Genomic DNA, 56,124 nt, shown 5'->3' on the forward strand with positions numbered 1-56,124 from the left:
GCATCTGTTTGTGTTCTACTTCGGCATCATGGCGGATGTGACGCCGCCTGTGGGGCTGGCCAGCTTTGCCGCAGCGGCGGTGTCGGGCGGCGATGCAATCCGCACCGGCTTCATTGCCTTCTTCTACTCGTTGCGGACCGTGGCGCTGCCGTTTGTATTCATCTTCAACACCGACCTTCTGCTGATCGATGTGACATGGATGCAAGGCATACTCGTGGCAATATCAGCCACCATCGCCATTCTGGTCTTTACCGCCGGCACCATGGGCTATTTTGTCAGCCGCAGCCGGATCTATGAAAGCATCCTGCTGATCTTTGCAGCCTTCGCATTGTTCCGGCCGGATTTCTTCATGGACCGGGTGATGCCGCCCTATGAACAGGTGCCGCCGGTCCAGCTGGTTCAGGCCTTGGATGAGGCTGAGGCGGGCGCGGAATTCCGGATCACGGTTGAAGGCCCTGATTTTGATACGTCCGAGATCAAAAGCACCACCATGATCCTGACCGCCGATGGCGCCGGTGGCCAGCAGGCGGTGGATGCCTACGGCCTTCTGCTGCTGGAGGAAGACAGCGTTGTAAAGCTGGATGAACCGATGTTCGGCACGCCGGCAGCGCCCAATCTGGAAAGTTTTGATTTCTACGCCGATGAACCGGTGCAGATTGCAACGATCCAGGCCCCGGCCAGCCAGCTGCCCAAAGAGCTGATCTTTATCCCGGCACTGCTGCTGGTTGCCCTCGTTGCAATGATGCAGCGCGGCCGTGCGCGTGAACAGAAAGGAGTCCCGGCATGAACAAACCTGTTCTATGCGCCCTGGAACTGAGTGATCCGGCGTCCGACGAAAAAGTGCTGACCCAGGCCGCCCGGCTGGCGGATCTGGACGGCGCCCAATTGGATGTCGTCAACGTGCTGCCGGACTTTGGCGAAAGCTGGGTGTCGGGCTTCTTTGAGGAGCACCATCACCAAAAAGCCGTCAAGGACACCACCCAGCGGCTGCGCGATCTTTGCACCAAGGTGCTGGGAGAGGAAGGCAATGCCAAGGTGCGTCATCTGGTGGCCACCGGCAAAGCGTATCAGGAGATCCTGAAGGTGGCCGAAACGGCGGGCAGCGGGCTGATCGTGATCGGCGCGCATAAGCCGGACCTCAAGGACTATCTGCTTGGGCCGAATGCGGCCCGGGTGATCCGGCATTCGGATTGCTCAGTCTTTGTGGTTCGCTGAAGATAAACAGGGGCGCCTTCGGGCGCCCTTATTCATAGCCGGTCATCTCCAAGTAGCCTTTGCCGGAATGGCTGCCGCTGACCGACACCGGCCCTTCCCAGTATGAAAATGAGGTTCCCATCCAGCTTTGTGGATTAAGTGCCTGAACCTCAACGGAAACACCCTTTTCCGGCAGGCTTGCACGCCAGCGCGTCGGGATATTCCGGCCCTGCACATCGCTGACAGCCAGCGCCTCAGCCTGAAAGGCACCAGGCGCCAACGGCTCTGCTTTGCCATCCGCCGTTATCCAGGTGCCTGACGTGAAATCACCGCTTGTGCCGCGCAGTACAAACCCCATCAGCTTGTCTCCGCTGTCAAAGCTGAGCGAGAACCAGTCCCAGCCGCTTTGATCCTCTGCCAGCGGCTGGCTTGACCATTCCCGGTCCAGCCAGCCATGGCCAGTGACGTCAACCGGCCCGCCGGGCAGGTCCAACGTTCCGGACACCTTGTAGAACGGTTGGGAATAGTAATAGCTCGCTTGGCCGCTCTCGGATTTCTCGGAATACCCGTCCTCTCCATGCAGCACCAGCGGACCTTCAGCGGTGAGCCGCAAGTCATAGGAAAACTCATGATCTGAGGCCGTTATCTCCATCTTTTCAAATGCCTCGCCCGTGGAACGCATCTGCCAATCCCCGATCCAGGCGTCAAATGGGTCAGCCGATACCCCAGCCTGGCCCACACCGCCGCGGGCAATGCGTTCAGCGAACAGGTGCTGGTCCGGCGCTGTCACGGCCGCATGGGCCAACCAGATTTGCGGGCTTTGCCAGCCCTCAGCCTCTCCCGGTGCCAAGGCGGAGCGGAACAGCGTCCACTGAATGCCGTAGTCCTGGCCGCCGGCGTCTGTCAGATTGGCGGTTAAGTACCACCACTCAATGCGGAAATCCGGATGGGCGCCGTGATCCTGAGGAAAAGACAGCTGGCGGCCAAGCTCTGGCACCGCAAACCCTTCGGCCTCAGTACCAAGCCCGGCATAACCCTGCGGCAGGGCTGCAGTGGCGCAGCCAGCCAGGAGGAACGGGAATATGGATCTAACGTTCATTGGCAAACACCTTGAGCAGTTCCGCAGGATCCAGACGGCTGAGACGGCGCGCGGGCAGGGCGGCTGCCACCACCGCAGCCAGCAAGGCCAGCAGGATAAGCCGCAGCCAGTCCGCTGGAAACAAATGCATCGGCAGCTTCCAGCCAAAGGCTTCAACATTTATGACGGAAAGCAGCGCCCAGGCCAGAAGAAGCCCCAGCGGCAGGGCCAGAAACGCAGTGATCGCGGCCAGCAGCAGGCTGCGCAGGATTTCGGCACCGGCCAGCTGGCGGCGGCTAAGACCCATCGCCCAAACCGGGGCAAGCTGCGGCAATCGCTGGCTCCATAGGGTAAGAAGGCTGGTCAGCATGGCAAATCCGGCCACTCCCAGCGTCAGCAGGTTCAGCGCGGAAGTGATGGTAAAGGTCCGGTCAAATATGCCCAGAGAGCGGGCCTTGATGCCCGCCTGGTCAACGATGTTTTCCCGCGGCATTTCAAATGCTTCACGAATGGATCTGACCAGTTCCGGCACATCTTCAGCAGGCAGCCGCAGCCCGAATTGCCGGTTTGGAATATCGGCTGCGCGGGCCAGCAATGCAGCCAACGAGGTGATCACCTGACCATTCGGATTGCCATAGTCGGAGTAGATTCCGGCAATTGTCAGCTCCCAATCCGGGGCCAATGCCAAAGAACGCCCGGGGCCAAGGTCATGACGGCGGGCAAATTGTTCATTGACCAACAGGGCTTCTCCAGCGGCGACACGGTCCCAGACCTCCGGCAGCGCCTCCAGCAGCGGCCAATTCTGCCGGTACGTCTCATCATCCGCAATGCCGTATATCCGCAGCGGCGCCCCTTTGTAGCGGATGTCACTGCGCCGGATCGGCAGCACGGTTATGCCGCGGTCTTCCAGCCATTGCGTTAGCCTCTCTCCCTGTTCATCGCTTGTCGTGGTCACGTAAACTTCAGCCGACAGGCGTTGGTCCAGCCAACCGACAAAGGTGAGCCTGAAGCTGGAAACCATTGTTCCGACGCCGATATTCGTCGCCAACGCCAAAAGCAGCGCCATCAGGGCAAGCGACATCCCGGGCAATTGCGCCCGGGTGTCGGCCCAAAGCCATTCGGCAAATGGACGTGTGCTCAGCCGCGCCCCGATCCGCAGGCCGGCTGAGATCAGCAGCGGCAGTATCAGTGCAGCCCCCAGCATAAGCCCGGACAGAAAAACAAAACCTGCAATAAGTCCTTGAAAGATTAGGATGACCATAAGGCCTGCAAGCAAACAGACGGCACCTGCGATCGCCGCCGCCAGGTGCGACTTGCTTGCCTGCTGCCCGCGGGCCTGGGTTGCGGGTGCGGCCAGCAGGGGCATCCGCCATAAGGCGTAAAGCGCCTGCGCCCCGGCCAGGAACGTACCGCCGCAGGCCATTGCCAGCCCGGACAAAACCCACTCAAGACGCAAGCTGAGGGCGCCGTCCACCGAGGCGCCGTAGAGCCCGGACAGCGTGGCCTGAACATCCGGCAGCAGTGCTGCCGCCACCAGATAGCCTCCGGCCAGCCCCGCAATCCCGGAAATCAGCGCGACAACCGCAAGCTCTGCTGCGAACAGGGCAACCAGTACCCGCATCGGAACACCCAGACCGCGCAAGGTCCGGATCATGCTGCGGCGCTGCTCCAGGCTGAGACCGATGGTCCCTTGAACAATGAACAGCCCGACAGCAAAGGACAACAAACCAAAGGCTGTCAGGTTGAGGTGAAAACTGTCGGTAAGCCGCGCCGTATCTGCCGCTGCATTCCGGGCAGGAATGCGGGTCAGACCCGGGGCAAGTTGCTGCAGGGGTGTCAGGCCGGGAATTTGATCCGGCAGAATGATCAGGTAGCTGAGGCTGTCCGGCTGCCGCAGCAGCCGGCTGGCCAAACTGATGTCTGCAATCAGTACGCCGCGCGGCAGCCTGTCCGTTTGGGTGACCGGGTGCTCACTTTGCGCGGCAGAAAGCACCTGCGCGGTTTCCGGGTGTGCAAAAAACCGGCCCGGCGGCAAAAGCGCATCCAATGCAGGTGCGCTGTCCTGCTCCGCCGCCTCGGCCAGAGCCGGAACCAGCGGATGGCTTAGCAGATCAATGCCCATGATATCAAAGCTTTGCCGCTTAAACCTGACAGTTCCTTCCAGAACAGGCGTCAGCTGCCATCCCGACCGGCGCAAGCTGACGAATTGCTGCAGCGCGATTGCACCGTCTTCCGGCGCCAGCCGGTCCGCAGCTGTTGTACCAAGCTGCTCGGCGGCGCGTGCGTAACTGGCGCGGGCTTCGCCGTTGATTGCCTGAACTGCAGACCAAAGCCCCGTTGCCAGGGCCAGCCCGGCCATCAGCGTTGCCAGTTGCAGGGGATGCCGCCGCCAGTGCGACAGGATGGCACTCAGCGCGGTGCGGATCATGCGGCCTGGCCAAGCTGCAAATGCAGCCGTTGGTCCAGCATCCTGGCAATGGCGGCGGAATGGGTGACCAGAAACAGGGCCGCGCCGCTTTCCCGGACCAGCTCCAGCATCAGGTCCATCACCGCCGCGCTGGCGGTTTCATCCAGGTTCCCGGTCGGCTCGTCCGCCAGCAGCAATTTAGGCCGCAAGGCCAGGGCACGGCCAATGGCAACCCGCTGTTGCTGCCCGCCTGAGAGTTGCTCCGGGTAGCGATCGAGAAAACCGGCCAGGCCAAGACGGTCCGCCAGCACTTGCCCCCAATCAGGATCCCACCGGTTTCCCAACCGCGCGTGCAGCGCGATGTTTTGCCAAATGCTGAGTGAAGGTATTAAATTAAACTGCTGGAAAACAAGAGAAACATCTCTTCTCCGCAACGCCGCGCGCTGCCGGTCTTTAAGGTTTGAAAGCGGGATGCCCGCAATTTCAATTTCGCCGCTGTCAAAACGGTCCAATGCCCCGGCCAAATGCAGCAATGTGCTTTTACCGGAGCCGCTGTCGCCCGTCAGCGCCAGGCTGCTGCCAGCCGCCAAATCCAAAGACACCCCGCGCAAGACAGCGTTTTCCGGCGTCTGTCCCGGATAGGTTTTGGTTACATTGCGGATCTTCAAAACCATTCCGCGGCACCCTCCTGCGCTGTGGTCTTCAATGCCTGCAACGGCACTCAATACCTCTGCCAGGAAGAAGTCCAGTGCGGCACAAAGGCTGGCCCATCCGGCTTTCTTATGGTTAAGCGTTGCGGAGTACCATTCTAAGGTGCTGAAAAGCCCCAGAACAGCTTCGCACCGACAGGAGAGCCAAGATGACGCTATGGAACCAGTTGCTGTGGGGCTCAGTCTATCTGAGTGTCTGCCTGATCCTCGAAATCTCTGTTTTGGTATTGTGTTCCGCCGTGTTGAACAAACTGTCGGCGGGCTTTCCCAAACCTTTCAGGCCTTGGCAGATCGGCATAATGCTGGTGGTGGCGATTTTCATTATTCTGGGCAGCCATACGGCTCAGATCTGGATCTGGTCCGCCGCTTTTGTTCTGGTCGGTGCGATCGGCGACTGGAACACATCTGTTTATTTCTCTCTGGCGACCTATACCACGCTTGGCTACGGCGATGTTGTACTGGGGCCGGCGTTGCGGATTTTTGCCGCCTTTGCTGCAGTCACTGGATTATTCGGGTTTGGGATCAGCACGGCCTTTCTTGTCAGCGCAATGGGGCGGTTGTTTTCCTTTAACGGAGAAACACATAGGGCAAGGGATTAAAGCACAGGTGCCAGCAGTCGCGCCACCGGTGCCAGCAATCGAATGCGCAATGCCTGCCGGTCCAGCGGCTGTGTAAGCGCCGTAGAGCGCTGGAAATCCCTGGCCAGCATTTCAGAGATTTCGCGCGCGGACCGCGGGTCGAAAAACAAGGCCATGGTTTCAAAATTCAGCCGGAAGGACCGGTAGTCGAGGTTCGCCGTGCCCACACCCGAAATCCTGTCATCGATAACAAAACACTTCTGATGCATGAAACCGCCCCGGTAGCGCAGGATATGAACGCCAGCTTCCCGCAGCTCATCAAAAAATGCAAAGCCCGCAAGCCAAGGCAGGTGGTGGTCAATGGATTCCGGCAAAAGGATCCGGACATCCAGCCCGCGCAACGCGGCATGTTTCAAGGCTGCTAGCACCTCCTGATCCGGAACCAGATACGGGGAGGCCAGCCAAACTTTTTCCCGTGCTGCAGTGATTGCGGAGAAAAACAGCATGGACCCGTTGCCGATGCTATCGCCGGGGCCGGTCGAGACGATCAGGGCGGGCCGGTCTTGCGCTGAGTGTTCAGCGTCCCAATTCAACAGGTCCAGGACCGGCTCTTGCGTGTGCCAGTGCCAATCCTCCGCAAAGGAAAGCTGCAGCTGCTGAACAACTGGTCCGGTGAGCCGCGCATGGGTATCCCGCCATGGCCCCATAACAGGGTCCAGCCCCATGTATTCCTCGCCGGCATTCAGCCCGCCGGTAAAGCCGGTCCGCCCATCCACAATAACGGTTTTACGGTGGTTGCGGAAATTGATGCGCAGCCGGTGCCAAGGCGGCCGTTGAACTGCGGGATCAATCATGTTCACACCGGCCTGCTCCAGCGCGCGGGCATAGCTGCGGGGCAGCTTCCGGCTGCCAATACTGTCTGTCATGAACCAAATAGTTACGCCGCGTTCTGCGGCAAGTATCAGCTTGGCCTGAAGCTGCCTCCCCACTGCGTCCGCACGCAGAATGTAGTATTGCACAAGGACATATTCCTGCGCCTTATCAATCTCTTCAAAGATGGCGTTGAATGTATTCTTGCCATTGATGAGCAACTCCAATCCGTTCCCGTGGCAGACGTTCAAGCCTGCAATGGCTTCAAAGGGCGCTGTGTTTACCGGCAGCTTCCGCGCCGCCTCGGATTGGACGCTGGTATAGATCCGTTTAGCAACAACAGCCTGTTCCGCGGCGCGGCGTGCCTTCCAGTACCCTTTGAACCGGTGGTGGCCAAAAACCATGTAGGCGGGCAGGGCGGCTATCGGCGCAGCCAGCAGGAAGACGGTCCAGCCAATAGCCCCTTGCGGTGTGCGCGCGGTGCGGGCTGCGCGAAGGGCTGCAAACCCGGCAGCGGCCCAGGTTGCGGCAATAGCCGTGGTGCTAAGAACAATCCAAAACATCTGAAGGTCCTAAGATAGCGGCTTGATTTCAAATTAGTACTGAAAAGCGGTGCCTGTTACACCGGGCCAGGCTGCGGCAAGAGGAAATCAGGGCGTTTGTTCTTTGCCGCTGGCAATTCCCTAATGGTTGTGGAACCTTACGCCTATGCCAATCCTGCCGCCATTACGCTGCTGGCCTGCAGCCTTGCTAGACGCCGCCCGCCGCTTCAACCGGAAAAACGGCTGGGTGATGAGCAGCCATATCGCCATGTCGATGATGCTGGCGCTGTTTCCGTTTGTTCTGTTTACAGTGGCGCTGGCGGGGACCGTTGCCGGTTTGCTGTCGCAGGACGTCGCTATGGAAACCATGACGGAACAGGTGTTCAGCGTTTGGCCGGATGCGGTGGCACGGCCGATCCTGACCGAACTGAAAGCGGTGCTGCAGACATCAAATACCCAGCTTGTCACCCTGGGCGGCCTGTTTGCGCTTTATTTTGCGTCGAATGGCGTCGATGCCGTCCGCACGGCCATGGTTCAGGCTTATCATGATACGGATACAAGACCGTTTTGGCGGTCGAGGGCGCTGTGCATCGGGCTGGTCGTTCTGGGCGGGGCGGGTATTCTGGCCGTCACCGTGTTTGAGGTGATACTGCCGCTCTATGTCAGGCACATCGCCCAATTTCTGCCCTTCGAGAGCATTCCAAAAGGCTGGGAAAAGGGGTTGAGGGGCGTTCTGGCGCTGGCTCTTCCCACTGGCGCGGTGCTGGCGTTTCATGTGCTGCTGCCTGGCCGCGTGCATCGCTTGCGGCGGATCCTTCCGGGCGCGATTCTAACCCTTCTGCTGTGGCTGGCCTGCGGCAGCGGTTTTGCGTTTTACGTCGGCTCTTTCGCGCAATACTCGGCCACATACGCAGGGCTTGCGGGCGCCATGGCCGCAATGATCTTCCTCTATCTGAATTCAGCTATCCTGATCCTGGGGGCCGAATTCAACGGTGCGCTGATCGAGATCGCCAACGGGATGGGCCGGTCATGAAAACTGCGGGTTTTCTGCAACTGTTTCCGTTTCTTCAACAATAAGGCAGTCCTGCCCCATTTGAGCCCATCTAGCGGCCCAATCACCGTTTAGATCTTCAGGAAGAAGCGGATCCAGAAGGGGCCATCATGACAAAACTGCAAAACAAACTGCGCCACATGCGCCTGTTTGAACTGATGCGCCAGCGTGAAATGGCCGGCCATGTCAGCCGTAAACTGCGGGTGTCCCGGCTGGCCGATGGTGAGGGTGATGACGCTATCCTGCTGCGCGATCTGGCAACGCGGTCGCTGACCGCACCGCACAGCCGCCGGGTCTGACGGGACCTCAGCCCCGGAACCCGGTTGCCACCACAAATTTCTCGGAGCTGTCCGACCGTGAGGAGGGCGGCTTCATGTTTGCCACTTTGGTGAACTTCTGCTTCAACAGCTTCTGCAACTCGCCTTCGGCGCCACCTGCCAGAACCTTGGCCACAAAGGTGCCGCCTTCCTCCAGAACGTCAAAGGCAAAATAAGCGGCGGTTTCACACAGCGAGATGATCCGCATATGGTCCGTCTGCTTGTGGCCGGAACTGGCGGCGGCCATATCCGACATCACCACGTCAGCCTTGCCGCCCAGCCATTCCTTGACCTTGTCGTCGGCGCCGTCCTCCATGAAATCGAGCTGATGGAACTCGGCACCAGCCAGCGATTCAACTTCCTGCAGGTCCACGCCGATAATGCGGCCCACCGACTTGCCCTGTTTTTCGCCCAAAGCATTGATGCGCTTCACCGCCACCTGCGCCCAGCCGCCGGGCGCACAGCCCAGATCGACGATCCGGGCACCAGGCACCAGAAAGCGGTATTTGTCGTCCACTTCCATGATCTTATAGGCTGCGCGCCCGCGATAGCCTTCGGCCTGCGCCCGTTTGACATAGGGGTCATTCAATTGCCGCTGCAGCCAAAGCGTCGAGCTGAGCTTGCGCCCGCGCGCGGATTTCACCTTGACCTTCAGATCGCGCTGACCGCGTCCGGATGTGTTCTTACCTGTCGGCGTCTTTGCCATCATCGTCACCATTTGCGCCGGTGCGCGGAATTCTGCAAAAATTCCGGCCCGGAAATATCCAATTTTTTCCGGCCCCGCCTAGTAGGGACCGTCCTCCAGAACGCCATCCGCGCTCATCTGTGCATAAAGCAGCCCTTCGCGCAGGCCGCGGTCCGCAACCGACAGCCGGTCGGTCGGCCAGCAGCGCAGCAATGCCTGCAGGATTGCAGACCCGGACATGATCAGCGCCTGGCGGTCCTCGCCGATGCGGGGATCGCGGCGGCGGCCCAGAGGCCCGAGTTCTAGATACCCCCGGATCACCTTGTCAATCTGATCGCTGGTCATCCGCAGCCCGTCCACCTTGGTCCGGTCATACCGCTTCAGCCCCAAATGCGACGCTGCAACCGTCGTGACAGTGCCCGAGGTGCCGACAATCTGAAAGCCGATCCGGGTCTGCTCATCCTTATAAGGCGCAAAATCAGCCAGGTTTTCCTCAAAAAACCAGCTCATCAGCGCAAAACGTGCGGCATCGTCTTCGACATCGTTGAACTGGTCCCGCAATGTGGCAACCCCCAGCGGCACGGAAATCCAATCCACCACCTTGGCCGCGGGAAACGGGCTTTCGGTGGTATGGAACCCGTTATGCAGCCGCATGATCGCAGAGGGGCGGTCGCGCCGCGGGACTGATGAGATGTCGATCCACACCAGTTCAGTCGAGCCGCCGCCGATATCGACCACCAGCAACTGATCCGTTTTGGTGGAAACCAGCGGCGCGCAGGAAATCACCGCCAGACGTGCTTCCTCTTCCGGCTGGATGATTTCCAGCGTCAGACCGGTTTCCCGCTTCACCTGGCGGATGAACTCGCGCGCGTTCTTTGCCCGGCGGCAGGCCTCGGTTGCCACCAGCCGCATCCGCCGGACCCTGTTGCGTTTCAGTTTCTGCTGGCAGATCCGCAGCGCCTGGATGGTGCGCGCCATCGAAGACCGCGACAACCGTCCGGTCCGCTCCAGCCCGGCGCCGAGCTGCACCGACTTGGAGAAACTGTCAACCACATGAATGCCGCTGCCCTTGGGCTGGGCGATCAGCATGCGGCAGCTATTTGTACCCAGATCCAGCGCCGCATAAAGCGCATCAGGATCGGGCCGGGCCGGTGCAGGGGTTTCGACCGCCTTGGGAAACGCGCCCGCACCTTTCGAGCGCCTGGGCGCCATGATTCACGCCCTCCGATTATCGTGTTAACGACAACAATAGGGGCGCCGGTGCAGCGGCGCAAGCGCCTGCTGGCAGAAGCGAAGCAATTTCCGCAGCTTCGAGGAAATCTCATAATCCACATGAATATTTTGGCGGCAAACCCCTGTGGCATTCGAAACGGCACAAAGCTAGTGTCCCGGCAGCAAAACGTCGCTCAATCCCATCGTGTTGTCGAAAATCGACCAACGTGCGGGCGGCCGCCGCTCTAGAACGTGGTCTATCCAGGCTAGGAGGAAATTAGGCATGCCCGACGTTACGATCGTATACTGGCGCGATATCCCTGCGCAGGTCATCGTTGGCAAAGGCCGCCGCGGCGCCAAACGCCAGCTCGAAGAACGGTTCGAGCAGGCCATCGACCGCGCGGCTATGAAGGTGAACGCCAAAGACGCGGATGCCTATCTTGCCGAGTGGCGCAAGGCCGCGCCTTATGCCGCCGAAGGCGAAGCGGCCGATGTTGCCGAAGCTGAGGCAACCCGACTGGAAACGGAATACGATCAGGACCGCCTGAAGACCCTGATTGCAAACGACGGATGGGCGTGAGCCTGACACCACTATGGGAGGCCGTGATGGCTTTGCTGAACTTTAAGAAACGCGATTCTGGCGCTGGCCAGTCTGCCACCCCCGAAATGGAAGCCTTCCTGAAAGGCTATTCCATCGAAGTGATGCCGCGCACTGCCGCCAAGGTCGATGATTTCCGCGATCTGCTGCCCGCCGGCACCCGTGTCTATGTCGCACATATCGAAGGCACCCCGATTGAGGATATGGTCGACACTGCCAAGCGCATTGCAGGTGAAGGCTATGATGTGATGCCGCATTTCCCGGCACGTATCATCAAGGACAAGGCCACCCTGGGTGACTGGATCAACCGCTACCAGGGCGAAGCCGGCGTCAAGCAGGGCCTGATCCTGGCCGGTGGCGTTGCCAAGCCGCATGGCGATTTCGACAGCTCGATGCAGCTCTTGGAAACCGGGCTGTTCGATGATGCGGGCTTTACCAACCTGCACGTTGCTGGCCATCCCGAGCCGAACCTGGACATCGACCCCAAGGGCGGCCGTGCCAACACCTATGCGGCGCTGGATTGGAAACAGGAATTCTCCAAGCGCACCGACGCCGATATGGCGCTGGCAACCCAGTTCTGCTTTGAGGCGCAGCCGGTGATCGACTGGGTGAACGAGCTGAGCGAACGCGGCATGAACCTGCCGGTCCATATCGGCATCGCCGGCCCGGCCAAACTGCAGACCATGATCAAATTTGCAATCGCCTGCGGCGTCGGCCCGTCGCTCAAAGTGCTGCAGAAGCGCGCCAAAGACGTCTCCAAGCTGCTGCTGCCGCATGAGCCGGGCGAGGTTCTGGCCGGTCTGGCAGCGCATAAGGCAGCCAACCCCGATTTCGCAATCGAGAAGGTCCACTTCTTCCCGCTGGGCGGCATCAAGACCAATGCCACCTGGGCGATCAACAACGGCGGCGATTCCGCCAAGCCGGTTAACTCCTAAGACCCTAAGGATCAAAAATGACCCGTACAGTCGTAGAATCAAAAACAAAAACCGCGGTCCTGGGCTTTGACGAGCCGTTCTGTGTCATCGGTGAGCGCATCAACCCGACCGGCCGCAAAAAACTGGCAGCCGAGCTGGAAGCCGGCGATTTCTCCACCGTTGAAAAAGACGCCGTGGCGCAGGTTCTGGCCGGTGCAACCGTGCTCGATATCAACGCAGGCGTGGTTTACAATTCAAACCCGAACCCGAACGAGACCGAGCCGCCGCTGATGAAGAAGATCGTCGAGCTGGTACAGGGGCTGGTCGATGTGCCGCTGTGCATCGACTCTTCGGTTCCGGGCGCGCTGGAAGCCGGCCTGGAAATCTGCGAAGGCCGTCCGCTGCTGAACTCGGTCACCGGCGAAGAAGAGCGCCTGGAGCAGATCCTGCCGCTGGTCAAAAAGTACAACGTGCCGGTTGTGGCGATCTCCAACGACGACACCGGCATCTCGGAAGACCCTGATGTGCGTTTCGCCGTCGCCAAGAAGATCGTTGAGCGCGCTGCCGATTTCGGCATCCCCGCCCATGACATCGTGGTTGACCCGCTGGTGATGCCGGTTGGTGCAATGGCGACTGCCGGCCTGCAGGTGTTTGCCCTGGTCCGCCGTCTGCGCGAAGAGCTGGGTGTGAACACCACCTGCGGCGCGTCCAACATCTCCTTTGGCCTGCCGAACCGTCACGGCATCAACAACGCCTTCCTGCCGATGGCAATGGGCGCTGGCATGACCTCGGCGATTATGAACCCGGTGGCGCTGCCCATCACCCAGAAGAAGATCGCCGAAAAAAGGGCGGAAGTTGAAGCCGCCGGCATCGTCCTGCCCGAGGGCATGGAAGACGAAGCCTTTGTGCAGATGTTCGGTCTCGGCTCCACCAAGCCGCGCGCAGGCAAGGAAATGGAGGCCATTCGCGCTGCCAACTTCCTGACCAACAACGACCCGCATGGCGGCGACTGGATCAAGTTCAACAAAGAGCCTGCCAAAGAAGGCGAAGAAGGCCGTGGCCGTGGCGGCCGCGCCGGCGGCCGCCGCCGCCGCGCCTGATCCGCGCAGGCAGACTGAACAAAAGGCCGGGCAGAAGTGTCCGGCCTTTTTCGTTTTATCAACAGCCTATGTATGCGGGGGCGTGGCAGTTGCGGATTTTGCAACGCACATTACTCAAGGCGCACACGGCGATGCGCTGGCAAACGCTGCAGAAAGATATGTGTTTCTGCAAAGTGTCCGGCCGTTCGGGGCGCCGGATATTGCCGATCTCACTTTTGCCCATCGGCTGACTTATGACATTAAGTCCAACTGGAAGAACGCGGTCGACAGTTTTCTGGAATGCTGCCATTGCCCGACAGCGCATAAGGACTTTTGCGATCTGGTCGACATGGACACCTACAAGGTGGCAACCCATGGCATCTATTCCAGTCACTTGGCCGATGCGGGCACCACGCCCAACAGCGTCTATGATGTCTACAACGCGACGGTCAAAACCCATGCGGTTTGGTGGCTGTGGCCCAATACCTTATCAAAGCTGCAAACAATGCTTTCGGGCGGGTCGATCTGCTGGTCAACAATGCAGCTGTTCAGGTCGAAAAAACCGTGGCCGACAGCGACGACGACGATTGGAACCTGGTGATGAACGTCAATTGCAAAGGCGTGTCCAACTTGTGCCGTGCGGCCCTCTTGGATATGGCGGTACATGGCGGCAATATCATCAATATCGGCTCGATCCCGGGCATGGCCGCGGACCCGTCTATGGCTCTTTACAATGCGTCCAAGGCTTTCGTGCATGGGCTGACCCGCGCAATCGCCGTTGACCATGGACCAAAGGTACGCTGCAATGCTATCCGCCCCGGCTGGATCATCACCGAAATGGCCAAGGATGGCTTTGCCTTGGCAAACGATCCGGGCAAGGCCATGACCGATGCGCTGGCGCGCCATCCGGTCGGGCGGTTCGGGGAACCGGCCGACATTGCCAACATGGTTGCATTGCTGGCGTCGGACCGGTCTGCCTATGTGACCGGCGCATGTTTTACTGTCGACGGCGGCATGACTGCTGCGTCACCACTTAATCCGGGATTGTTCTGATGGAATTTGCACATACCGCATCTCTTGGCGGCGGCGTCATCGGCGCCAGCTGGACCGCGTTGTTTCTGGCATCAGGACGGTCCGTGGCCGTATATGATCCCGCGCCAACCGCCGAAAAACAGGTGCGCAGCTACATTGAGACAGCCTGGCCGGCGATGACTGAACTGGGATTGACGGCAAACGGCGATCCCGATGCGGTCACCTTCCACGCCTCAGCACCGGAAGCCGTCCAGGGCGCCGCGTTCATTCAGGAAAGCGTTCCGGAACGGCTGCCTGTTAAACATGCCCTGTTTGGCGAGATCGAAGGGGAAATGGACAAGGATGCAATACTGGCCAGCTCGGCCTCGGGCCTGACTTTGGGACAGATGCAGGGCGGCTGGAAAGACCCGTCACGGATAATCCTGGGCCACCCATTCAACCCGCCGCACCTTATCCCTCTGGTCGAAGTTATGGGCAATGACAGGACTGCGGATGGGATCGTGGAGGCAGCTGAACGTTTTTATGAAAGCATCGGCAAAATAACCATCCGCGTTAACAAGGAAATCGCTGGTCATGTTGCCAACCGCCTGCAAGCCGCAGTCTGGCGCGAGGCGATCAGCCTTGTGATTCAGGGCGTCGCCTCGGTTGAAGACGTCGACAAGGCAATGTGGGCCGGACCGGGCCTCAGATGGGCGGCGATGGGGCCGACCATGTTGTTCAACCTGGGTGCCGGAGAGGGCGGCCTGGCAGCATTCTGCGATCACTTCGCGGATACGTTCAACGGCTGGTGGGACGACCTGGGGCAGGTGCATTTGAACGAAGACGTGGCGCAAACCCTGATCAAGGGCGTGCAGGACGAAGCACAGGGTCAATCCCCAGCCGAGCTTTCAGCCAAACGGGATGCCCTGATCACCGCCATGCAGAAGGCTGCCGCCGGGCTGCGCTAACGCGATTGGAAATTGAAGAAAGTCCCTGACCCGGTGCCTTTTGCAATCAGCACCGGGCAAGCGGGCTGTTCAACGGGTAGCAATGCTGTCGCAGTGCGCCTTTTTGTTTGCTGACTGCCTGTGCAAAAGGGCCAAAGCTGTCCTATCTGGCGCTTTAAAGCTGCGCAGTTGGCATGGCCGGAAGTCCTCAAAGGGGTCATAGTATGACACCTTTGGCGGAATTTACCGCTACAGAGGCAAAACGCACTATTGCCCAGGGTCTAACTGATTGTCTTTGGATATCAGGGGAATAATGGCGGAGAGACAGGGATTCGAACCCTGGGAACCCGTGAAGGCTCAACGGTTTTCGAGACCGCCCCGTTCGACCACTCCGGCACCTCTCCGCGGGGGTCTGGTGGGGCAGCGTTTAAGGTTGATTCCGGGTGCGTGCAAGCAGGAAATGCGGCTGCGGCAAAAAAAGCCGGTTTGCCGTTGCCAGCCAAATGTTTTTGCCTAAATTTGCTTTATGAAGATGCCGCTCAAAACCCCCGCTGTGCTTTTACGTTTCCTGACTTTGCTGTGTTTGGCTGCCGTGGGAGTGCCGCAGACCGGCCTGGCCGCAGACCGTGAGAGGGTTGAGGCGTTTCTGGAAGTGACCGGCTTTGACGTCGCGCTCGACAGCATTGCCTTGTCCGCCTCCAGCGCACCGGAGATGCTGGGGGTGGATGCTGGCGCCTTTGGCAGCCAATGGACCGAATTGTCGGGGGACGTCTTTGACACCGCTGAAATGCGCGGCCTGGCGCTGGAGATCCTCGAAAGCACGCTGGACGACGAAGCCCTGGATCATGCGGCGGCCTTTTATGCCAGCGAATTGGGGCAGCGCCTGGTGCGGGCGGAAAACGCCTCGCATAAGGTCGAAGATGACGCGGTAAAGCAATTGGCAGGCAACCGCATCATCTCGGACATGGTCAAGGACGGCAGCGCACGTGTCGCCATGTACCAGCGGATGGGAACTGCAATTGATGCCGCAGGGGCAGGCGTAAAGGCGCTGCAGCAGATCCAGTTCCGCTTCCTTATGGCCGCCGCCGCTGCCGGGGTGATCAAACTGGAGCTGGACGCCGACGGCTTGCGGGCCCTGATGAAGGCGCAGGAGGGCGAGCTGCGCCTCAGCCTGCAGGCCTCCAGCCTGGCCGCCTCGGCCTATACTTACCAGGAGTTCAGCGATGCCGAGGTCGAGGCCTATGTTATGGCCCTGGAAGAGGCGCCCATGCAGCGGGTTTATGAGTTGCTTAACGCTGTGCAGTATGAGATCACAGCCAACCGCTTTGAAGAACTGGCGCACCGGATGGCGGAACTGACACCCGGGCAGGATATCTGAACCTGCACAGGCTTATGGCGCAGGGTGTGGAAAACGGTTGACACCTTTGAATTTCCGAACCATAAGCCCGCATCCCGGCCCGGACTCCGTGCGCCGGGATTCATTTGTAATACGCCCATGACACGGGCGCGCTGTTCGAGGCGGCATTTGCCGAAACACCCGCAAGGGGGCCGTAGGACGCGGGTATAAAAGGAAAGACGCACATGTTTGCGGTCCTCAAGACCGGCGGCAAGCAGTACAAGGTTCAAGCGGGCGATATCCTCCGCATTGAGAAACTTGCTGCAGACGCTGGCGACACCATCCAGTTCGACGAAATTCTGATGCTTGGCGGCGACGCACCTGTTGTGGGCGCTCCGCTGGTAGATGGCGCTGCCGTAAAGGCAGAAGTGATCGACCAGATCAAAGGCGAAAAGCTGATCAACTTCGTCAAGCGCCGCCGGAAGCACTCCTCCAAGCGCACCAAAGGCCACCGTCAGAAGCTGACCCTGGTCCGGATCACCGAGATCCTGGCATCGGGCGCAACCAAAGCTGCTCCGAAAGCCGCTGCCAAAGCTGCACCTGCAGCCGGTTCGGACGACCTGACCCAGCTGACCGGCGTTGGCCCTGCTGCCGTCAAAAAGCTGAACGAAGCAGGCCTGACCACCTTTGCCCAGATCGCAGCCTTGTCCGAAGACGACATTGCTGGTATCGAAGCGGTCAAAGTGAAGCCCGAGTGGGTTGAGCAAGCCAAAGATCTGGCTAAAGGCTAAGGAGAGAGAGAATGGCACATAAAAAAGCTGGCGGTTCCTCACGTAACGGTCGCGACTCCGCGGGCCGCCGTCTTGGCGTGAAACTTTTCGGTGGCCAGGCGGCCATCGCAGGCAACATCATCGTGCGTCAGCGCGGCACCAAGTTCTGGCCGGGCGAAAACGTAGGCATTGGCAAGGATCACACTTTGTTTGCCACCGCCGAAGGTGCTGTCACCTTCCGCAAAGGCCTGAAAAACCGCACCTTTGTATCGGTTCTCCCAGTGGCGGAGGCCGCTGAGTAAGCCGACCTGAAAGGTAAAGAAATCTTTAGGGGGATCGGTTATAACGCCGGTCCCCCTTTTCTTTTTTGCGTCTGCGAGTTCGTGATGTGTTTTCCTGCTGATACCAGCCCCCTCGGTTTTGTGCCGCTGCCGTCCGGTGTTCACGCCGGGCCAACAAGAAGTTTTGCGCGAATTGAAGACCTTGGGTCTTGCTCCAGGGGCAGGGCGAACACATCTGAAAATCATCGCCGCAACAACAAAGACAATTGCCGCCAGAAGTACACAGGCAGAGGAGGAGCACGTCCATGAACTTGGAACATATCGTGTGCCAGCAGGCCATCGAAACAGAACGGTTTATTTTGCGGCCGCTGCGAAAATCCGATGCCGGGCTGATCGAACATTACGTCAGCGATGCGCGCGTTGCCCGCATGACCCGCTCGGTCCCGCATCCGCTGCCGCCCGGCGCTGCCGAAGCCTTTGTCGCCCGTGCCATGGCCGAAGAACGGGACGAGGATGTCTGGGTGATCGATGGCACCGCCGAAGGCGACGCAGAGCTGAAAGGCGTGATCGGCCTCAAGCGGATGGACCGCAACCAGTCGGAAGTGTCCTATTGGACTGCGCCGCCGTTTTGGAATACCGGGCTTGCCTCTGCTGCGGTAAAGGCATTGGTGGATGCAAATCCGCAAAGCAACGCGGCGATGTTTGCCTCGGTGTTTCAGGACAACCCGGCCTCGGCCCGGGTGCTGATCCATTGCGGCTTTGAATATCTCGGGGACGCCGAAAGCTATTCGGTGGCGCGCGATGCCTCTGTCCCGACCTGGACTTACAGCCGAAAACTGTGATTGGCGCGGCGCGCGCTTTGCGGTAAGGCAAACGAAACATTCCCGCCAAGGCCTTAGGGCTTTGGCGGGACACTTGTACTGCGCGGGCGGGCACAGGATCCCGCCGCATTAAGGAGCTGTCATGAAATTCCTCGATCTGACAAAGGTCTATATCCGCTCGGGCGCCGGCGGGAACGGCTGTGTCAGTTTCCGGCGCGAAAAGTATATCGAATACGGCGGGCCGGACGGGGGCGATGGCGGCAAGGGCGGTTCGGTTTGGGCCGAAGTGACGGACGGGCTGAACACCCTGATCGATTTCCGCTATCAGCAGCATTTCTTTGCCAAAAACGGCCAGTCGGGCATGGGCCGACAGCGCACCGGCAAGGATGGCGACGACATTATTTTGCGTGTCCCCGTGGGGACAGAGATTCTGGACGAAGACCAGGAAACCGTTCTGGCGGATCTCACCGAAGTCGGCCAGCGCGTGCTGCTGGCCAAGGGCGGCAATGGCGGCTTTGGCAACCTGCACTTCAAATCGGCTACCAACCAGGCGCCGCGCCGGGCCAATCCGGGCCAGGAATGCGTAGAGCGCACCATCTGGCTGCGCCTCAAGCTGATTGCTGACGCAGGCCTGCTTGGCCTGCCCAACGCGGGCAAATCGACCTTCCTGTCGGCAACCTCCAACGCGCGCCCCAAGATTGCCGATTACCCCTTTACCACATTGCATCCGAACCTCGGCGTGGTCGGCATCGACAATACCGAATTTGTGGTTGCCGACATCCCCGGCCTGATCGAAGGCGCCCATGAAGGCAAGGGGATCGGCGACCGCTTCCTGGGCCATGTGGAACGCTGCGCGGTGCTGCTGCATCTGGTGGACGGCACCTCTGACACCGTGGTTGAGGATTACCAAACCATCATAGGGGAGCTGGAAGCCTATGGCGGTGTTCTTGCCACCAAGACCCGGATCACTGCGCTGAACAAGGTGGATGCGATCGACCCGGAGGAGCGCGACGAAAAACGTGCCGCCTTGGAACAGGCTGTTGGCGGCCCGGTCATGATGATGTCCGGCGTCAGCCGCGAAGGGCTGAACGAGGTGCTCCGCGCGGTACGGGCAGAAATCGACGATGACCGCGTCCGCATGAAACCCGCCGAGGAGGAAGCGCCTTGGCAGCCCTGAAGTCGGCAAAACGGATTGTCGTCAAGATCGGCTCGGCCCTGCTGGTTGACCGCGGCAGCGGCGAGCTGCGCGCAGGCTGGCTGCATTCCTTGGCCAATGACGTAGCCTGGCTGAAGGCCGGCGGCACCGACGTGGTGCTGGTTTCCTCCGGCTCCATCGCTTTGGGCCGGGGTGTTCTGGGCCTGCCGCGCGCGGACCTGCCGTTGGAGCAATCCCAGGCCGCAGCGGCAGTTGGCCAGATCCGTCTGGCCCGCGCCTATGAGGAGGCGCTGGCGCCGCACCGGATTACCACGGCGCAGGTGCTGGTAACGCTGGAAGACAGCGAAAACCGCCGCCGCTATCTGAACTCCCGCGCCACTTTGGAAACGCTTCTGGGGATGGGCGCGGTGCCGATCGTCAACGAGAACGACACCATCGCCACGGATGAAATCCGTTATGGCGACAATGACCGGCTGGCTGCACAGGTGGCGGTGACAGTTGGTGCCGATGCCTTGATCCTGCTGTCCGATGTTGACGGTTTCTACAGCGCCAACCCCGCGCTGGATCCCAAGGCCAAACGTTATGACCGGATTGACAAGATCACACCGGAGATTGAGGCGATGGCCGGCGATGGTGTTTCCGGCCTGTCCAAAGGCGGGATGATCACCAAACTGCTGGCGGCAAAGATGGCCACTGCAGCCGGCTGCGCCATGGTAATCACTGAAGGTTCGCCATTGAACCCTTTGAAAACACTTGAAGATGGCGCATCGTGTACTTGGTTCACCGGGCAAGGCGACCCGCAGGCCGCACGAAAGCGCTGGATCAGCGCGATGAAGACCCGCGGTGTTCTGACCATCGACGAAGGCGCTGCGCGCGCACTGATGTCAGGTAACAGCCTGCTGCCCGCAGGTGTGCGTCATGTGGGGGGTGACTTTGGCCGCGGCGATCCGCTGGCCATCCTTAGCCCAGACGGGCGCAAACTGGGGCAGGGGCTGTCACGCTATACAGCGGACGAAGCCCGCGCCATCCAAGGGCGCCAATCGCAGGAAATCGAGGCCACGCTGGGCTATCCCGGCCGCGCCGCATTGATCCACCGCGATGATATGGCGCTTTGAGCAGACCATCTGATAATCTATTCCAGCCGGCAGGCACCCGATGTGCCATAAAAGGACCGGCAAGGGCGCGAGACACATGAAAGACAATGAAAACATTCCCGCTGTGATGGCGGAGCTTGGCAAACGTGCAAAGCAAGCGGCGCAGATCCTGGCCACGGCCAGTGCTGAGCGCAAACATGCCGCCTTGATCGGCGCAGCCCAAGCGGTTTGGAGCCGCCGGGCTGAGATCATCGCCGAGAACGTCAAGGATCTGGAGTTCGGCCGGACCAAAGGCCTGTCCGACGCGATGATGGACCGGCTGATGCTGGACGAGCCCCGTATTCAAGGCATCGTCGACGGCCTGCGCGCGGTGGCAGAACAGCGCGATCCGGTGGGCGAAGTGATGGAAGAGTGGGAACAGCCCACTGGCCTCAAGATCCAGCGCGTCCGCACGCCGCTTGGGGTGATCGGGGTAATCTATGAAAGCCGCCCGAATGTGACGGCGGACGCCGGCGCGCTCTGCCTGAAATCAGGTAACGCGGTCATTCTGCGCGGCGGTTCGGAAAGCTTTCATTCCAGTCAGGCAATCCATGCCTGCTTGGCCGAGGGGCTGAAATCCGCGGGCCTGCCCGAAGATGCTGTGCAGCTGGTGCCAACCCGCGACCGGGCTGCGGTGCAGCAGCTGCTGACCATGACAGACTATGTCGACGTCATTGTGCCCCGTGGCGGCAAGGGCCTGGTGGGTCTGGTCCAGCGCGAGGCACGGGTGCCCGTTTTTGCCCATCTTGAAGGCATCGTGCATATTTACCTCGACAAAGCCGCCGATCCGCAAAAAGCGCTGGATGTGGTGCTGAACGCCAAGACCCGCCGCACCGGGATCTGCGGCGCCGCGGAATGCCTGCTGGTCCATCAGGACATCGCAGGAACGCTGGGTAAAGCAGTGTTGGAAGCCCTGGCATCCGCCGGCGTGGAAATCCGCGCTGAAGCCGGACTTCCCGGACCGAGTGGTATGACTGCTGCCAGTTCCGAGGACTGGGGCAAGGAATACCTGGATTCCATCATTGCTGCCAAGCAAGTAGCGGGCCTTGATGAAGCAATCCAGCACATCCGCACGTATCACTCTCAGCACACCGATTGCATCATCACCGAGGATGAGGCTGCAGTTCAGAAGTTCTTTTCCGAACTCGACAGCGCAATCCTGATGCACAATGCTTCGACCCAGTTTGCCGACGGCGGAGAGTTTGGCATGGGCGCGGAAATCGGGATTGCTACCGGCAAGATGCACGCGCGCGGTCCGGTCGGCGCTACTCAGCTGACAAGCTTTAAATATCTGGTGCGCGGCGACGGCACCACCCGGGCGTAACCGGCAGAAAACGCAAAACGCCGGGCGGCTGGCCCGGCGTTTCTTTGCGGAAATAGCTGCGAATCAGAACTGCAGCGTGATCTTTTCCAGGCTCTGCTCCAGCCGGACGGTGCGGTCTGCTTCCTTTGCGGCCTCGGGGAGCAGCGCAAATTGCACCAGCGCCGGCGTGATCTCGGCATTTGAATTGCCGCCGCTGACCCGCGCCCACAGCTCATCATCCACGTTCAGCTTGCGGCCTTCGCCCATTACCGTCCATTTGCCGCCGGCGCAGAAAATCTTAACTGTGCCGCCATAGGGAAGGGCGGATTCCAGGCACAGAGCCGCCAGCAGGGACAGGCGCGCCTCGCTGCGGGTGCATCCCTCCAGAGGCGACCATTGGTACTTGATCCGGCCGCCTTTGCTGATGTCCTCCAGCACCGAAATCAATTCGGCCCGGCCCATTTGCTGGTCGCCGGCAGCGCCAAAGGCGATGCGGAAGAAACGGATGCGGGCATTGGCATTTGCGACGCTGTCAGAGATCAGCTCCAGCTCGGGGCCGGACATGCTGCCAGCCATTCCAAGCAGTTCCAGACCGTTGTTTATGGCACCGACAGGGCTGATCAGATCATGGCAGATCCGGGACCCTACCAAAGCAGCCAGATTGGCGTTATCTACACCCATAACTTATACTTCCTCCGAACTGGGCCACCCGCCAATGAATGACCTCAACGCTATTTTAGCCCCCGGCATGTTCGTCCGGCACCCGGATCACCCTGAATGGGGTGTCGGGCAGGTGCAATCGAACGCGGGCGGCAAGATCACCGTGAATTTCCCCGACCAAGGCAAGCTTGTGATTGACGGAGCGCGCGTCTCCCTTATTCCCGTCTTTGATCCATAACGGTTTATGAAGGGTTAACGAACTCCATCTAATTCGCCTGAAAAGCTGCGCGTTCTTTGCCTTAATACAGGGATGCGCTCAAGCCTGATCGACGCAAAGGTGACCGAATGCAAGACTGTCCTCCGGAATTTTCCGTCAAGATTGCAGAAACAGACGCGGAGCTGCGCGCCGCACAGGCGCTGCGGTACGACGTATTTGTGCGCGAGCTTGGCGGCGGCGGCGCGTTGGTGGACCATGATGCGGGGCTGGAGCAGGACAGGTTCGATCCGTTTTTTGACCACATGCTGGTGATAGATGACACCACGGGCACGGTGGCCGGTGTCTACCGCTTGCTGCGTGATGATCAGGCTGCAGAAGCCGGGCAGTTTTATTCCGAGGATGAATATGACCTGACCGTGCTGAGGTCCTCCGGCCGCAAGCTGCTGGAGCTGGGCCGCTCTTGCCTGCATGCGGATTACCGCGGCGGCATGGCAATGTTCCACCTTTGGTCCGGGCTGGCAGACTATGTGCAGACCCACGGTATCGAGGTTCTTTTCGGGGTCGCAAGCTTTCACGGCACCGATACCGCTGCGCTGGCCAATCCGCTGGCCATGCTGCACCACAATCATATGGCGCCGCCCGGGCTGCGTGTACGGTCAAAGTCGTTTCAATCCATGAACTTGGTGGCCGCAGATGATCTCAACCGCAAACGTGCGATGGTGGAAACCCCCTCGCTGATCAAAGCATATCTGCGGCTGGGCGGATACGTCGGCGACGGCGCCTATGTCGATCAGTCGTTCAACACCACCGATGTGTGCCTGATCCTGGACACCGCGCAAATGAACGACCGCCAACGCCGGATTTATTCCGGAGGCAAGGGCCGGAAATGAGCGTCAGCTGGCAAAGCGAAGAGGCGCCGGATCCGGTCCGGATCAGCGCCTTGGGCTGGTTGCTGGTGCTGCTGCGCGGGCTGCCGCTGGCGGTGCTGGTATTTGGCGGGCTGCTGGTATTGCTGGCCCTGCGGCTGATTGAGCGGCCAGTATTCGGCTTGCAGCGGCCGGTCACGCCGTTCATCACCCAGTTTGTCTGCCGCAATGCCTTTCGCATTCTGGGGATCCGCTTCATAACCCGCGGAACGCTGATGCGTCAAAAAGGGGCCGTGGTGGCCAATCACGCCTCCTGGCTGGACATTTTTGCCCTCAACGCGCGCAAGCGGATCTACTTTGTTTCCAAGGCGGAGGTTGCCAAATGGCCGGGGATCGGCTGGCTGGCGCGGGCCACCGGCACCGTCTTTATCGAACGCAATCCCAAAAAAGCCAGGGAACAGGCCGACATGTTTGAACAGCGCCTGCTGGCCGGCCATAAGCTGCTGTTTTTCCCCGAAGGCACCTCTACCGATGGTTTGCGGGTTTTGCCCTTTAAAACAACGCTCTTTGCTGCGTTTTTTTCTGAAAAACTGCGCAAAGATCTGCATATCCAGCCTGTTTCGGTCCGCTACCGCGCGCCCGATGGCGCCCCGGTGCGGTTCTATGGCTGGTGGGGAGATATGGATTTCGGGCCGCATCTTCTTAAGATCCTGGCAACCCCGCGGCAAGGCCAGGTGGAGCTGATCTACCACCAGCCGTTAAAGGTTGCCGCCTTCCCGGACCGCAAAGCCCTGGCCGCCACTGCCGGGAAATTGGTGAAGGATGGCCACCTGCGCGCTTTGAATGGTTGAAAAATCAGGCGGGAACCGGTTTCTTCCGGATCCGCTATTGTCAGCTGACAATTTCTGCTCTATGAGCGCGCCTACGAACCCGCAGGCGGGGTTTGGCCTGATCAGGGGAGACATCCCTGACGGACCCCCGGTTGGAGCATCCGCTCTGAACCCCCGCCGAGGATAGAAACCGGAAAGGATATACTAGCATGGCTCTTCCTGAGTTCACCATGCGTCAGCTGCTTGAAGCTGGCGTTCACTTCGGCCACCAGACTCAGCGCTGGAACCCGCGCATGGCACCGTTCATCTACGGTTCGCGCAACGGCATCCACATCATGGACCTGACCCAGACTGTTCCGATGCTGGACCAGGCGCTGCAGGTTGTCCGTGACACCGTTGCCAAAGGCGGCCGCGTCCTGTTCGTCGGCACCAAGCGCCAGGCAGCCGGCCCGATCGCCGAAGCGGCTGAAAAGTCGGCTCAGTACTTCATGAACCACCGCTGGCTCGGCGGCACTCTGACCAACTGGAAAACCGTTTCCCAGTCGATCAACCGCCTGAAAGAAATCGACGAGAAAATGGCGGGCGGCGCCGAAGGCCTGACCAAGAAAGAGCGTCTGGGCATGGAACGCGACCAGGAGAAGCTCGAAGCGTCTCTGGGCGGCATCCGTGATATGGGCGGCGTGCCGGACCTGCTGTTCGTCATCGACGTGAAAAAAGAAGCGCTGGCCATCGCCGAAGCCAAGAAACTGGGTATTCCGGTTGTGGCTATTGTCGACACCAACTGCTCCCCCGATGGCGTGGACTTCATCATTCCGGGCAACGACGACGCATCGCGCGCCATCTCGCTGTACTGCGACCTGGTTGCACGCGCAGCACTCGACGGCATGTCCGCTCAGCTGGGTGCCGCAGGCGTTGACCTGGGCGCGCTCGAAGAAGCGCCGGTCGAAGAAGCCGTGGCTGAAGAAGCCGCTGCTGCTGACGCCTGATCCGTCCCGTCACGGAACTGACATGCGGGGCAGGGTATCACCTGCCCCAAATCTGTTTTTGAATTGAGGAGAGCCTAAGATGGCAATCACTGCTGCTATGGTGAAAGAACTGCGCGAATCCACCGGCGCAGGCATGATGGACGCGAAGAAAGCCCTGGTCGAAAACAACGGCGACATGGAAGCCGCGGTTGACTGGCTGCGCACCAAAGGCCTGGCCAAGGCTGCCAAGAAATCCGGCCGTACCGCCGCAGAAGGCCTGGTTGCCGTGATCGTCGAAGGCAACAAAGGTGTTGCCGTCGAAGTGAACTCGGAAACCGACTTTGTCGGCAAGAACGCTGAATTCCAGGCAATGGTCGGCGGTATCGCCAAGGCTGCGCTGGGTGTTTCGGACGTCGAAGCGCTGAAGGCTGCCGACATGGGCGGCAAAACCGTTGCTGACACCATCACCGACAAGATCGCCACCATTGGCGAAAACATGTCGGTCCGCCGCATGGCCGCGCTGGAAGGCGAAACCGTTGTGTCCTATGTGCACAACGCCGCTACCGCAGGCATGGGCAAAATCGGTGTTCTGGTTGCCATGAACGGCGGCGACGCCGCGATCGGCAAACAGATCGCAATGCACATTGCAGCTGCCAACCCCGCCGCGCTGTCCGAAGCAGACATGGACGCCTCTGTGGTTGAGAAGGAAAAGCAGGTTCAGATGGACATCGCCCGCGAATCCGGCAAGCCGGAGCAGGTGATTGAAAAGATGATCGTTGGCCGGATGAAGAAATTCGTCGCGGAATCGACCCTGCTGAACCAGCAGTTCGTTGTGAACCCGGACCTGACCGTTGAAGCCGCAGCCAAAGAAGCAGGCGCAACCATCACCGGTTTTGCCCGCGTTGAAGTCGGTGAAGGCATCGAAGTCGAAAAAGAAGACTTTGCAGCCGAAGTCGCCAAAGCCGCACAGGGCTGATTTAAGCTAATTCGGGCTGTTCAGTTTTCACGCTTGAATTCAAAAACCGGCAGGGATGTCCCTGCCGGTTTTTTTGTGCGTATCGCTCCCCGCATATGGAATGCGCGGCCCAGCGGCTGAACGCGTCTTTGCATATTTTAATGAGACCGCCAAAAGGATGTGAGGGACCCCACTGATGGGGATGGGCGAGGCCCCTCTGTATCCGGAACAGACGCAGAACAATACGCGTCTGTTCCTGACCAGGTAGGAGAGCCTTGAAATCACAAGGGTCGTTACCCATTAGTTCCTTGGCTAAAGCCACCACTCACGGAACAGAGGCAACATGCAGAATATCAACCTATAACGGTAGTATAGAATTCCATACCTCTTACGGCTTAGTTCAGGCCGGGCCGGATTGAAAAACCGGTTAAATTTCCGCCGCTTGTAAGCGATCAAAGACAGCGGGGCGAAATCTGAAATTGCCGCTGCGGCGGCGACGGTCATCCGCGGTCAAGCGGCTGCCTAGGCATCCATGATATACATTTGATTGTGCAACGCCGCCTTCAAAACAGCCTGGGCGGTTGTCTCGACAGAAAGCGATTCCCTGGCAAGGCGCAGGTGTTTTTCAATCGTCGCGGGTGTAAGTTCCATCAGAAGTGCAATGTCCTGCGTGGTTTTGCCATCGCCAACCCATTGCAGAACCTCCCGTTGCCGTTTGGTAAGGCTGCGGTTTGGTGCCGTGTAGGGCAGGGTGAGGATTTTCAAATGGGCGACATTGTTCATAAGCACGATGTCATCGCCCGACTTCTGCCACAGCGCGTCCACCGCATCCTGAGACATGCCCCGCTTTGCAGCCAGCGATATCGCGCCCTTGTAACGGGGAGAAGCAGAGTGGAAACTGACGGTATAACCGGCATTCATGTCGAGCTTCTGATTGAACTCATGCACTCTTTGGGCTTCGGGCCCAAGTGTCCCGCCGGCAATCATGTCCTGCACAATACGCCAGCTGCCGGCGCCTTCATTATCCAAGGCCCAGCGAAGCATCGGCGCATGGAAATACAGCCCCTTATGCAGGAAACCGTTCAAATATTCGCTGTCGTGATTGGACAGGATAACAAAATCCTCCGGATCCCCCAGCGACGTTTCCGTTTTGTAACGGGTGTATCCGTAAATCAGCCGGTCGAACCCGAACCTGGACATTTGCCGGACATGCTCGTGCCACAGCTCTTCCAGGCTTTGAGCGCCGCAAATGAAACTCAGGTAATTCTTTACCTTCATGCTGTTGCAGCCATTTCCAAATGTGCCTTCAAAGCATCCATCGCCAACAGATACCCCTGCGCGCCAAAACCGCAAATCTGCCCCAGCGCCGCCTTGGCGATATAGGAGCTGTGCCGGAACGGCTCGCGTGCATGAATATTGGAGAGATGCACTTCAACGGCCGGAATCTCCACGGAAATCAACGCATCCATCAGGGCAATAGACGTGTGCGTATAAGCGCCGGCGTTCAGGATAATCCCATCATGCTGGCCCTTGGCCGCATGAATAGCATCAATCAACGCCCCTTCATGGTTCGACTGGAAGCAGCTGACCGCAACCCCGAGTGTCTGAGCATGATCGGCGCAAGCCTGCTCGGCCATCGCCAGGGTGACCGAACCATAGACCTCCGGCTGGCGGGTGCCAAGCAGGTTAAGGTTGGGGCCGTTCAATACCAGAATGCTCGTCATCGGATATGTTTCCTTTTCGTCCTTCCCTTTGAACCTCTAAGACAAATTTATTGTAAATGCGAACACGCAAACGCGCATAAGTTAGAAAAATTCGAATTTTGGAATTTACTGAACCCGCTGACACAAGCGTTTGCCCGGCACTCTTTTCCAGCCCTTTTCCAATTTGATCGTTTCTATTTCCAGCCGGCACAGTCATCGGGCCTTTGTATTTCATTCTGTCTGTGTTCCAGCACCTGCGCCCCGATACCTGAAATGCAACGTCTGCCGGCTCGTGTCCTGCAGAAGGGCAGTATACAGTCCGGATGAAGAGGCAGAGCAGCAAGAGGGTACAGCGATGAGATCAGACCGGCTGGAACGCATCAGGGGCTGGCAGCAACGCTATGTGGATGAAGGGAAATACCCGGGAAGCGCCCTTTTGATCCGCCGCCGCGGCGAGGAACAGTTCTTCCACGCGTCGGGCCTTCGAAACATCGAGGAGAACCTGCCATTCACCCGTGACACGCTGGTGCGCCTCTATTCGATGACCAAGCCGGTGACGTCTGTGGCTGTGATGTCTCTTCTGGAACAAGGGCTGTTCCATCTGGATGCCCCTGTCAGTGATTTCCTTCCGGAATTCAATGACATGCAGGCGCTAGTGCCCGGGGCCACCCAGATCAGCCAGACAGAACCTTGCGCTGTTCCCACACTGCACCAGCTGCTGACCCACACCAGCGGGCTGAGTTACCCGTTCAACCCAGGTGTTCTGCCGGAAGCCATGGCCAAGGAGGATCTGCTGTTCAAGCCCGACCACGGATCACTTGCCCCGATGGTGGCCCGGCTTGCTGAGCTGCCGTTGGCCTTCCAACCAGGAACCCGTTGGGAATATTCCGTTGCGACAGATGTGCTGGGCCGCGTTGCCGAGGTTGTTTCAGGCAAACCTCTGGGCCAATTCTTGCAAGAAGAAATCTTTGAACCGTTGGAAATGACTGAGACCGGTTTCCAGCCGCCGAGCGGGGCAGGGAGCCGGTTAGCCTCTCTCTACACACCGCTGGCGGGTGACGCCATGGCGCTGAATTCCGCAGAGACCGGCGCAGACAGTCTGCGCTTGACAGACAGTTACCCGCACTCTCCGTTCTGGCAGGCTGAAATGCATTCCGGCGGCGGTGGATTGATCGGCACAATTGATGACTACATGAAATTCACCGAAATGCTCCGGCGCCGCGGCCGCAGTCGAAACGGCCTTATCATCAGCCCGCAAACTGCTAATTTCATGATGCAAAACCACCTTACAGGCGACATTGCCTCAATGGGACCGCAAAGCTTTGCCGAACAGCCGATGGAGGGCATGGGATTTGGCCTGGGCGGCGCTGTTGTTCTGAACCCGGCACGGGCGCGGTGCCCCGGATCGGTTGGCGACTTCAGCTGGGGCGGCATTGCGTCAACGTTCTTTTGGCTGGACCGGCAGCTTGATATGTCAGTGGTGTTTTTGACCCAGCTGGCGCCTTCCAGTTCATACCCGGCACGGCCGGAGCTCAAGGCACTGATCCATGGCGCCATTGCCGAGTGACTTCCAACTGCCGCAGTTCCAGGTAAGATAAGCGTTCTGCATCAGAAAAGACCAATGAAAGCGCTGCAAATGCCGGATACCGCCAAAGTCCTCCTTGATCTGCTGGATCTGGAAGAGCTTGATACCAATCTTTACCGCGGATCCGGTTCCGGCGGCGAAACACCGACCCGCATCTATGGCGGCCAAGTGATCGCACAGGCGCTGACAGCAGCATATGCGACTGTTTCCGGACGCTTATGTCACTCTCTTCATGCGTATTTCATTCGTCCGGGTGATCCGTCCAGACCAGTCATATACGAGGTTGACCCGGCGCGCGACGGCCGCAGTTTCACCACCCGGCGAGTGGTGGCGATGCAGAACGGCAAGCAGATCCTGAACCTGGCGTCATCCTTTCATGCATCGGAACCCGGCTGGGAGCATCAGCACCAAATGCCGGATGTTCCATCGCCGGCCGCGCTGGAGCCGCGTGAAAAAATCCTCCTGCGGAATGCATTCCGGGTAGATCCGGCCAAACGCGATGAATTCACGAGACCGCGGCCATTCGAGATCCGCGAAGTTGCGCCGCGGGATTCGTTGGAGCCGGAAAACACATCTGATATCAATCATATGTGGATCAGAATGGAGGCAGCCAAAGGCGCCGGTCCTGAACTGCAGCATATCCTGATGGCCTATGCCTCGGACTTTGGCTTGCTTGGATCATCGATGCGGCCGCATGGGCTGACGTTTCACAAACCCGGCGCCATGACCGCAAGCCTGGACCATGCAATGTGGTTTCATGCACCGGTTCAATTCGAGAACTGGCATCTTTACACAATGGATGCACCGTTTACCGGCAGCGGCCGCGGCTTCAATCGTGGATCTATTTTCACGGAAGACGGCCAACTGATCGCCAGCGTCGCCCAAGAAGGTTTGCTGCGTCCGGCAAGTAGTTGAAAATTAGTCATTTCAGTTCCGCCACAAAAGGTCTTCAAAGCCAGAGAACTTAACATAATTCTCATTATGAGACATATATGTAGCCGCAAAGCAGCAAGCAGCCCGCCCGCCGTCAAGAAAATGGCTTCCTCTGAAACCAGAGGAAGCCAGTTATCACCGGTCAGGCTCCTTCATTGACTGCCCGAAAGTTTTCTTACCTGGGCCTTCTCGGTGTTCAGAACGGGCGCACCCATTCCTGATAGCGCTGGAAGCAGTATCACTGCTTCCAGTATCCGTCTGCGCCACCGAGGGAAAATCAGAGACGCAAGCGGTGTTCTTCAGCTGCAGCCGGAGGTTCCGCCGCAGGTGTTGCACTTCATGCAGGTGCCGTTGCGGACCAGCGTGTAGTTGCCGCATTCGCCGCAGGCTTCACCTTCGTAGCCTTGCATTTTTGCCTTGACGCGCGCATCCATCCCGCCGCCAGGCTGCACAGGTGCATCACCGGTCTCTGGCACCAGCGATTGCAACGCGGCAACCGGATCAGTTCCAGTTCCCAGTGCCGATACTTCGGTCTGACCGCCTTGCAGCACCACCAGTTCCTGCGGCAGCCGTTTGCGCAGATAACCGGTCGAAGAGATCTGCTTCAGCACCTCCAGTGATCGCGAGGCCGCGGTTTCACTCAGCTCGGTCAGATTGGACACGCCTTCTTCCTCGCCGCGGCCCAGATCATCAAAGGTCGCGCCTTCTGGCTTCACATGCGCCAGGTCGGTACGGTCCAGATAGCTCACCGCCAGCTCGCGGAACACGTAGTCCAGGATCGAGGTCGCATTCTTGATCGAGTCGTTGCCCTGCACCATGCCTGCAGGCTCAAACTTGGTGAAGGTGAAGGCATCCACAAATTCTTCCAGCGGCACGCCGTATTGCAGGCCGACCGACACCGCGATGGCGAAATTGTTCATCATCGCCCGGAAGCCTGCGCCTTCCTTGTGCATGTCGATGAAGATTTCGCCAAGATTGCCGTCCTCGTATTCGCCGGTCCGCAGATAGACTTTGTGACCGCCGACAACCGCCTTTTGGGTATATCCCTTGCGCCGCTGCGGCATCTTGGTGCGGTGCGATTTCAACACCTCCTTGATGACGACTTTCTCGACGATCTTTTCGGCAAGAACCGCGGCCTTCTCGTGGGGAGCGCCGCTCTCCAGAACCTCAGCGGCCTCGTCATCATCCTCGACCAGTGCTGCCGCCAGCGGCTGGCTCAGCTTGGAGCCGTCACGGTAAAGCGCATTGGCCTTAACCCCCAGGCTCCAGCTCAGCTCATAGGCCTTCTGACAGTCCTCGATGGTGGCATCATTGGGCATGTTGATGGTTTTGGAGATCGCACCCGAGATAAAGCTTTGGGCGGCTGCCATCATGGTGATGTGGCTGTCAACGTTCAGGAAACGCTTGCCTTTTTTACCGCAGGGGTTGGCGCAATCAAAGATCGCATAGTGTTCTTTTTGCAGATGCGGCGCGCCTTCCAGGGTCATGGTGCCGCAAACATGGTCGTTGGCCGCGTCAATATCCGCCTTGGTAAAGCCCAGATGGCGCAGCAGGTCGAAGGTCGGATCATTCAGCTTGGGCGCCGGGATGCCCAGAACGCCGGTGCAGAAATCTTCGCCTAAGGTCCACTGGTTGAACACGAACCGGATGTCAAAGGCCGATTCCAGTGCGGCATCCACCTTGGCCAGTTCATTGGGGCCAAAGCCGTGGCCGGCCAGCGAGGTGTGGTTGATGCCCGGCGCGTTACCGATAGAGCCATGGCCAACTGCGTAGGATGCGATTTCTTCAATCTGGGCAGAGCTGTAGCCCAGACCCTCCAGTGCAGAAGGAACCGAACGGTTGATGATTTTGAAGTAGCCGCCGCCGGCCAGCTTTTTGAACTTCACCAGGGCAAAGTCGGGCTCGATGCCCGTCGTGTCGCAGTCCATCACCAGGCCAATCGTGCCCGTGGGCGCAATTACCGTGGTCTGGGCGTTGCGGTAACCGTGCTTTTCACCCAGCGCCAGCGCCTCGTCCCAGGCGCTGGCGGCCAGATCAGCCAGCAGCGCGTCCGGGCAGTTGGAAATGTCCAGTGGCACCGGTGTGACCGACAGCGCCTCGTAGCCGTCCGCGTTGCCCATTGCAGCGTTGCGGTGATTGCGGATCACACGCAGCATGTGGTCTGAGTTTTTTGCATAACCCTGGAACGGCCCCAGTTCCGCGGCGATCTCGGCCGAGGTGGCATAGGACACGCCGGTCATCAGCGCGGTCAAGGCACCGCAAAGCGCCCTGCCCTCATCCGAGTCATAGCTGTAGCCCATGTTCATCAAAAGGCCGCCGATATTGGCATAGCCCAGGCCGAGGGTGCGGAAATCATAAGAGCGCTGCGCGATTTCCTTGGACGGGAACTGCGCCATCATCACCGAGATTTCCAGCGTCAGCGTCCACAGGCGGCAGGAGTGCATGAAGTCATCGGCCTGGAACAGCCCGTCTTTCAGGAAGCTCAGCAGGTTCAGCGACGCCAGATTGCAGGCGGTGTCGTCCAGGAACATGTATTCCGAACACGGGTTTGAGCCGCGGATTTCACCGTCTTCCGGGCAGGTGTGCCACTCGTTCACGGTGTCGTGGAACTGGATGCCCGGATCAGCGCAGGCCCAGGCCGCATGGCCGACCTTCTCCCACAACTCGCGGGCCTTAACGGTTTTGGCGACCTTGCCGTCGGTGCGGTTGATCAGCTGCCAGTCGGCGTCTTTTTCAACCGCGTGCAGGAAGGCGTTGGTGACCCGGATCGAGTTGTTGGAGTTCTGCCCGGAGACGGAGCTGTAGGCCTCAGAATCCCAGTCGGTGTCATAGGTCGGGAACTCGATCGAGGTATGGCCCTGCTTGGCGTAATCCAGCACCCGCTTGATGTAGGTTTCCGGGATTGCCACTTTCTTGGCCTCGCGGATGGCCGATTTCAGCCCGGTGTTGACCGCCGGGTCATAAGCATCCGCTTCACCGCCGTCCCAGCTGCGGATGGCCTCGAAAATACCGTTCAGCATCTTCTCGTGCATCTTTGAACCGGCGACGATGGAAGCGACTTTCTGTTCTTCCAGCACCTTCCATTCGATGAACTGCTCGATGTCCGGGTGATCGGCATCGACGATCACCATTTTTGCTGCCCGACGGGTTGTGCCGCCTGATTTGATAGCGCCGGCCGCGCGGTCGCCGATTTTCAGGAAACCCATCAGGCCCGAAGACTTGCCGCCGCCGGACAGCGGCTCGCCTTCGGCGCGCAGATGGCTGAAATTGGTGCCGGTGCCGGAACCGTATTTGAACAGGCGCGCCTCGCGCACCCACAGGTCCATGATGCCGCCGTCCTTGACCAGATCATCCGAAACCGACTGGATGAAGCAGGCATGCGGCTGGGGGTGCTCATAGGCGCTGTCGGACTTGGTCAGCTTGCCGGTCTTGTAGTCGACATAGTGATGGCCCTGGGCCGGGCCGTCGATGCCATAGGCCCAATGAAGGCCGGTGTTGAACCACTGGGGGGAATTGGGGGCGGAACGCTGGGTTGCCAGCATGAAACGCATCTCGTCGTAATAGGCGCGGGCGTCCTCCTCGGAGGAGAAATAGCCGCCCTTCCAACCCCAATAGGCCCAGGCTCCGGCCAGACGGTCGAACACCTGCTTGGAGGAGGTTTCCCCGCCCAGAACTGCGCCGTCTGCAGGGACCGAGCGCCACAGGAACTCAGGAACGCCTTTTTCGCGGACTGTCTTCAGCCGCGACGGCACGCCGGCCTTGCGGAAATACTTCTGGGCAATGACGTCGCTGGCGACCTGGCTCCAGGATGCGGGAATTTCGATGTTGTCGAGCCGGAAAACAATGGTCCCGTCCGGATTGCGGATCTCCGATGTGGCCGAGATAAAGGCCAGATCAGCATAGGCATCCTGTCCGGGTTTGGTGAACTTCCGTTCGATCTTCATGCTCAGCCCCTTTTCAAGCATTCGTCGTCTATTTGCCGCGGCGCCCCCAAGCGCCAGTCAGATCCGGTCACGGAATACACAAACACCCGGCGCGCGCCGCAAATAGCGCGCTTGCGGCCCTCGCCGGCCATTCTCACAGGACTGTCTGCTGTTTTCAGCGTTGTTGCTTCGGCTCTGTCACCCACCAGATCTAGTGCCATCGCAACCGGTGTCCACAATTTGGCGTATTCGGACACTAAGGGTCAACGGCAAATTTACACTTTGGCAACTATCTTTGCTGTTGACGGTTTCCGCGGATTGCAGGGTCTGCGGCGGGGCGTTGATTCATCCACAGGCCCTGTCCCGTTCAATGTCTTCGGACTGCGCTGCTGCCTGTTCGGATTTCCTTTGACGGGTGAGTGACTTGCTGCCTTGCAGAAGGACAGCGGCCGTACCGGCCAAAAGCGATGGGTGTGTAAAACCATGCAGCTGCACTGGCTGACAACGGGGCGCACAGGTTAGAAGCGATTTTCTTGTGGCTTCCTGCCACGGACCTTAGGACAGCCGGTCTCCGATTAACCTTCTGATGCGGCTCAGCGGCAATTGGTTAAGGGTGTCTTAACAGTGCATTAAGAAAGTCCTAACACCCCCGATTGAACTGCGTAGGTTCAGTTCACCAAATACGGGAAACGAATCTTTGCCCCGGGTTTTACCCGGCAAAGATTCGCTGCATTTATTGAAGAAGTATGGTCGGGGCGGCGAGATTCGAACTCACGACCCCCTGTACCCAAAACAGGTGCGCTACCAGACTGCGCCACGCCCCGGACCGTGCGCCTTCCTATCTCTGCCAAACTGATTTGAAAACCCCTAACAGGGCCAAACTGCGCCGTTGCGGGAAAAAACTTCGTGGCGCATCTGCGAGCCTGCTGCGATACCGTATTTGCGGGCAAGCCCGCCGTTGATTTCCAGCACCGCAAAGACAGCGTCACCCCCGGGAATCGGGGTCAGATCGCCAGGCACGGCGTTCTCGTGAACCGAGGTCACCAACCCGTGCTCATTCAGAAAAATGATATCGAGCGGGATCAGAGTATTCTTCATCCAGAACGCCGCAGGCTGCGGGCTGTCATAGACAAACAGCATCCCTGCCCCGCGCGGCAGGTCTTCGCGGAACATCAGCCCCTGGGCACGCTCCGCCTCTGTACCGGCAATTTCAACGGTAAATCCCGCCTGCCCCCAGTCGCCGCGAAGATCGGCCTGTGCAAGCTGGCAGCCGGACGCCAGCGCGGTGCCGGCGGCAAATGTCATGCAGGCGCCCAAGCTCCACTGAAGCAGGCGCCGCATCAAGACCTCAGTCCTCGTCGCCGGGGAGCATTGCAGCCTCCCAGGCCAGCACTTCAACCGCCATGCGGCCGCGTTTGCCGTCGATCACCCGCATTGCCAAAGCTTCCCCCGGCTGCAGATCCGCCAGCCCGGACTGCCGCAGCACTTCGACATGCAGGAAAACATCCTCGCCGCGGCCAAAGACATTGGCAAAACCGAACCCTTTGCCCTTGTCGAACCATTTGACCCGGGCAGGCTCCAGCGGTTCGTTCTGCAGGCTGGTCATGTCCAGTTCGGCAAAATCGCTCAGCACCGGGGTGTCATCACGTTCGGGCGGCTGAATGGAGATCACTTCAACGGCCTGGACACCGCGGTCGGTCTGATGGGTTACAATCTCGATCCTGGCGCCGTCCGCGACAGAGCTTTGGCCGAAATTACGCAGTACATTCACGTGGAGCAGAATATCCGCGCCGCCCTCGTCAGATACGACAAATCCGTATCCTTTGGCCGGATCGAACCACTTCACCAGCCCCTGGATTTGCTGCAAGCTGCTCAGATCTTCTGCCACGTACTTTTCCCTACCGCGTTTTTTTTATTTTGATGGTGCCCTGATGCGCGATTCTGACCTTGGATTTCAAGCTAAAAAGTCTAGAAATTGTCATGAAATTACACTTGACCCAAGGTAAGCCATTGCCACTTCCGCTCAAGGATTGAGCCGCAGGATTTCCCATTCTGCAGCTGCGTTCTTGCGGCGCCAGCGAAACCGGTCATGCAGCCGGAATGCGCCATCTGCCCAAAATTCTATCTCAACCGGCACCAGGCGGAAACCGCCCCAGAACGGCGGACGGTCCGGGTTCGGACCCTTCATGGCTGTGACCTTTGCCACCTCGGCCATCAGCGTGCCGCGGCTGTCCAGCGGCTGTGACTGCTTTGAGGCCCAGGCCCCCAGCCGGCTCTTGAGCGAGCGGGACTTGTAGTATTCATCCGCCTGCGGCCCGTCTTCGCGGGTGATGGTGCCGCGCACCCGGATCTGGCGGCGCAGCGATTTCCAATGCACCACAAAGGCGGCCTTGCCGGCCTGATCCAGCTCCTGCGCCTTGGCGCTCTCGTAATTGGTGTAGAATACAAAGGCGCCGTCTTCGATTTCCTTGAGCAGAACCATGCGGCTGTTCGGCAATCCGGTCTCATCCACCGTGGCCAGGGCAATGGCGTTGGGATCGTTGGGTTCGGCCTGTTCCGCCTCTCCCAGCCAGGACCGGGCGATGGCAAACGGATCGTCACCTGCAAATATACCTGTACGGTCGGACATCGGGCACCTCTTTGCGGATTTCGTTGCAACCTATGCAGCTTCCTGCCCCGCGACAAGGGCGTGCACCCTTGAAGCGGCCCGCGCGGCATACTAAACACCCTCTAATTCACAGATCACAGGCGGAGAACCTGCATGTCTAATCACCTGATGGCCGGCAAGCGCGGCCTCATCATGGGCCTGGCCAATGACAAATCCATCGCTTGGGGGATTGCCAAGGCCTGCGCCGATGCCGGCGCCGAGCTTGCCTTTTCATATCAGGGCGACGCACTGAAAAAGCGGGTCGCCCCGCTGGCGGCGCAGCTGGGCAGCGATATCGTGCTGCCGTGCGACGTCTCGGACGAAGCGTCCATTGACGCCTTATTCGCCGGTCTGGAAGCCAAATGGGGCAAGCTGGACTTTGTTGTCCACGCCATCGGCTTTTCCGACAAGAACGAGCTGCGCGGCCGCTATGTCGACACCAGCCGCAGCAATTTCCAGATGACCATGGACATCTCGGTCTTCTCTTTCACGGCGGTGGCAAACCGCGCTGAGAAGATGATGAGCGAGGGCGGCTCGCTGCTGACCCTGACCTATTACGGTGCCGAGCAGGTGATGCCGCACTATAATGTGATGGGTGTGGCCAAGGCCGCACTGGAAGCTTCGGTCAAATACCTGGCCGAGGATCTGGGCAAGGACGGCATCCGCGTCAACGCGATCTCGGCCGGCCCGATCAAGACCCTGGCCGCCTCCGGCATCGGCGATTTCCGCTACATTATGAAGTGGAACGAATACAATTCGCCGCTGCGCCGCAACGTGACCACTGATGACGTCGGCAAATCCGCGCTTTATCTTCTGTCCGACCTCAGCTCCGGCGTGACCGGCGAGAACCTGCATGTCGATGCCGGCTATCACGTGGTGGGCATGAAGGCGGTGGATGCACCGGATATCTCCAAGTAACTGAATACAGAAAGAAACCCAGGGGCATCCTGGGTTTCTGCAAGCTGACGCGACTTTGCGGGGAGCAAGTAACATGACCGATCGTCTGCCGCACGAAAAAGGCTTTCACATCAGCTGGGACCAGATCCACCGCGACAGCCGCGCCTTGGCTTGGCGGCTGGACGGGCAAGGCCCTGATGATGGCGCATGGCGCGCAGTCGTGGCAATCACCCGCGGCGGCATGGCGCCGGCTATGATTGTCAGCCGCGAGCTGGACATCCGCACCGTCGATACCATCTCGGTGCGGTCCTACCATCACCAGTCCCAAGGTGAAGCTGAGGTGCTGAAAGCACCCGATGCAGATCTGATGGGGGATGGCGAAGGAATCCTGATCATCGACGATCTGGTCGACAGCGGCAAAACCCTGGATCTGGTGCGCCAGCTGTACCCCAAGGCGCATTTTGCCACCGTCTATGCCAAGCCCAAGGGCCGGCCGATGGTGGACACTTTCATCACCGAAGTCAGCCAGGACACCTGGATTTTCTTCCCCTGGGACATGGCGCTGCAATATGTGGAGCCCTACCGCGGCAAGGATTGATCCCGTCCGGACAGAAAGCCCCCAAAGGCGCGCGTTACAGCGCGCCTTTTTCTTTGGCCATGGCGGCACCCGCCGTTACCGCTTGAGCTGTCCATTGCGCCGTGCCAGACATGTGCCGGCGCCCGGTCCGGCGCACCTGACATTATCTGCTGCCGCCCGGAGCCTCACATGCCCCTTCCCCGCACCCAAGCCACATTTGTCTCGCCCATCGTCGAATCGCGCCGCTGGGTGGCCGGGGTTGAATTCCCGCCAGAACGCCCGCTGCTGAATGTCAGCCAGGCCGCGCCGGCAGAAGCGCCGCCCCAAGGACTGCGCCAGGCACTCGCAGATGCAGCGCTCAATGATGTTGAGGCGCATTTATACGGTCCCGTCCTGGGCAATGACCCGTTGCGCCGGGCGCTGGCGCGGCAGATCTCCGGCCACTACCAAGCAGACGTGCGGGCAGAGCAGGTTGGTATCACCTCCGGCTGCAACCAGGCCTTTGCCGCTGCGATTGCCGCGCTGTGCGGCGAGGGGGATGAGGTGATCATCCCCGTGCCCTGGTACTTTAACCACAAGATGTGGCTGGACATGGCAGGCGTCACTGCCATGCCTCTGCACGTTGGGGCCGGTATGCTGCCGGACCTTGCTGCCGCTGAGGCGCTGATCACCCCCCGCACCCGCGCCATCGTGCTGGTCACCCCCAATAACCCTTGCGGCGTCGAATACCCTTCCGGGCTGGTGCAGGCTTTCTTTGATCTGGCCCAAGCCAGGGGCATTGCCCTGATCGTGGACGAAACCTACCGCGATTTTGACAGCCGCGAAGGCGCGCCGCATGGGCTGTTCCAGCTGGACGGCTGGGACCGGACCCTGATCCACCTCTATTCCTTCTCCAAGGCTTACCGGCTGACCGGCCACCGGGTCGGTGCGGTTGTTGCTTCGCCGGACAAGATGTTCGAAATGGAGAAGTTTCTGGACACCGTCACCATCTGCCCCTCGCAGCTGGGCCAGGCCGGCGCCCTTTGGGGAATTGAAAACCTGCAGGGCTGGCTGGCCGGAGAGCGGCAGGAAATCCTCAACCGCCGCGCAGCAATCGAAGACGGGTTTCCTGTTCTGGCCGCCAAGGGCTGGAAGCTGCTCGGATGCGGCGCCTACTTTGCCTATGTCGCGCATCCGTTCGACCTGCCGTCGGAAGACATCGCCAAACGGCTGGTGTCAGAGGCTTCGGTTCTGATGCTGCCGGGCTCCATGTTCATGCCCGCAGATGATCCGGATGGCGCGCGCCAGTTCCGCATTGCCTTTGCCAATGCGGACCGGACAGGCATCCAGACGCTGTTTGACCGGCTGGCCGCCTTTAATCCCTGATCACGCAGCAGTTTGATCCGCAACCATCTTGCCCCTCTGCGGGCAGCCGCGTATTCAGTCAGCGGCATTTCCCGCTGCAAGGCGACCCCTTGCACGGCAGAACAATAAAGAGGGCATCATGGCCGCAGGCATGAAAAAGCTATCCAAAACCTTTGTCTGGATCCTGATGGGGATGCTGATCGTCGGCCTTGCCGGATTTGGCGCGGTGAATTTCACCAGCTCCGCCTCCTCGGTTGCCAGTGTCGGCGACGAGGAAGTCAGCATCGGCACCTATGTGCGGGAATTGCAGCGCGAGCAGCGCGGCCTGCAGGCGCAAACCGGCCAGGCCGTTTCCATGGCGCAGCTCAGCGCCTTTGGTCTTGACCGGGTGGTCCTTGGCCGCCTGATCTCGCTGGCAGCGCTCGATCACGAGGCGAAGGGCCTGGGCTTGTCGATCGGTGACGAAAACCTGATCGAAGAGCTGGGCGCCATCGATGCCTTCCAAGGCGTGAACGGCGCTTTTGACCGCGAGGCCTATAGTTTTGCCCTTCGCAACGCAGGCCTGTCCGAAAAGGAATTCGAAGAGGACCTGCGCCGCGAAGCCGCCCGCACCATCGTCCAGAACGCGGTTCTGTCCGGCACTGAAATGCCGGCGACCCTGACCGAAACCCTGACCGGTTTCATCGGCGCGCGCCGCAGCTTTTCCTATGTGCAGATCAACGCCGCTGACATCGCCCTGACCGCCCAGGTTCCTGCGGATGCCGAGTTGCAAGCCTTCTACGAGGCCGCACAGGACCAGTTCATGCTGCCGGAAACCAAGGTGATCACCTACGCCGCGCTGCGTCCCTCGATGCTGCTGGACGAAGTGGAGATCGACGAGGCCGCCCTGCGCCAGCTGTTCAATGACCGCTCCAGCCAGTACCAGGTGCCCGAGCGCCGTCTGGTGGAACGTCTGGTGTTTGCCGATGACGATGCTGCTGCCAGCGCCAAGGCACAGCTGGAAACCGGCGGTGCGACATTCGAAAGCCTGGTTGATGCCCGCGGCCTGACCCTGCAGGATATTGACATGGGCGATGTGACCATGGGCGCGCTCGGCGCCGCTGGCACCGATGTGTTTGCCGCCCAGGTCGGCGATGTGGCAGGCCCCCTGCCCTCTGATCTCGGTCCGGCACTGTACCGTGTGAACGGCCGCCTTGAGGCCCAGATCACGACCTTTGAACAGGCAATGCCGGACCTGCGCGAGGAACTGGCGTCCGACCGCACCCGCCGTCTGGTAGAGGCCCAGGCCGAAGACATCGACGACCTTCTGGCCGGTGGCGCTACGCTTGAAGAACTCGCAACCGAAAGCGGGCTGGAGCTGGTTCAGATCCATTGGACAGACAATACCAGCGATGGCATCGCAGCTTATGAAGGCTTCCGCACCGCCGCCGCCGCCGTCACCGCCGAGGACTTCCCGGCTGTGGACTTCCTGGACGATGGCAGCCTGTTCGCCCTGCGCCTGGACGAGGTCCTGCCGGAACGTCCGGAACCCTTTGCCGATGCCAAGGATAAGGTCCTCGCCGCATGGCAGGCCGACCGCCTCGCCACCGCGCTGCGTGAGCAGGGTGAGGCGCTTCTGGCCCAGGCAGAGAGTGCCGGCGGCTTTGCCGAAGGGGCTGAAGTCAAAACCGAGACCGGCCTGACCCGCACAGCCTACATCGACACAGTACCCGCAGACCTGGTCACCCAGGTCTTCGAAATGGAGGTCGGAAACTTCCGCCTGCTGCAGGATGCGGAGTCGGCTGTGGCCGTCCGCCTTGACGGTATTCTGCCGCCGGAAGCCAGCGATGACATGAACCTGCTCACCCAGGCCTTGCAGGCGCAGCTGAACCAGGCCCTGGCCCAGGAGCTGTTCCAGGCCTATGTGCAGGACGTCCAGGCCCGCGCCGAACCCCGTGTCGACCAGCAGGCGCTGAATGCAGCGCAGGCGAACTTTCAGTAATCAAGGCAAGCACCAATGGCTCTGACCCCCGATTTCGACACATTCGCCAAGGCTTACGAGGCCGGCGAGAACCAGGTCGTTTACACCCGCCTTGCCGCCGATCTCGACACGCCTGTATCGCTGATGCTCAAGCTGACCGGCGCCCAAAAGGACGCCTTCATGCTGGAATCTGTCACCGGCGGCGAGGTGCGCGGGCGCTATTCGATCATCGGTATGAAACCTGATCTGGTCTGGCGCTGCCACGGCGATCAGTCCAGCCTGAACCGCTCAGCCCGGTTTGATGCGGATGATTTCACCCCGCAGGACGGCAACCCGATGGACAACCTGCGGGCGCTGATTGCCGAAAGCAGGATCGACCTGCCCGATGATCTGCCGCAGGCCGCAGCCGGGCTGTTCGGCTACTTGGGCTATGACATGATCCGCCTGGTTGAACACCTGCCTGATGTGAACCCCGATCCGCTCGGCCTGCCCGACGCGCTGATGCTGCGCCCCTCGGTGATTGCCGTGCTGGACGGGGTCAAGGGCGAGGTCACCGTGGTCTCCCCCGTCTGGTCCAGCGATGGCCAGACCGCCAAGGCCGCCTATGCCCAAGCCGCCGAACGGGTGATGGACGCGGTGCGCGATCTGGAACGCGCCATGCCCGCCGAAAGCCGCGATCTGGGTGACGCGGATGAAGTTGCCCCGCCCGTGTCGAACTTCACCAAGGACGGCTACATGGCCGCGGTGGAAAAAGCCAAGGACTACATCCGCGCAGGTGACATCTTCCAGGTGGTGCCGGCACAGCGCTGGACGCAAGCCTTCCGCCAGCCGCCTTTCGCGCTTTACCGCAGCTTGCGCCGCACCAACCCGTCGCCCTTCATGTTCTACTTCAACTTCGGCGGCTTCCAGGTGGTGGGCGCGTCCCCGGAAATCCTGGTCCGCGTTTTCGGGCAGGAGGTCACCATCCGCCCCATCGCAGGCACCCGCCCCCGCGGCGCCACACCCGAAGAAGACAAGGCGCTGGAACTGGACCTGCTGGCCGATAAGAAAGAACTGGCCGAACATCTGATGCTGCTGGATCTGGGCCGCAATGACACCGGCCGGGTCGCAAAAATCGGCACCGTGCGCCCGACGGAGAAGTTCATCATCGAACGCTACAGCCACGTGATGCACATCGTCTCCAACGTCGTCGGCGAACTGGCCGAGGACAAGGACGCGCTCGACGCTTTCTTTGCCGGGATGCCCGCAGGCACCGTCTCCGGCGCCCCCAAGGTCCGGGCGATGGAGATCATCGACGAGCTGGAGCCGGAAAAACGCGGTATCTATGGCGGCGGTGTCGGCTATTTCTCGGCAGGCGGCGACATGGACATGTGCATTGCCCTGCGCACCGCCATCGTCAAGGATCAGAGCCTCTATATTCAGGCCGGCGGCGGCGTGGTCTATGACAGCGACCCGGAGGCCGAGTACATGGAGACCGTCCATAAATCCAATGCCATCCGCCGCGCGGCAGCGGATGCTGCCCGTTTCACCGGCAACGGCAACCGATAGGACTTGCAGCGCAGGACTGCTCTGCGGCTTCTTTCTGGTTTAAAATACCCACGCCGAAGGCACGGCGCCCGCCTTGGGCGCCGTTTTTACTTGGCCGGCAGGTTTGCTTCCAAACTGGCTGAGACCGGCGCCAGCGCAATCCGGGCGGCCCGGTCCTGCAGGCCCCAGATCAGCAGCGCTGAAATCGTATCAGGGCGCAACCGTCCAAGCATGATCACCGCGCCTTCCTGCCCGGCCCGGAACGCTGCCTGATCCAGAAACCGCCGGATCGACCGCGGGTTTTGACCGGCGCCGTCAAAATCGCGGAACACAACACCGGCCGGCACACCGTCGCGCAGCGCCAGTTTCTGCACCGTGTTCAATCCGCTGTCCTGGGTCACCAGCCCGTAGCCGGCCGAGGCCGCAACTGCTGCAACCTGATCCGCCAGCGCCCGGTTGCCCTGCACCCCGGTCCCGATGCCTTCGAGGATCGCCATGGCCTCCGGCAGCTTGCCGCGCCAAACCTCCAGCGCCGTCTCCGCGTCCTGCGGCGACGCAGATCGCGGCAGATCCGCCAGCATCAGCACTTCGAACCCCGCCGCCCTGCGCGCGGCCATCTTTGATGCAGCCTGCGGGTCTTCCGGATCAATGGCAAAGCTCAACGGATAGGGGAATTCCGCCAGCGCTTCGGCCCCGACAGCCCCCTCGTCGTCGATCAGCACAATCGACATCAACGGCCGGTCTTCCGGATTGTCAAAAGGTTCGGCATAGGCGGTAAACGGCGTCTGGTCCGATACCCCCGCCGTGGCAAACCTGGCGTCCTGCGGCTTGTCCCGGTCGGTCAGCGGAACAACCGGTGTGCCGATACTTGGTGCCAAAGCCTCTTGCCCTGCAACCGCAGATTCCTGACCTGTTTCGCTGTCAGAAATACTCTCGCCGCTGTCGCCGCCAGCCTCTGGCAGAACCGGTGCCGCACCGATTACCGGCAGCGTGATAGCCTGCGGCGCGCTGCCGATATCCGGCGCCAGAACAGCAGAGGTCTCCGGTGTCTCAACCGGAACCGCCATGGCATCAGGCTGCGCAGCCTCTGCCGTATCCTCTTGAGCAATTTCGGGCGCCTCGGGCGCGGGTTCCGGTGCTGGCTCGGTGGCAGCTATAACGGCGGACTCAGCGCCCGGGGCCTGCGGCACCGCAGGCTGAACGGCCTGCGGCAGAGGCGCATCCGGTCCCTTTGCCAAACCCGGTGCTGCCGCTGTTTCCGGATCGCTGGAAGCGATAAGCGCCGCTGACTGCCCGACCTCGGGTTTGCCGGCCGGCGCGGTATCCGCCCCCGCAAGCGCGTTCAGGTCATCGCTGCCACCGGTTTCGGCCGGCGCGGCCGGCTGTGCCTCAACAAGATCTGCATCACGTCCCTGGCTGCTGGCGGGCGCTCCGGCAGCGTCCGTGGCGGCGTCGGTGCCGCCGTTTGGCATCTGCGGCGCATCGCCAGGATCATGCGTGGCAGGGGCCGGCACCGCTGCGGTATCGGCACCGCTGTCCGGCAAGGGCACCGACAAAGACAGCATCGCCAGCCCGCCCGCGGCCAGCAATGCCCCGACACTCACGCCGCCCAGAAATCCACGCATGCCTGTTTTGCCTCTCAATCCGTTTTCGGTGCCGCGCCGTTCCAGCGTGCCTGAGCGAACCCTGTTTCTGTTCACTCCGGCATTCGCCTATCCTGCCCTTGACGCTGCCCCGTATCCCTGAACATGTATGTTTCGACCACTATACTGCGGCGTGCCCTCCGCCCGCCACCCTTAAAAGAGCCCGCTACGATGCTGCTGCTGATAGACAACTACGATTCCTTTACCTACAACCTCGTCCATTATCTGGGTGAGCTGGGCGCGGAAATGGAAGTCCGCCGCAACGACGCCATCAACGTGCAAGAAGCCATGGCAATGAAGCCCTCAGGCATTCTGCTGTCGCCCGGTCCCTGCGACCCGGATCAGGCCGGCATCTGCCTGGCGCTGACCGAAGCCGCAGCCGAAACCGGCATACCCTTGCTGGGTGTTTGCCTGGGCCATCAGACCATCGGCCAGGCCTTTGGCGGCAAGGTGATCCGCTGCCACGAGATCGTACACGGTAAGATGGGTAAGATGCACCACAAGGATACCGGTGTTTTCAAAGGCTTGCCGACACCTTTTGACGCAACCCGCTACCATTCTCTGGTGGTTGAGCGCGACAGCCTGCCGGATTGCCTGGAAATCACCGCTGAACTGGAAGACGGCACCATCATGGGCCTGCAGCATAACGAGCTGCCGATCCACGGTGTGCAGTTCCATCCGGAATCGATTGCATCTGAGCACGGTCATGCGCTGCTGAAAAACTTTCTCGACGTGATGCAGGTGCCCGCATGAGCGACCGCCTGAAACCGCTTATCGGCGCCGCGGCGGAACGGTCGCTGACCCGCGAGGAGGCTGAAACCGCTTTCACTCTGCTGTTTGAGGGCGAGGCCACGCCCAGCCAGATCGGCGGCCTTCTGATGGCGATGCGCACCCGTGGCGAAAGCGTTGACGAATACGCTGCTGCCGCCGCCGTGATGCGCGCCAAATGCAACCCGGTGAAAGCGCCTGCGGGTGCCATGGACATCGTCGGCACCGGCGGTGACGGCAAGAACACCCTCAACATCTCCACCGCCACTGCCTTTGTGGCGGCCGGCGCAGGCGTGGTGGTTGCCAAACACGGCAACCGCAACCTCAGCTCCAAATCCGGCACTGCCGACATGCAGTCCCAGATGGGCATTAACGTGATGGTCGGCCCGCAAGCGGTTGAAAAGGCAATAAATGAGGCCGGTATCGGCTTCATGATGGCGCCCATGCATCACCCGGCGGTGGCACATGTAATGCCCACCCGGTCCGAGCTTGGCACCCGCACTATCTTTAACATCCTCGGCCCGCTGACCAACCCGGCCGGCGTGAAACGCCAGCTGACCGGCGCTTTCAGCCGCGCGATGATCCGTCCGATGGCGGAAACGCTGAAAGCCCTGGGGTCGGAACGCGCCTGGCTGGTGCACGGTTCTGACGGCACGGATGAGCTGACAATTACCGGCGTCAGCTGGGTCTCCGCTTTGGAGGAAGACGGCAGCATCCGCGATGTCGAACTCCACCCCGAGGACGCAGGCCTGCCGGTGCATGACTTTGACATGATTGTCGGCGGCACCCCTGAAGAAAACGCAATGGCCTTCCGGGTTCTGCTGCAAGGCACGCCCTCTGCCTACCGGGATGCGGTGCTGCTGAACGCTGCCGCTGCGCTGGTTGTCGCGGGTAAGGCTGCCGACCTCAAGGAAGGTGTCGCGCGCGCGGCGGAGTCCATCGACAGCGGCGCGGCCAAGTCCAAGGTCGAGGCACTGGCGCGGATCACCTCAGCCGCATGACCGATCTTCCGCCGGGGCTGGGCGCCTGGTCCAGCCTGCCCTTTTTCACCGACCACTGGCCCGGGATCTCAGCTGCAATTGCTGAGGATCCCCGGACCATCCTGCCGCCCGCGCATCAGCGGTTCGCTGCGCTGGAGCTGACCCAGCCTGAGGACACTCGCGTGGTGATCCTGGGGCAGGATCCCTATCCGACGCCGGGCCACGCCCATGGGCTCGCCTTCTCAGCCGAGCCGGACGTCCGCCCCTTTCCCCGCTCATTGTCCAATATTTACAAGGAATTGGAGGATGATCTTGGTGTCACCCGCACGAATGCGGACCTGCACGGCTGGGCGCGCCAGGGTGTTCTGCTTTTGAACACTGCGCTGTCAGTTCCCGCAGGCGAGGCAAACGGTCACAAGCACTTTGGCTGGCACCACCTGGTGCATCAGGTGCTGGAACTGGCCTCACAAACCCCCACCGCATGCATTCTGTGGGGAAATGCTGCACAAAAGCTTGAAAAACATATCAAACCGGGCGATCACCTGATCCTGAAAACAGCCCATCCCTCGCCGTTGTCGGCGCGGCGCGGTTTCTTCGGGTCCCGGCCCTTTTCAAAAGTGAACAATTGGCTCGCCGCCCGCGGTGAAACTGCCATAGACTGGAACGCAGGAACGGAGGCCCAGGCATGAGTGAAACTGGTATGACCAAAAACGTGCTCGACAAGATCAAGGCCTACAAACTGGAAGAAGTGGCTGCCGCCAAGGCCGCCAAACCGCTGGAGGCGGTCGAGGCTGAGGCGCGCGATGCCTCCCCGGTGCGCGGCTTTGCCGAGAGCTTGAATCAAGCCAACCGCAGCGGTTACGGTCTGATTGCCGAGATCAAGAAAGCCAGCCCCTCCAAGGGGTTGATCCGCCCTGATTTCGAACCGGCGGAACTGGCCAAGGCCTATGAGGACGGCGGCGCGACCTGCCTGTCTGTCCTGACCGACATCCCCAGCTTCCAAGGCGCCAAGGAGTTCCTGAACCAAGCCCGCGCAGCCTGTTCGCTGCCTGCGCTGCGCAAGGACTTCATGTATGACACCTATCAGGTGGCTGAGGCCCGCGCCCTGGGTGCCGACTGCATCCTGATCATCCTCGCCTCGGTCTCAGACGCCCAGGCGCAGGAGCTGGAGGAAAGCGCCTTTGACTGGGGCATGGATGTTCTGCTGGAGGTGCATGACGCCGAGGAACTGGAGCGCGCCTGCAACCTGAAATCGCCGCTGATGGGCATCAACAACCGCAATCTCAAGACGTTTGAGACCACACTGGACACCACCCGGGAACTGTCGCGCATGGTGCCAGCCGACCGCACCATCGTTTGCGAGAGCGGGCTGTCCACGCCTGAGGACCTCAGCGACATGGCCCGTTACGGTGCGCGCACTTTCCTCATCGGCGAAAGCCTGATGCGGCAGGACGATGTCGCCGGTGCCACCCGTGCGCTGCTCGCCAATCCGCTGATGCCTGGCATGATGTAAAGGAGGATCGCAATGAGCCTCACCCATTTCGACACCAAGGGCGACGCCCATATGGTCGACGTCTCAGACAAGGCTGTGACTTCGCGTATCGCCACCGCTGAGGGCCACATTACCATGGCCCGGGAAACCTTTGATATCATTGCTGAAGGCCGTGCCAAGAAGGGCGATGTCCTGTCGGTGGCCCGTCTCGCGGGCATCATGGGCGCCAAGAAGACGCCGGAATTGATCCCGCTCTGCCACCCTCTGCCGGTGACCAAGGTTGCGGTGGAGCTGACACTGGACCCGGACCTGCCCGGCGTGCGGGTTGAGGCGACGGTCAAGACCACCGGCCAGACCGGGGTTGAGATGGAGGCGCTCACCGCCGTCTCCACTGCCGCGCTCACCGTCTATGACATGGCCAAGGCCGTGGACAAGGCGATGCAGATCGGCGGCATCCGCGTGACGCTGAAAGATGGCGGAAAATCAGGCAAGTACGAGGCGTAAATGATCCCGGTCAGCGAAGCCCGCGCGCATCTTTTAACGCTTGTTCAACAGCTTGAAACCGAACAGGTGCCGCTGGCACAGGCCGCGGGCCGGGTGCTGGCGGCTGATCTGCAAGCGCGCCGTGATCAGCCGCCGTTCTCCGCCTCAGCAATGGACGGTTACGCTGTGAACGCCGCTGAGGTTGAGCAGCACGCCATGTTCAAGGTGATCGGCGAAGCCGCCGCCGGTCACGCATTTCAGGGCCGCGCCGGCGCGGGCCAGGCCGTGCGTATCTTTACCGGTGCACCGGTACCTGAAGGCGCAAGTTTTGTTGTTATACAAGAAGATACAACCCGCAACGGCGACCTTATCACCATCACCGGCGCCCCCGGCAGCAACCACAACATCCGCCCTCGCGGCGGCGATTTCACCGATGGCCAGACCGTCACGGCCCCCAAGCGCCTGACACCGGCTGACATTGCCTTGCTGGCAGCCATGAACATCCCCGCGATACCCGTCACCCGCCGCCCGGAGATTGCACTGATCTCCACCGGCGACGAATTGGTGATGCCCGGCGGCACCCCAGGACCGGACCAGATCATTGCCTCCAACACCTTTGGCCTCAAAGCGATGCTCGAAGACCTTGGCGCCCGTGCCCGCATCCTGCCCATCGCCCGTGACACCGAAAGCTCGCTGCGCACGGCCTTTGAACTGGCCGAGGGCGCTGATCTGGTTGTCACCATCGGCGGCGCCTCGGTTGGTGATCATGATCTGGTCGGCAAGGTGGCGCAGGATCTCGGGATGGAGCGCAGTTTCTACAGGGTTGCTATGCGCCCCGGCAAACCGCTGATGGCCGGCCGGATGAATGGCGCTGCTATGGTTGGCCTGCCCGGCAATCCAGTATCGGCCATGGTCTGCGGCCACGTGTTTCTGGCCCCGATGGTGCGATCCATGCTGGGATTGCCTGCACCATCGCAGCAGCACTTGCTGACGGCCGTCCTTTGCGCCCCCCTGACGGCCAATGGTCCGCGCGAGCACTACATGCGGGCAAATGTGCAAAGCGGCCAGTTGCAAGCGTTTGACAACCAGGACAGCTCCCTGCTCACCATTTTGGCCGAAGCCAACGCCCTGCTGGTCCGCCCCCCCAAGGACGGCGCGCGCAGCGTAGGCGATATTGTGCAATACTTGCCGATCTAAACCCCTTTCAGCTTTGCAAAAATACTCCCGCCGGAGGCACGCGCCCCAGGCGCGTTCTCTTTTACGCCACGCCAGGGACTGCGATATTGACACAAAACGGGAACATGCGTAGAACAAAAGAAAACCCGAGGCGCGGAGGGAGCGGCGATGCTCACAAAAAAGCAACTGCAACTGCTGGAATTCATTCACAAACGTCTGCAGCGCGACAGCGTGCCGCCCAGTTTCGATGAAATGAAGGTCGAATTGGACCTGCGGTCTAAATCAGGCATTCACCGGCTGATCACTGCACTGGAAGAGCGCGGATTTATCCGCCGCCTCCCGCACCGCGCCCGCGCGATTGAGATTATCCGCCTGCCGGAAAGCCTGGGCGGAGCACCGGACGGACAGGGCTTTGCGCCAAAGGTGATCGACGGCGGTCAAACACAGCCTTCGCCCTCCGCCCCTGCCACCGCAAAGCCAATGCGCCAGGCTGCTGTGGAACTGCCGGTGATGGGCCGCATCGCCGCTGGTGTGCCGATCGAGGCGATCAGCCAAGTGTCGCATCAGGTGGCAGTTCCGGGCGGTATGATCGCGCCGAACGGCCAGCATTTCGCGCTGGAGGTCAAGGGCGACTCGATGATCGAGGCCGGCATCAATGACGGCGACATCGTGGTGATCCGTGAAACCGGTACTGCTGATAACGGCGATATTGTTGTTGCATTGGTCGAGGGGCACGAGGCGACGCTGAAACGCTACCAGCGCCAGGGCAGCATGATCGCGCTGGAAGCCGCCAACCCGGCCTATGAAACCCGGTGCTACCCGGAAGATCAGGTGCAGATCCAGGGCCAGCTGGTTGGGCTGATCCGCACTTATTAAGGGTTTTCCTGGCCAAGAATCCTCCGGAGGTGGCTGATTTCAGCCCCCTCCGGCTGCCATCCTGTCCACAGCCGCTGTCCAGACACACTGCGGGATGTCTGCAGACCGCCTGTCGCGGTCACGGCGATGCTGCCCGTTTGGCGCATCACTGCCGGTGTCAGCAGCAGACAGTTTTCCGGCGTTTGCGCCGTAACTGTGGAAACGATGATGTCTCCCTTTTTACAGGCACTTGCCTGCGCGAGCTTACGTTTCCCAGGCGCATGAACCAGCCGGAATCCCGGTCCTTGCCAAATCGGCAAAGCCTCTGTTTCACCGCTCCAGCGCGCCGCGGCGGCGATCTGCCCTGCCGGGTCGCCATCATTCTCCAGCCAGATTTTTGCAGTAAACCCCTGCCCTTTGGCCCGGGACAAGGCCCGGCCGTGCGGCGCCATCACGCCAACCAGCCCGCCAGAATCAGCAATCAGGACAACAGGACGCTCTGCCGCGCCCCACATCAGCAGCGCGCAGGCCGCTGGCAGCAGCCCTGCCAGCCGCAGCCGTCCTTGCCAGATCACCGCAAACAGCATGCCCGCAGCAAACAGCGGCAGAACCCAGACGCCCGGCGCGGGCACATGCGACAGCGCCCCTTCGAATTCCGAGACGGCCTGCGCGACTGCCAGGATCCAGTCCAGCCCCCATCGCATAACTGTCAGCCCGATCATTTCCAGGCCAAACGGCGCCAGGCACAGTGCCAGCACCGCAGCCGGAATAACAATCGAGCCCATGACCGGAACAGACAACAGGTTCGCCAGCAGCCCGTAATGCGGCACCGTATTGAAATGCGCCGCAGCAAAGGGGGCGGTTGCCGCGCCGGCCACCGCAGATGAAATCACCAGCGCCAGAACCGGCCGCAGCCATCGCGGCCCCAACGGAACCTCCCCGTCCCGCAGCGCGGCAAAGACCGCAACCAGTGCCGCCGTTGCGGCGAAACTCATCTGGAAACCAGGGCTCAGCAGGCTTTCCGGGCGCCGCAGCAGCACAATCCAGGCGGCCACTGCAACTGCGCGCAGGGTAATCGCCCGCCGGTTCAGCAGCACAGCGCCAAACATCACCGCCACCATGACAAAAGCCCGCTCTGTCGCCACATTGCCGCCTGACAAGGCAAGATACCCCGCGCCGGCAGTCAGCGCCGCAAGCGCTGCCAGTTTCTTGACCGGCCATCGCAGGGCCAGGGCAGGTATCAGATTGAACGCAACTCTCAGCGCCGCAAAGACAAATCCGGTGAGCAGCCCCATATGCAATCCCGAAATGGCCAGAAGATGCGCCAGGTTGCTTTGCCGCAGGGCAGTCAGCGTTTGTTGCCCCACGCCGCTGCGGTCGCCGGTGGTAATTGCGGCTGCAAACCCGCCCGTCTCTCCGGCTATACGGTCTTGCAAGCCCTGCGCCATATTCCTGCGCAGGCGTTCCACTGGCAGGCCTTGGCCGGGTGCCTTTGCCAGCAGCACCGGAACCCTTGTGTACCCCAGACCGCCCAGCTGCTTGAACCAGGCATGGCGGCGGAAATCGAACCCGCCGGGTTCGGCAGGCCCTTGCGGCGGCAGCAAATGCGCGGTGGTCATGACCCTGGCGCCGGGCGGCGGCACCTGTTCCTGCGCTTTCAATGATATGCGGACACGGGCCGGCGTGTTTTCCGCCGCCACCCGGTCCAGCCGAACCTGATCCAGGGTCAGCCGCAGGGCGTCGGTCGGCGAGCGGTCGACAGCCACGACACGTCCCTCCACCGCCCCGTAGTAGCGGAAATCCAGGACCGGAGCCGACACCCGGTGCGCCCGTGCCCCGGCCAGGCACAGCCCCGCCGCCGCAAGTGCAGGCGCCCACAGTAAAAACGCCAGCGACCGCCGGGACATGGCGCCGGCTGCCATCAGCAGCGCACACATCGCCAGCCCGGCAAACACGGTGGCGCCGGGCTCCGACTTCAAAGAAAAATAGGCACCGATCCCGGTCCCGAGAAACACCGGGGTCCAGGGGAACAGATGTCCCCGCTGCGCCTGCAGCAGGTCTGCAATGGCTGTGCTCGGCCGCATGCTTGCCCCCCGCCTTCTGGCCCGGTAGACAGGCTGAAACTCTAAACCTCACATGGTTTCCAAAAGGTAAATCCCGCTCATGACCCAACCGGTTGTCACCCGTTTCGCGCCTTCTCCCACCGGCTTTCTGCACATCGGCGGCGCCCGTACCGCGCTGTTCAATTGGCTTTATGCCCGTGGCCGCGGCGGCAAGTTCCTGCTGCGCATTGAAGACACCGACCGCGAACGCTCCACGCCCGAGGCGACCGCCGCCATCCTGCAGGGCATGGCGTGGCTGGGCCTGGATCATGACGGCGAGGTGATCAGCCAGTTTGAGGGCGCAGACCGCCACGCCGAGGTCGCCAGGCAATTGCTGGACGAAGGCAAGGCCTATAAGTGTTTTGCCAGCCAGGACGAAATCGCCGCCTTCCGTGAACAGGCCAAGGCCGAAGGAAAATCCACCCTCTACCGCTCGCCTTGGCGCGACGCAGATGCCTCCAGCCACCCGGATGCAGCTTTTGTGATCCGCATCAAAGCGCCGCAAAGCGGCGTTACCGTTATCAAGGATGAGGTTCAGGGCGACGTCACCATCAGGAACGATCAGCTTGATGACATGATCCTGCTGCGCTCGGACGGCACGCCGGTTTACATGCTGGCGGTTGTGGTCGACGATCACGATATGGGCGTCACCCATGTGATCCGCGGCGATGACCACCTGAACAACGCCGCCCGCCAGATGATGATCTATGAGGCGATGGGCTGGGACGTGCCGGTCTGGGCGCATATCCCGCTGATCCACGGGCCGGACGGCAAAAAACTGTCCAAACGCCATGGTGCCTTGGGGGCGCAGGAATACCAGGCGATGGGCTATCCGGCGGCCGGCATGCGCAACTATCTGGCCCGTTTGGGCTGGTCGCATGGCGATGACGAATTTTTTACGGACGATCAGGCCAAGGCGTGGTTTAACTTTGATGGCATCGGCAAAAGCCCGGCCCGGTTCGACACCAAGAAGCTGGAGAATCTCAGCGGTCAGCATATCGCCGTTAGCGACGACGCCGCACTGCGGCAAGAAATCAGCGCCTATCTGGGCGCAGCCGGAGAAACTGCCCTGACTGACGCACAGTCACAGGGGCTGGAAGCTGCGATGTATTGCCTCAAGGACCGGGCGCGCACCTTCCCTGAACTGCTTGAAAAAGCGCATTTTATCCTTTCATCACGGCCAATTGACCGGGATGCGAAGGCAGAAAAGGCGCTATCTTCTGTATCCGATGGTATACTGGGTGAATTGACGCCGCAGCTGCAAAATGCTAGCTGGGTCCGTGACGATCTGGAGGCGCTTCTGAACGCATTTGCAGAAGCCCATGATACCAAGTTCGGCAAGCTGGCAGGCCCTTTGCGGGCAGCACTGGCGGGCCGGGCGGTAACGCCTTCGGTGTTCGATATGATGCTGATTCTGGGCCGCGATGAAACCATTGCCCGGCTCCAAGACGCAACAGGCTGAAACCGGTCCTTAACTCCCGGGTAAGCCTGTTTTGATAACACAACCCCTGCGCGACTCCGCGCAGGCGCTGCCCCGCATGAAGACGCCTGCACGGCCGCTCTCGTGCCTGTAACAGGAAGGGACATCCATGACCGAGACACAGAAATCTGCCACGCTCAGCCTGAATGGCGAAACCTACGAGCTGCCCATTTTCTCGCCAACGGCCGGGCCCGATGTTCTCGACATCCGCAAGCTCTACGCGAAGGCAGGTGTGTTCACCTATGACCCGGGCTTCACCTCGACCGCCAGCTGCGACAGCACCATCACCTATATTGACGGCGACAAGGGCGAACTGCTGCACCGCGGCTACCCGATCGACCAGCTGGCATCGAAATCGCACTACCTCGAGGTTTGCTACCTGCTGCTTTACGGCGAATTGCCGACCGTCACCCAGCTGGAGGATTTCGAGACCCGTGTGACCCGTCACACCATGGTGCATGAGCAGATGCACAACTTCTTCCGCGGCTTCCGCCGCGATGCGCATCCGATGGCGACGCTGGTTGGCGTGGTCGGCGCGATGTCGGCCTTCTATCACGACTCGCTGGATGTCACCGATCCGTGGCAGCGCGAAGTCGCCGCCGTGCGTCTGATCGCCAAACTGCCGACCATTGCCGCGATGGCCTATAAATATTCGATCGGCCAGCCGTTTGTGTATCCGAAGAACGATCTGGATTACGCAGCCAACTTCCTGCACATGTGCTTCTCGGTTCCGGCTGAGGAATACCACGTGAACCCGATCCTGAGCCGGGCGATGGACCGCATCCTGACCCTGCACGCGGATCACGAACAGAACGCTTCCACCTCGACCGTGCGTCTGGCCTCTTCCTCGGGCGCAAACCCGTTTGCCTGTATCGCCGCCGGCATTGCCTGCCTCTGGGGTCCGGCCCACGGCGGCGCCAACCAGGCCTGCCTGGAAATGCTCAAGGAAATCGGCTCGGTCGACCGCATCCCCGAGTTTATCGCACGCGCCAAGGACAAGAACGATCCGTTCCGCCTGATGGGTTTCGGCCACCGCGTCTATAAAAACACCGACCCGCGCGCGACCGTGCTGAAGCAATCCGCGGACGAGGTTCTGGATCTGCTCGGCGTCGAGGACAACCCGCTGCTGCAAGTTGCCAAGGAGCTGGAGCAGACCGCGCTGAACGACCCCTACTTCATCGAAAAGAAACTGTTCCCCAACGTCGATTTCTACTCGGGTATCATTCTTGAGGCGATGGGTTTCCCGACGTCGATGTTCACTCCGATCTTTGCGCTGTCGCGCACCGTCGGCTGGATCTCGCAGTGGAAAGAGATGATCGCCGATCCGCAGAACAAGATCGGCCGCCCGCGCCAGCTGTACCTGGGCGAGACCATGCGCGATTACATCGACATCGAAAAGCGCTGACCGCCAGTTGCAATGAACATTCAAACGCCCCGCAATTCGCGGGGCGTTTTCTTTTGCGGTCTCCAAGAGAGTCTGTGTTTTGCGGGGCTAGGCCCCGAAGGCAATGCCACCGCAACAGCCATTAAACAGCGACAATTCCGGATCATTACTCAGACCGT

Annotated in this window: 54 protein-coding genes and 2 tRNA genes (1 of these 56 running past the window's edge); 39 read left to right on the plus strand and 17 right to left on the minus strand. The window is 60.6% G+C overall.

The annotated features are described in order from the left end of the window. On the plus strand, positions 1-787 hold the final stretch of the coding sequence (locus ETW24_RS09855; RefSeq protein ID WP_129370902.1) for a TRAP transporter permease. The gene continues 1,823 nt to the left of window position 1, outside the view; 787 of the gene's 2,610 nt are visible here — the last part of the coding sequence; its start codon lies beyond the left edge, outside the window; the stop codon is at positions 785-787. Further along, positions 784-1,215 carry a universal stress protein gene (locus tag ETW24_RS09860; RefSeq protein ID WP_129370903.1) on the plus strand — a complete coding sequence of 144 codons (432 nt, stop codon included), beginning with the start codon at positions 784-786 and terminating at the stop codon, positions 1,213-1,215. The genes ETW24_RS09855 and ETW24_RS09860 overlap by 4 nt, the downstream gene beginning before the upstream one ends. A gap of 28 nt (positions 1,216-1,243) precedes the next feature. On the opposite strand, the gene ETW24_RS09865 is transcribed toward ETW24_RS09860, so the two are convergent. From ETW24_RS09865 to ETW24_RS09875, 3 genes are read right to left on the minus strand one after another with little or no spacing between them, the layout of a single operon-like run. Then, complete coding sequence (locus ETW24_RS09865; RefSeq protein WP_129370904.1) at positions 1,244-2,293, minus strand: lipocalin-like domain-containing protein; 1,050 nt, start codon at positions 2,291-2,293, stop codon at positions 1,244-1,246. Further along, entirely contained in the window at positions 2,283-4,700 is a 2,418-nt protein-coding gene (locus tag ETW24_RS09870; protein WP_129370905.1) for an ABC transporter permease, read from the minus strand. The genes ETW24_RS09865 and ETW24_RS09870 overlap by 11 nt, the downstream gene beginning before the upstream one ends. Then, the gene (locus tag ETW24_RS09875) at positions 4,697-5,353 is read right to left on the minus strand and encodes an ABC transporter ATP-binding protein (protein WP_129370906.1); all 657 of its coding nucleotides are present in this window, start codon (positions 5,351-5,353) and stop codon (positions 4,697-4,699) included. Before ETW24_RS09875 ends, ETW24_RS09870 begins: the two co-directional genes overlap by 4 nt. 185 nt (positions 5,354-5,538) lie before the next feature. Between ETW24_RS09875 and ETW24_RS09880 the strand changes: the two genes are divergently transcribed. Then, complete coding sequence (locus ETW24_RS09880; RefSeq protein WP_129370907.1) at positions 5,539-5,988, plus strand: potassium channel family protein; 450 nt, start codon at positions 5,539-5,541, stop codon at positions 5,986-5,988. Here ETW24_RS09880 and cls read toward each other — a convergent pair. Next, complete coding sequence (gene cls, locus ETW24_RS09885) at positions 5,985-7,400, minus strand: cardiolipin synthase (protein ID WP_129370908.1); 1,416 nt, start codon at positions 7,398-7,400, stop codon at positions 5,985-5,987. The genes ETW24_RS09880 and cls overlap by 4 nt on opposite strands. Before the next feature lie 145 nt (positions 7,401-7,545). Here cls and ETW24_RS09890 point away from each other — a divergent pair, with 145 nt between their 5' ends. Together ETW24_RS09890 and ETW24_RS09895 are read left to right on the plus strand one after the other, a co-directional pair. Next, entirely contained in the window at positions 7,546-8,412 is an 867-nt protein-coding gene (locus ETW24_RS09890; protein ID WP_129370909.1) for a YihY/virulence factor BrkB family protein, read from the plus strand. Positions 8,413-8,540: 128 nt separating this feature from the next. After that, on the plus strand, positions 8,541-8,729 hold the full coding sequence (locus tag ETW24_RS09895) for a hypothetical protein (RefSeq protein ID WP_129370910.1): 189 nt from the start codon (positions 8,541-8,543) through the stop codon (positions 8,727-8,729). A 7-nt stretch (positions 8,730-8,736) separates the two neighbouring features. Here ETW24_RS09895 and ETW24_RS09900 read toward each other — a convergent pair whose 3' ends face one another. Together ETW24_RS09900 and ETW24_RS09905 are read right to left on the minus strand one after the other, a co-directional pair. Next, positions 8,737-9,453, minus strand: coding sequence for an RlmE family RNA methyltransferase (locus ETW24_RS09900; RefSeq protein WP_129372891.1), 717 nt, complete (start codon positions 9,451-9,453; stop codon positions 8,737-8,739). Between the two features lie 78 nt (positions 9,454-9,531). Beyond that, positions 9,532-10,644 (minus strand): Ppx/GppA phosphatase family protein, encoded by a 1,113-nt coding sequence (locus ETW24_RS09905; RefSeq protein WP_129370911.1) that lies wholly within the window; start codon positions 10,642-10,644, stop codon positions 9,532-9,534. A 283-nt stretch (positions 10,645-10,927) separates the two neighbouring features. Here ETW24_RS09905 and ETW24_RS09910 point away from each other — a divergent pair, with 283 nt between their 5' ends. The 6 genes from ETW24_RS09910 to ETW24_RS09935 are packed head-to-tail and all read left to right on the plus strand — an operon-like array spanning position 10,928 to position 15,214. Then, positions 10,928-11,224, plus strand: coding sequence for a virulence factor (locus ETW24_RS09910; RefSeq protein ID WP_027258981.1), 297 nt, complete (start codon positions 10,928-10,930; stop codon positions 11,222-11,224). A gap of 26 nt (positions 11,225-11,250) precedes the next feature. Next, positions 11,251-12,177 (plus strand): methylenetetrahydrofolate reductase, encoded by a 927-nt coding sequence (locus ETW24_RS09915; protein WP_129372892.1) that lies wholly within the window; start codon positions 11,251-11,253, stop codon positions 12,175-12,177. A 17-nt stretch (positions 12,178-12,194) separates the two neighbouring features. Next, positions 12,195-13,256 carry a methyltetrahydrofolate cobalamin methyltransferase gene (locus ETW24_RS09920; RefSeq protein ID WP_129370912.1) on the plus strand — a complete coding sequence of 354 codons (1,062 nt, stop codon included), beginning with the start codon at positions 12,195-12,197 and terminating at the stop codon, positions 13,254-13,256. After that, positions 13,213-13,836, plus strand: a complete 624-nt coding sequence (locus ETW24_RS24805; RefSeq protein ID WP_254695736.1) for an SRPBCC family protein — start codon at positions 13,213-13,215, stop codon at positions 13,834-13,836. The genes ETW24_RS09920 and ETW24_RS24805 overlap by 44 nt, the downstream gene beginning before the upstream one ends. Further along, complete coding sequence (locus ETW24_RS09930; protein WP_254695750.1) at positions 13,764-14,288, plus strand: SDR family NAD(P)-dependent oxidoreductase; 525 nt, start codon at positions 13,764-13,766, stop codon at positions 14,286-14,288. Before ETW24_RS24805 ends, ETW24_RS09930 begins: the two co-directional genes overlap by 73 nt. Continuing rightward, complete coding sequence (locus ETW24_RS09935) at positions 14,288-15,214, plus strand: 3-hydroxyacyl-CoA dehydrogenase NAD-binding domain-containing protein (RefSeq protein ID WP_129370914.1); 927 nt, start codon at positions 14,288-14,290, stop codon at positions 15,212-15,214. Before ETW24_RS09930 ends, ETW24_RS09935 begins: the two co-directional genes overlap by 1 nt. A 293-nt stretch (positions 15,215-15,507) precedes the next feature. Here the strand turns inward: ETW24_RS09935 and ETW24_RS09940 are convergent. Continuing rightward, positions 15,508-15,597 (minus strand) — tRNA-Ser (locus ETW24_RS09940). Positions 15,598-15,719: 122 nt separating this feature from the next. Here ETW24_RS09940 and ETW24_RS09945 point away from each other — a divergent pair. The 7 genes from ETW24_RS09945 to ETW24_RS09975 all read left to right on the plus strand — a co-directional run bounded on the left by ETW24_RS09945 (position 15,720) and on the right by ETW24_RS09975 (position 22,014). Next, positions 15,720-16,571: a DUF2059 domain-containing protein gene (locus ETW24_RS09945; RefSeq protein WP_129370915.1), complete on the plus strand. Its 852-nt coding sequence runs from the start codon at positions 15,720-15,722 to the stop codon at positions 16,569-16,571. A gap of 203 nt (positions 16,572-16,774) precedes the next feature. Beyond that, positions 16,775-17,320, plus strand: coding sequence for a 50S ribosomal protein L21 (gene rplU, locus ETW24_RS09950; RefSeq protein WP_129370916.1), 546 nt, complete (start codon positions 16,775-16,777; stop codon positions 17,318-17,320). A gap of 11 nt (positions 17,321-17,331) precedes the next feature. Continuing rightward, on the plus strand, positions 17,332-17,601 hold the full coding sequence (gene rpmA / locus ETW24_RS09955) for a 50S ribosomal protein L27 (protein WP_027258993.1): 270 nt from the start codon (positions 17,332-17,334) through the stop codon (positions 17,599-17,601). A gap of 284 nt (positions 17,602-17,885) precedes the next feature. Then, positions 17,886-18,422, plus strand: coding sequence for a GNAT family N-acetyltransferase (locus tag ETW24_RS09960; RefSeq protein WP_129370917.1), 537 nt, complete (start codon positions 17,886-17,888; stop codon positions 18,420-18,422). A gap of 121 nt (positions 18,423-18,543) precedes the next feature. Beyond that, entirely contained in the window at positions 18,544-19,578 is a 1,035-nt protein-coding gene (gene obgE, locus ETW24_RS09965) for a GTPase ObgE (protein WP_129370918.1), read from the plus strand. Beyond that, entirely contained in the window at positions 19,566-20,672 is a 1,107-nt protein-coding gene (gene proB / locus ETW24_RS09970; protein ID WP_129370919.1) for a glutamate 5-kinase, read from the plus strand. Before obgE ends, proB begins: the two co-directional genes overlap by 13 nt. A 76-nt stretch (positions 20,673-20,748) precedes the next feature. Beyond that, positions 20,749-22,014, plus strand: a complete 1,266-nt coding sequence (locus ETW24_RS09975) for a glutamate-5-semialdehyde dehydrogenase (protein ID WP_129370920.1) — start codon at positions 20,749-20,751, stop codon at positions 22,012-22,014. Between the two features lie 63 nt (positions 22,015-22,077). Here the strand turns inward: ETW24_RS09975 and ETW24_RS09980 are convergent, their stop codons facing one another. Next, positions 22,078-22,674: a histidine phosphotransferase family protein gene (locus ETW24_RS09980; RefSeq protein ID WP_129370921.1), complete on the minus strand. Its 597-nt coding sequence runs from the start codon at positions 22,672-22,674 to the stop codon at positions 22,078-22,080. 34 nt (positions 22,675-22,708) lie between these two features. Here ETW24_RS09980 and ETW24_RS09985 point away from each other — a divergent pair, with 34 nt between their 5' ends. The 5 genes from ETW24_RS09985 to tsf all read left to right on the plus strand — a co-directional run bounded on the left by ETW24_RS09985 (position 22,709) and on the right by tsf (position 26,507). Continuing rightward, complete coding sequence (locus ETW24_RS09985) at positions 22,709-22,891, plus strand: DUF3553 domain-containing protein (protein ID WP_039145992.1); 183 nt, start codon at positions 22,709-22,711, stop codon at positions 22,889-22,891. A 107-nt stretch (positions 22,892-22,998) separates the two neighbouring features. Then, on the plus strand, positions 22,999-23,760 hold the full coding sequence (locus ETW24_RS09990; protein WP_129370922.1) for a GNAT family N-acetyltransferase: 762 nt from the start codon (positions 22,999-23,001) through the stop codon (positions 23,758-23,760). Further along, positions 23,757-24,587, plus strand: coding sequence for a lysophospholipid acyltransferase family protein (locus tag ETW24_RS09995; RefSeq protein ID WP_129370923.1), 831 nt, complete (start codon positions 23,757-23,759; stop codon positions 24,585-24,587). The genes ETW24_RS09990 and ETW24_RS09995 overlap by 4 nt, the downstream gene beginning before the upstream one ends. Before the next feature lie 188 nt (positions 24,588-24,775). Next, positions 24,776-25,552 carry a 30S ribosomal protein S2 gene (gene rpsB / locus ETW24_RS10000; protein WP_129370924.1) on the plus strand — a complete coding sequence of 259 codons (777 nt, stop codon included), beginning with the start codon at positions 24,776-24,778 and terminating at the stop codon, positions 25,550-25,552. Positions 25,553-25,631: 79 nt separating this feature from the next. Further along, positions 25,632-26,507, plus strand: a complete 876-nt coding sequence (gene tsf / locus ETW24_RS10005; RefSeq protein ID WP_129370925.1) for a translation elongation factor Ts — start codon at positions 25,632-25,634, stop codon at positions 26,505-26,507. A gap of 501 nt (positions 26,508-27,008) precedes the next feature. Here tsf and ETW24_RS10010 read toward each other — a convergent pair. Then, positions 27,009-27,764 (minus strand): LuxR family transcriptional regulator, encoded by a 756-nt coding sequence (locus ETW24_RS10010; protein WP_129370926.1) that lies wholly within the window; start codon positions 27,762-27,764, stop codon positions 27,009-27,011. Beyond that, positions 27,761-28,210: a type II 3-dehydroquinate dehydratase gene (aroQ, locus tag ETW24_RS10015; RefSeq protein ID WP_129370927.1), complete on the minus strand. Its 450-nt coding sequence runs from the start codon at positions 28,208-28,210 to the stop codon at positions 27,761-27,763. The genes ETW24_RS10010 and aroQ overlap by 4 nt, the downstream gene beginning before the upstream one ends. Before the next feature lie 334 nt (positions 28,211-28,544). Between aroQ and ETW24_RS10020 the strand changes: the two genes are divergently transcribed. Both ETW24_RS10020 and ETW24_RS10025 read left to right on the plus strand, forming a co-directional pair. Beyond that, on the plus strand, positions 28,545-29,756 hold the full coding sequence (locus ETW24_RS10020) for a serine hydrolase domain-containing protein (RefSeq protein WP_129370928.1): 1,212 nt from the start codon (positions 28,545-28,547) through the stop codon (positions 29,754-29,756). Positions 29,757-29,825: 69 nt separating this feature from the next. Beyond that, entirely contained in the window at positions 29,826-30,689 is an 864-nt protein-coding gene (locus ETW24_RS10025; RefSeq protein ID WP_129372893.1) for an acyl-CoA thioesterase, read from the plus strand. Between the two features lie 317 nt (positions 30,690-31,006). On the opposite strand, the gene ETW24_RS10030 is transcribed toward ETW24_RS10025, so the two are convergent. The 5 genes from ETW24_RS10030 to pdxH all read right to left on the minus strand — a co-directional run bounded on the left by ETW24_RS10030 (position 31,007) and on the right by pdxH (position 37,259). Continuing rightward, entirely contained in the window at positions 31,007-34,651 is a 3,645-nt protein-coding gene (locus ETW24_RS10030; protein ID WP_129370929.1) for a vitamin B12-dependent ribonucleotide reductase, read from the minus strand. A 726-nt stretch (positions 34,652-35,377) separates the two neighbouring features. After that, positions 35,378-35,454: transfer RNA gene (locus ETW24_RS10035), tRNA-Pro, on the minus strand. A 43-nt stretch (positions 35,455-35,497) separates the two neighbouring features. Next, the gene (locus ETW24_RS10040) at positions 35,498-35,935 is read right to left on the minus strand and encodes a DUF192 domain-containing protein (protein ID WP_205877398.1); all 438 of its coding nucleotides are present in this window, start codon (positions 35,933-35,935) and stop codon (positions 35,498-35,500) included. A gap of 43 nt (positions 35,936-35,978) precedes the next feature. Beyond that, complete coding sequence (locus tag ETW24_RS10045) at positions 35,979-36,518, minus strand: cold-shock protein (protein WP_129370931.1); 540 nt, start codon at positions 36,516-36,518, stop codon at positions 35,979-35,981. 135 nt (positions 36,519-36,653) lie between these two features. Beyond that, positions 36,654-37,259 (minus strand): pyridoxamine 5'-phosphate oxidase, encoded by a 606-nt coding sequence (pdxH, locus tag ETW24_RS10050; RefSeq protein ID WP_129370932.1) that lies wholly within the window; start codon positions 37,257-37,259, stop codon positions 36,654-36,656. A 132-nt stretch (positions 37,260-37,391) separates the two neighbouring features. Here pdxH and fabI point away from each other — a divergent pair, with 132 nt between their 5' ends. The 5 genes from fabI (at position 37,392) to trpE (ending at position 43,603) form a co-directional block, all read left to right on the plus strand. Beyond that, positions 37,392-38,195 (plus strand): enoyl-ACP reductase FabI, encoded by an 804-nt coding sequence (gene fabI / locus ETW24_RS10055; protein ID WP_129370933.1) that lies wholly within the window; start codon positions 37,392-37,394, stop codon positions 38,193-38,195. 73 nt (positions 38,196-38,268) lie between these two features. Beyond that, the gene (gene gpt / locus ETW24_RS10060; protein WP_129370934.1) at positions 38,269-38,772 is read left to right on the plus strand and encodes a xanthine phosphoribosyltransferase; all 504 of its coding nucleotides are present in this window, start codon (positions 38,269-38,271) and stop codon (positions 38,770-38,772) included. A gap of 168 nt (positions 38,773-38,940) precedes the next feature. Further along, positions 38,941-40,116 (plus strand): aminotransferase, encoded by a 1,176-nt coding sequence (locus tag ETW24_RS10065; RefSeq protein ID WP_129370935.1) that lies wholly within the window; start codon positions 38,941-38,943, stop codon positions 40,114-40,116. 118 nt (positions 40,117-40,234) lie between these two features. Then, positions 40,235-42,076 carry a peptidylprolyl isomerase gene (locus tag ETW24_RS10070; RefSeq protein ID WP_129370936.1) on the plus strand — a complete coding sequence of 614 codons (1,842 nt, stop codon included), beginning with the start codon at positions 40,235-40,237 and terminating at the stop codon, positions 42,074-42,076. A 15-nt stretch (positions 42,077-42,091) separates the two neighbouring features. Further along, the gene (trpE, locus tag ETW24_RS10075) at positions 42,092-43,603 is read left to right on the plus strand and encodes an anthranilate synthase component I (protein WP_129370937.1); all 1,512 of its coding nucleotides are present in this window, start codon (positions 42,092-42,094) and stop codon (positions 43,601-43,603) included. Between the two features lie 86 nt (positions 43,604-43,689). Here the strand turns inward: trpE and ETW24_RS10085 are convergent, their stop codons facing one another. Further along, the gene (locus tag ETW24_RS10085) at positions 43,690-45,207 is read right to left on the minus strand and encodes a polysaccharide deacteylase family 2 protein (RefSeq protein ID WP_129370939.1); all 1,518 of its coding nucleotides are present in this window, start codon (positions 45,205-45,207) and stop codon (positions 43,690-43,692) included. 189 nt (positions 45,208-45,396) lie between these two features. On the opposite strand from ETW24_RS10085, the gene ETW24_RS10090 reads away from it, so the two are divergent. From ETW24_RS10090 to lexA, 7 genes are all read left to right on the plus strand, one after another. Then, positions 45,397-45,978, plus strand: coding sequence for an anthranilate synthase component II (locus ETW24_RS10090; protein ID WP_129370940.1), 582 nt, complete (start codon positions 45,397-45,399; stop codon positions 45,976-45,978). After that, positions 45,975-46,994 carry an anthranilate phosphoribosyltransferase gene (trpD, locus tag ETW24_RS10095; protein ID WP_129370941.1) on the plus strand — a complete coding sequence of 340 codons (1,020 nt, stop codon included), beginning with the start codon at positions 45,975-45,977 and terminating at the stop codon, positions 46,992-46,994. Before ETW24_RS10090 ends, trpD begins: the two co-directional genes overlap by 4 nt. Continuing rightward, positions 46,991-47,662: a uracil-DNA glycosylase gene (locus ETW24_RS10100; protein WP_129370942.1), complete on the plus strand. Its 672-nt coding sequence runs from the start codon at positions 46,991-46,993 to the stop codon at positions 47,660-47,662. Before trpD ends, ETW24_RS10100 begins: the two co-directional genes overlap by 4 nt. 11 nt (positions 47,663-47,673) lie before the next feature. After that, a complete protein-coding gene (trpC, locus tag ETW24_RS10105; RefSeq protein WP_129372894.1) occupies positions 47,674-48,486 on the plus strand; it encodes an indole-3-glycerol phosphate synthase TrpC in 813 nt (270 codons plus the stop codon). Positions 48,487-48,498: 12 nt separating this feature from the next. Next, entirely contained in the window at positions 48,499-48,969 is a 471-nt protein-coding gene (gene moaC, locus ETW24_RS10110) for a cyclic pyranopterin monophosphate synthase MoaC (protein ID WP_129370943.1), read from the plus strand. After that, entirely contained in the window at positions 48,970-50,145 is a 1,176-nt protein-coding gene (locus ETW24_RS10115; RefSeq protein ID WP_129370944.1) for a molybdopterin molybdotransferase MoeA, read from the plus strand. It begins immediately after the preceding gene. A gap of 147 nt (positions 50,146-50,292) precedes the next feature. Beyond that, a complete protein-coding gene (lexA, locus tag ETW24_RS10120) occupies positions 50,293-51,000 on the plus strand; it encodes a transcriptional repressor LexA (RefSeq protein ID WP_129370945.1) in 708 nt (235 codons plus the stop codon). Here the strand turns inward: lexA and ETW24_RS10125 are convergent. Continuing rightward, positions 50,997-53,063, minus strand: a complete 2,067-nt coding sequence (locus tag ETW24_RS10125) for a ComEC/Rec2 family competence protein (RefSeq protein WP_129370946.1) — start codon at positions 53,061-53,063, stop codon at positions 50,997-50,999. The genes lexA and ETW24_RS10125 overlap by 4 nt on opposite strands. Before the next feature lie 79 nt (positions 53,064-53,142). On the opposite strand from ETW24_RS10125, the gene gltX reads away from it, so the two are divergent. Then, entirely contained in the window at positions 53,143-54,543 is a 1,401-nt protein-coding gene (gene gltX, locus ETW24_RS10130) for a glutamate--tRNA ligase (RefSeq protein ID WP_129370947.1), read from the plus strand. Positions 54,544-54,670: 127 nt separating this feature from the next. Beyond that, on the plus strand, positions 54,671-55,966 hold the full coding sequence (locus ETW24_RS10135; protein ID WP_129370948.1) for a citrate synthase: 1,296 nt from the start codon (positions 54,671-54,673) through the stop codon (positions 55,964-55,966). Positions 55,967-56,124 lie beyond the last annotated feature (158 nt).

The organism is Leisingera sp. NJS204 (assembly GCF_004123675.1).
Lineage (GTDB): Bacteria > Pseudomonadota > Alphaproteobacteria > Rhodobacterales > Rhodobacteraceae > Leisingera.

Bases quoted from the DNA above. Each gene is read 5' to 3' on its own strand.
- ETW24_RS10100 (WP_129370942.1), top strand. From the start codon at position 46,991: ATGACCGATCTTCCGCCGGGGCTGGGCGCCTGGTCCAGCCTGCCCTTT.
- ETW24_RS09870 (WP_129370905.1), bottom strand. From the start codon at position 4,700: ATGATCCGCACCGCGCTGAGTGCCATCCTGTCGCACTGGCGGCGGCAT.
- pdxH (WP_129370932.1), bottom strand. From the start codon at position 37,259: ATGTCCGACCGTACAGGTATATTTGCAGGTGACGATCCGTTTGCCATC.
- ETW24_RS09900 (WP_129372891.1), bottom strand. From the start codon at position 9,453: ATGGCAAAGACGCCGACAGGTAAGAACACATCCGGACGCGGTCAGCGC.
- ETW24_RS09985 (WP_039145992.1), top strand. From the start codon at position 22,709: ATGAATGACCTCAACGCTATTTTAGCCCCCGGCATGTTCGTCCGGCAC.
- ETW24_RS09905 (WP_129370911.1), bottom strand. From the start codon at position 10,644: ATGGCGCCCAGGCGCTCGAAAGGTGCGGGCGCGTTTCCCAAGGCGGTC.
- ETW24_RS10025 (WP_129372893.1), top strand. From the start codon at position 29,826: ATGCCGGATACCGCCAAAGTCCTCCTTGATCTGCTGGATCTGGAAGAG.
- ETW24_RS09880 (WP_129370907.1), top strand. From the start codon at position 5,539: ATGACGCTATGGAACCAGTTGCTGTGGGGCTCAGTCTATCTGAGTGTC.
- ETW24_RS10020 (WP_129370928.1), top strand. From the start codon at position 28,545: ATGAGATCAGACCGGCTGGAACGCATCAGGGGCTGGCAGCAACGCTAT.
- ETW24_RS09990 (WP_129370922.1), top strand. From the start codon at position 22,999: ATGCAAGACTGTCCTCCGGAATTTTCCGTCAAGATTGCAGAAACAGAC.
- ETW24_RS10030 (WP_129370929.1), bottom strand. From the start codon at position 34,651: ATGAAGATCGAACGGAAGTTCACCAAACCCGGACAGGATGCCTATGCT.
- rplU (WP_129370916.1), top strand. From the start codon at position 16,775: ATGTTTGCGGTCCTCAAGACCGGCGGCAAGCAGTACAAGGTTCAAGCG.
- trpC (WP_129372894.1), top strand. From the start codon at position 47,674: ATGACCAAAAACGTGCTCGACAAGATCAAGGCCTACAAACTGGAAGAA.
- ETW24_RS10040 (WP_205877398.1), bottom strand. From the start codon at position 35,935: ATGACATTTGCCGCCGGCACCGCGCTGGCGTCCGGCTGCCAGCTTGCA.
- rpmA (WP_027258993.1), top strand. From the start codon at position 17,332: ATGGCACATAAAAAAGCTGGCGGTTCCTCACGTAACGGTCGCGACTCC.
- gltX (WP_129370947.1), top strand. From the start codon at position 53,143: ATGACCCAACCGGTTGTCACCCGTTTCGCGCCTTCTCCCACCGGCTTT.
- ETW24_RS09920 (WP_129370912.1), top strand. From the start codon at position 12,195: ATGACCCGTACAGTCGTAGAATCAAAAACAAAAACCGCGGTCCTGGGC.
- gpt (WP_129370934.1), top strand. From the start codon at position 38,269: ATGACCGATCGTCTGCCGCACGAAAAAGGCTTTCACATCAGCTGGGAC.
- ETW24_RS10135 (WP_129370948.1), top strand. From the start codon at position 54,671: ATGACCGAGACACAGAAATCTGCCACGCTCAGCCTGAATGGCGAAACC.
- ETW24_RS10090 (WP_129370940.1), top strand. From the start codon at position 45,397: ATGCTGCTGCTGATAGACAACTACGATTCCTTTACCTACAACCTCGTC.
- ETW24_RS10115 (WP_129370944.1), top strand. From the start codon at position 48,970: ATGATCCCGGTCAGCGAAGCCCGCGCGCATCTTTTAACGCTTGTTCAA.
- ETW24_RS10085 (WP_129370939.1), bottom strand. From the start codon at position 45,207: ATGCGTGGATTTCTGGGCGGCGTGAGTGTCGGGGCATTGCTGGCCGCG.
- ETW24_RS09860 (WP_129370903.1), top strand. From the start codon at position 784: ATGAACAAACCTGTTCTATGCGCCCTGGAACTGAGTGATCCGGCGTCC.
- trpE (WP_129370937.1), top strand. From the start codon at position 42,092: ATGGCTCTGACCCCCGATTTCGACACATTCGCCAAGGCTTACGAGGCC.
- ETW24_RS10010 (WP_129370926.1), bottom strand. From the start codon at position 27,764: ATGAAGGTAAAGAATTACCTGAGTTTCATTTGCGGCGCTCAAAGCCTG.
- ETW24_RS09980 (WP_129370921.1), bottom strand. From the start codon at position 22,674: ATGGGTGTAGATAACGCCAATCTGGCTGCTTTGGTAGGGTCCCGGATC.
- aroQ (WP_129370927.1), bottom strand. From the start codon at position 28,210: ATGACGAGCATTCTGGTATTGAACGGCCCCAACCTTAACCTGCTTGGC.
- ETW24_RS09975 (WP_129370920.1), top strand. From the start codon at position 20,749: ATGAAAGACAATGAAAACATTCCCGCTGTGATGGCGGAGCTTGGCAAA.
- moaC (WP_129370943.1), top strand. From the start codon at position 48,499: ATGAGCCTCACCCATTTCGACACCAAGGGCGACGCCCATATGGTCGAC.
- ETW24_RS09945 (WP_129370915.1), top strand. From the start codon at position 15,720: ATGAAGATGCCGCTCAAAACCCCCGCTGTGCTTTTACGTTTCCTGACT.
- fabI (WP_129370933.1), top strand. From the start codon at position 37,392: ATGTCTAATCACCTGATGGCCGGCAAGCGCGGCCTCATCATGGGCCTG.
- rpsB (WP_129370924.1), top strand. From the start codon at position 24,776: ATGGCTCTTCCTGAGTTCACCATGCGTCAGCTGCTTGAAGCTGGCGTT.
- ETW24_RS10065 (WP_129370935.1), top strand. From the start codon at position 38,941: ATGCCCCTTCCCCGCACCCAAGCCACATTTGTCTCGCCCATCGTCGAA.
- cls (WP_129370908.1), bottom strand. From the start codon at position 7,400: ATGTTTTGGATTGTTCTTAGCACCACGGCTATTGCCGCAACCTGGGCC.
- ETW24_RS09890 (WP_129370909.1), top strand. From the start codon at position 7,546: ATGCCAATCCTGCCGCCATTACGCTGCTGGCCTGCAGCCTTGCTAGAC.
- ETW24_RS09910 (WP_027258981.1), top strand. From the start codon at position 10,928: ATGCCCGACGTTACGATCGTATACTGGCGCGATATCCCTGCGCAGGTC.
- tsf (WP_129370925.1), top strand. From the start codon at position 25,632: ATGGCAATCACTGCTGCTATGGTGAAAGAACTGCGCGAATCCACCGGC.
- trpD (WP_129370941.1), top strand. From the start codon at position 45,975: ATGAGCGACCGCCTGAAACCGCTTATCGGCGCCGCGGCGGAACGGTCG.
- ETW24_RS09960 (WP_129370917.1), top strand. From the start codon at position 17,886: ATGAACTTGGAACATATCGTGTGCCAGCAGGCCATCGAAACAGAACGG.
- ETW24_RS10125 (WP_129370946.1), bottom strand. From the start codon at position 53,063: ATGCGGCCGAGCACAGCCATTGCAGACCTGCTGCAGGCGCAGCGGGGA.
- ETW24_RS09895 (WP_129370910.1), top strand. From the start codon at position 8,541: ATGACAAAACTGCAAAACAAACTGCGCCACATGCGCCTGTTTGAACTG.
- ETW24_RS10070 (WP_129370936.1), top strand. From the start codon at position 40,235: ATGGCCGCAGGCATGAAAAAGCTATCCAAAACCTTTGTCTGGATCCTG.
- ETW24_RS09875 (WP_129370906.1), bottom strand. From the start codon at position 5,353: ATGGTTTTGAAGATCCGCAATGTAACCAAAACCTATCCGGGACAGACG.
- lexA (WP_129370945.1), top strand. From the start codon at position 50,293: ATGCTCACAAAAAAGCAACTGCAACTGCTGGAATTCATTCACAAACGT.
- obgE (WP_129370918.1), top strand. From the start codon at position 18,544: ATGAAATTCCTCGATCTGACAAAGGTCTATATCCGCTCGGGCGCCGGC.
- ETW24_RS09995 (WP_129370923.1), top strand. From the start codon at position 23,757: ATGAGCGTCAGCTGGCAAAGCGAAGAGGCGCCGGATCCGGTCCGGATC.
- ETW24_RS09865 (WP_129370904.1), bottom strand. From the start codon at position 2,293: ATGAACGTTAGATCCATATTCCCGTTCCTCCTGGCTGGCTGCGCCACT.
- ETW24_RS09935 (WP_129370914.1), top strand. From the start codon at position 14,288: ATGGAATTTGCACATACCGCATCTCTTGGCGGCGGCGTCATCGGCGCC.
- ETW24_RS09915 (WP_129372892.1), top strand. From the start codon at position 11,251: ATGGCTTTGCTGAACTTTAAGAAACGCGATTCTGGCGCTGGCCAGTCT.